Source organism: Paracidovorax valerianellae (assembly GCF_900102625.1).
GTDB classification, from domain to species: Bacteria; Pseudomonadota; Gammaproteobacteria; order Burkholderiales; family Burkholderiaceae_C; genus Paracidovorax; species Paracidovorax valerianellae.
This window is the reverse complement of sequence record NZ_FMZC01000013.1, coordinates 112,460-153,864: the sequence shown is the minus strand read 5'-3', so window position 1 is coordinate 153,864 and position 41,405 is coordinate 112,460. Positions and strand designations below refer to the sequence as shown.

Here is a 41,405-nt window from a genome sequence, read left to right as displayed (position 1 = left end):
AAGCAGCATCGCGCCATGGGCCGAAGGCTCATGGCGCTGGACTTCGTTTCTTTCAACGTTCACTTCACAAAGGAAATCAACATGTCTACGACCAGACCCGATGGCGATACGCGAGCACTGATGAATCGCATGCAGCAACAGCAAAACAACCAGAACGCAATGACGGCACTGCAAGCCGATCTGAGCGAGCAGCAAGGTAAGAACGCCGTCGTCTCCAACATGGCCGATGCGTTCCAAAAGAACTCCAAGGCCCTGTCGGACAAGCAAGCGCAAGGCGCGGGCTGATGCTGCATCGCGCCATGGGCCGAACCGCTCATGGCGCAGCACCGCCTTTTACTTCTTCCACTTTCAACGGAGAGCCCAAATGGTCAACAAAGCAGATGGCGACACCAGGGCCCTGATGGCCCGCATGCAGCAGCAGCAGGACAACCAGAACGCCATGACGGAACTGCAAGCGAAGCTGAGCGAGAAACAAGGCCGCAATGCCGTCATCTCCAACATGGCCGACGCGTTCCAGAAAAGTTCCAAAAGCATGACGGACAAGCTCGCACAGGCTGCGGGATGAACAGATGGGGGCCTTATCGGACCCATGGCTCCCCAGACGCGCATGAATTGCAGGGCGTACCGGGTTCGCCGCAAGCCATGCCACCTTTCATCACCACGATCGTGACCCTTCTGGCTTGCGCTTCGTATGTCGTACTGGTGAGCGCCGAGGCGGACCGTCGACCGAGGCCGGCACAGGGCTGCACGCGGTCCCAGGCCATCTATGCAGAAGAAACAGGAGTGTTTTATGAAACCGAAATTTGAGCGCAAGGAATTCGTCACCGCGCTGATCAAGCTGGTCTACCGCACCATTGCGCAGGGCATGAACGACGAGGCATCGGACATCCTCGCTGGCATCCGCACGCTGCGCCCCAAAGTGGCGGAACTGGACATGATCGACGGCTGGATTTCTTTCCGGCGCGGCGCCTATGGCAATTGCATCCAGCTCGTGCGCGGCCTGGAAAACCACCCGGAACAGTGGGACTCCGCAAAGGCCATGATCGCCAACTGCCAGTACATGCTGGGCGATCGCGGATGGGAAATGACGCTGAATGAACTGGAGCAAGGCAACGCAGGCCCCGACGCGTTAGAGCTGGTCAGCGGGTTGGTGGCCAACCGGGCCAAGGCTGCAGGTACGTTCGAGGAACGCGCAGAAGCGGTGAAACCTGCCGAACCCGCGAGCATCTCCGCCTACCAGATGCCCTACATGTTCATGCGCGCCTGACGCCTCTACCCCTATTTCCGGAGAATCCACCATGGACCCCATCGGCAGCATTGGCGCGGTATCCAGCTCACTCATCGTCGACCAGGCCTCAGGCCCCTCGATGAACATGAGTGCCGTCGCGGAAAAATTCGCACGCATGATGAAAGACTCGCCGCCACTGGCCTCCGTGGAATCGGAAGACCCATCCACGCTGGGCAAGATGCTGATCAAGCAGGACGAGTCGATGCGCAAGGAAGTACAGGACACGGCCGCACTCATGCAGGCGGCGATCCAGCAGCCACCCGGCGTTGACCTGACGTTGTATCAAGTCAACTTGATGTATCAATTTGCCGGAACCCACTTTCAAGTGCAGGCCATGAGCAGCCTGGCGCAAACGACCAAGACCGGTCTGCAGACGCTCATGCGCAACCAATAAACCCCTTCTAGCGAAACACACCACCATGGCGCCATCCCTCTGCTTTCGCGCAGCGACATACCGCCAGTTCGCTCGCCGCGCACTCGTCCCGCTGCTGTTGCTGCTGGCCCTGGCCGGCTGCAAGACGGACCTCTACACCAAGCAGACGGAAAGCGACGCCAACGACATGGTGGCGGCCCTGCTGGAAAGCGGCGTCCAGGTGAACAAGGCGACACCGGATGCCGGAAAGACCTGGAACATCCAGGTCGAGCAGGACGACGTGGTGCGTTCGCTGACGGTGCTCCGCTCGTATGGCCTGCCCCGCGAACGCCACGTGACGCTCGGAGAGATGTTCAAGAAAGAAGGCCTCATCTCCACACCCACCGAAGAGCGCGTGCGCTTCATCTATGGCGTGGCGCAGCAGCTGGAGGCCACGCTGTCGCAGATCGACGGCGTCGTCACGGCACGCGTTCACATCGTGCTGCCCAACAACGACCCCCTCGCTGCCACCGTGAAGCCGGCGAGCGCGTCGGTCTTCATCAAGTACCGCGAGAGCGCCAATCTGGCAGGTCTGGTGGCTGGCATCAAGAACATGGTGGCGCGCAGCGTCGAGGGCCTGTCGTACGAGAACGTGACCGTCACGCTCGTACCGGGCATGCCTCTGAGCCCGGCCGTCGCGAAGGCGGAATCCGACAACGTGCTCTGGATCGCATTGGCTGCCGTGCTGGCATTGTTGGCCATCGCGGGCGGTTGGCTGGCCTGGAAGCGCCCTGCCTGGCTGCCGGCCCCGCTGCGCCGCAAAGCGCCTGCAACCGCTCAGTCCGCGGATGCTGCCGTGATCGCTCCTGCCACCAAGGTAGCCGGCGCGACGGCAGGGGCGCCAGCATGATCCAACATCACACACCGACACCGACTGCAGGGTGGCAGCCATGAGCCGCGCCTTGCAGTTGGCCTCGCTGGCGCAAGCGCTCCAGGTGCGACTGGAGGCCTTGCACGACGGTGTGGACCCGAGTTGGCGGGCGCCGCTCGGCTTGGCGCAATCTCCGCTCGACTGGGACCAGGGCGCCGTGGGCCAGCGCATGTCGATTGCGCTGTATGAACGCAATTGCGGTCCTTTGCCCCCCCTGTCCTCGCTGGACCATCCCGCCAGCCGCTTGGCAATGCTCGACAGAACCGAGATGCTGTCGCGCCTGTGCGCCCTTGCCCTGCTGGGTCGGCCGGGAGTCCTTCGCTGCTGCGTCGAACGGAGCTCACGGGCGGCCCTGCAGCAATGCCTCGGGCCTGCCTACACCGCACTGCGTGGGCTTCAGGAAGGCACGCCGGTTGCCAGCGATGTGGCCGCCTGGTCCCCGCTGGCCTGGGCCTGGGTGGGCTACCGCGAACTGGTGCGGGAAGGCGCATGGCCGCACCGGGGGCTTCGCAGGCTTGCGCGCCTGTCTCTTCCCCTGTCGCGCGAGGATGAGCCCCGGGCGAGGCATGTCCCCGCCGCGCTGACCGCGGTGCATGCCCGCCTGGAGCGGCTGGAATCCCTGTTCGAGGCGAAGCCATGCTGATCTGGTCCCACCCCAACGGCGCGCACCTGCGCACCAATGACGGCATCGTCCGCGCGCATGAAATTCCGACCGTGACTGGCGTGCTCGGGCTGCTGGAAAACGTGCGCACCGAATGCGCCGCGATCCGGCAAGAGGCCCTGGATGAAGCGCGAAATACGGCCGAAGCGGCCGAACGATCGGCCGAATCCCTTTTGCAGGCAGCGCGCGACGCGGCCCAGGCCATGGTCGAGCAGGCGCGCGAAGAAGCTGCAGCAGAACGCGAGCAGGGCCACGACCACGGCGAGCGGGAAGCCGCCGCCCGCTGGCACGGGCGCTTTGCCCAGCTCAAAGCCACGCACGAGGATGCATGGCACGCGATGGACACCAAGCTGGCCGGAGTGGTGGCGCTGGCGGTGGAACGCATCGTGCATTCGGCATCGCGCGAAGCCTTGTTTCAACGCGCGTTGCTAACAGTGAAAGACGCCCTCCGGCAAGCCGGAACGGCTGTTCTTCGCGTTCACCCCGACGAGGCCCCGGCCGCACACACGGCCATCGCTGCCGCGGCTGCGGGGCCGAACGAGCCACAGGTGCGCATCGAGACCGATGCATCGCTGGAACCCGGCACCTGCATCTTCGAATCCGACATGGGCCGGCTCGACACCAGCCTGCACGTTCAGCTCGCTGGTGTGCGATCGGCACTGGAGCGTGCCACCCGTCTGGCCATGGCCAATGCATCACCAGAGGCGAGTGCCGCGCCAGATCCGGAAGAACTCGAGTTCGACTTCGCCGAACAAGACGAACCACCGATGGCTGAGGAGTACGACGAACTCCCGGAACTGGACGTCCCGCAGGAAGCCGATTCCACGCAGGAGGACGAAGGGCCATGGCCGGATGAGCCACAGGGACCCATGAGCCGAACCGAACCGGAAACGGACCTGGACCCGGACCCGGACCTAGACCTAGAGGCCGAAGCAACGCCAGCCACGTGGTTTTCGTCGGTTGTCCCCATGGATGGCGACACCACGGATTGGTTCGAATCTCTGGACCCGATGAACACACCCGTCCACGACGACGAGGAAATGCACCATGCTTGAAGTGTCCGGGCTCCCTCAGTGGATGGAACGGGAGATCGCCTCCGCGACGATCGTTCGCCGCAGCGGCAAGGTCGTCGAAGTGATCGGAACGCTCATGCGCGTCACCGGGCTGGATGCCAAGCTCGGAGAGCTGTGCCATGTGCTCGATGAGAGCGGTGGCTTGCTGCAGGCTGCCGAGGTGATCGGATTCGCGAACGGCCAAAGCATCTTGTCCCCCTTCGGATCGATTCTTGGCGTGCGCGGAGGCTCGGCCGTGGTCGGACTGGGCGAGGTGCTTTCGGTGCCAGTGGGGCCCAAGCTGCTGGGCCGCGTGATCGACAGCCTGGGCCAGCCCATCGACGGCAAGGGCCCGCTCGATTGCCTGGAGCGGCGCCCGGTCTTCGCATTGCCTCCGACCCCCATGGAACGGGAAATGATCGAACACCCGTTGCCCACAGGCGTGAAGGCGATCGATTCGCTGCTCACCCTGGGCGAAGGCCAGCGGATGGGGATCTTCGCCCCGGCGGGCGTGGGCAAAAGTACGCTGATGGGCATGCTCGCCCGGGGCACGGAGTGCGACATCAGCGTGATCGCACTCATCGGCGAACGCGGCCGAGAAGTGCGGGAATTCGTCGAATTCATTCTGGGCGAGGAAGGCATGGCGCGCTCCGTAGTCGTGTGCGCCACCTCCGACCGGTCATCGAGCGAACGCGCCAAGGCCGCTCATGTCGCCACGGCCGTGGCGGAGTACTACCGAGACCAGGGCCTGAAGGTGTTGTTGATGATGGACTCGCTCACCCGCTTCGCCCGCGCTCAACGTGAAATCGGCCTGGCAGCCGGAGAGCCGCCGGCCCGGCGCGGCTTTCCGCCCTCTGTATTCGCGGAGATTCCGCGCCTGCTCGAGCGGGCCGGCATGGGTGCCGTGGGCTCGATCACCGCGCTCTACACCATCCTCTACGAAGACGAGAGCGGGGGCGACCCAATCTCCGAAGAGGTACGAGGCATCCTGGACGGCCACATGATCCTTTCCCGCAAGATCGCCGCACGCAACCAATACCCGGCCATCGATGTGCTGGGCAGCCTGAGCCGCGTGATGTCGCAGATCGTGCCCAAGGACCACCAGCAGGCCGGGGGTCACTTTCGCCGCCTCATGGCCAAATACGACGAGATCGAGCCCTTGGTGCAAATGGGCGAGTACAAGCCCGGGAACGATGCGCTGGCCGACGAGGCCATGCAGAAAATGCCGCAGATTCTCGAGTTTTTGAATCAGGCCACGTCGGACCTTTGGGAGTTCGACCGATCGGTCGACCACTTGGCGCAGATCGCAGGCGGCTGATCCCGTATTGCGCGCGAGCCCTCAGGCGCTGCGGCGCGGCCACAGGCTGGCCACCGAGCCCATTGCGATGCGGCCGAATCCTGGCGCCGTGCGCAGAGCGAACCGTGCGCATTGGCCGAGCAGGCCAAGCCCCCGCACACGGCCGCTCTTGACGTCTCGCCACAGGAGGGACGCCATCAGGCGCGAAAGATCGATGCCCAGGTACAGCGCCGCGAGCAGCAGGCATGCCATGCGCCGTCCGTGTCCCACGCCCAGCGTGCGCCCCACATCGAACGCGACATGGCGGTGCCCGATCTCTTCCTGGCAATGCCAGCGCCACAGCCGCGCCTCGTGGCCATCGCCCTGCAGCCACGCCGTTCCCGTCAGTACCTGCGTCGAAAGCAGGGCCGTCAGGTGCTCGAACGCCTCGGCCAGCGCCAGCCGCGTGGGCAGCGGCAGGCTGGCCAACTCCTGCACGGCCGATGCCACCCGGCCCTCCAGCGCCTCCACCGGCACTCCCGATTGCGCCAGGCGTTCGTTGTAGCGCCGGTGCGCGCGCTGATGCGCGGTTTCTTCCCGAACGAAGCGCAACGCCTCTTCACGCAGCACCGTTTCCGGAGCGGCAGACCAATCGCCGACCTGCAGCGCATCGGAAATGGCGTCGATCACGAAGGCCTCTCCGGACGGCAGCAGAAGCGACAGCGCATCGAAAAAGCGCGTGCGGAACAGGTCTCCGTTCCACGGCGCCGGGAAGGTGGGCGGCGTTGTCACAGCAGCGCTCCGGCCCAATGCGCGGCCCGGCGCAGCAATGCGAACGGCACCCGTCGCCACAGAGGCCAGGCACCTGCCAGCGGAACGGCACCCCGCAGCAGCACACCATGGTCCAGCGAATCGGAATGGGGAAAGTAATCCGGCCGCACGCCCACGATTTCGCGGAAGCCCTTGCGGTGGTAGTAGCGCAGTTGTGCATCCACCGGCAAGCCGCTGCGGCGTGCGTGCACATAGGCATGCGCATCGGTCGCGCGGCCATTCTGCAAGGCGCGGCGCAGTCCAGGGACAGGCGAGCCCAGGTAGATGTCGCGCCAGCCCTGGCGCAGCGCATGTGGCCAGAAGAATCGGATCAACTGGCAGGCAGCCTGCGGATCGACGCTGGTCAGGCTGATGCCGAAGAGGCTGCGGGTAGGCTCCGCGCGCAAGGGCTGCGCGGCACAGTCGCGCCAGGACCGCGCAGCCACCACGGCGTCGCGGGAGATGGGTTTCATGAAGAGCGATGCGAGCGCTTGTCCGGTCTGCGGGCAGAACGCGCCGGCGCACAGATCGGGATGGGCGAGGATTCGGTCGCGCAAGACGCGCTCGTCAGCGGCTTGCTCAGTGGTCCACTGCCGCGCTTCCAGCTGCATCAATTGTGGAATGTCCTCTACCCCGAGAAATCGCGCACGCGGCCGTGAAGCATCGCGCGCCGCGCCACGGACCGCAGCCCCTGCGGTGCTGCGCCGAGCCATCCAGGAACCCACCAGCGCATTGCGCCGAATCTGCACATCGAAAGACATGAGGGCGGATGATCTGCAGGCTGTGTGAAACGCTGATGACAGACAGCCCGCGCAATGCTCCAGCGCAGCCCCCTCCCCCTCGCTTGACAGGCGATCGCTTCGCATGCCGGCGGTACGAGCGCAAGGCGGTTGCCTACCCTGGGGCATCTCCTCAAACGCGAGCACGCCATGAACAGCCTCACCTTGAAAAGCCCCTCGACAGCACTGCGCCCGGTAGGGGGTGGCCTCCTCGCCTGGCTCGGCGCCATGGCCTCTGGCACACACCGCGTGCGGCGGGCGCCGGCCCTGCGCTCAGGAACCACGCCGACAGCTCCCCTGGCACGGCAGGCAGCAGTCCGCCCTGCCGAGCAGCCGGTGCGCGATCTGTCCGAGGGCATGGGTGGAGTTCCTGTCGTGCGGGACACGCAGGGCTTGCTGAACATCTGCGAAGACGGTCTTTTCCCCGGATTGCGCAAGATCGTGCTGCGGGGCGAATTCAGCGATGCCGACTTGCAGCACCTGCCCGGCTCCCTGCAGGAACTGGAACTCCTGCACTGCAAAGGCATCACGTCCACCGGACTGTCACAGCTGTGCCGGCTGGACCTGGTTTCGCTCACGGCCCGCCATCTGCACATCGATGCGATGGGGGCCGCGATCCTGGCGGGACACCCGACCCTGAAGCGCCTGGACCTCAGCCACAACCCGATCGGTGACGACGGCGCCCGGGCGCTGGCGTGGCACCCCAGCCTGCAAACACTCTGCCTGAACGACTGCAGCATCGGGGATGCAGGTGCGGCGGCTCTCGCAGCCAGCCAGCATCTGCAAGCGCTGGAGCTGCGCAGCAATGCTGCGCTGGGATTGAAAGGCATCCGTGCATTGGCCCACAACAGTTCGCTGCGGGCCTTGGACTTGAGCGACAACCGCCTGCGGGACGAGGCAGTGGAGCCCCTCGGCAGCAACCGCAGCCTGACGCATCTCGCCCTGGGCGGCAACCTGATCGGCGAGGCAGGAGCCCGCGGCCTTGCTGCGCACACGCGGCTTGAGTTGCTGAACCTGCAACGCAACCGGCTCGGAGACAAGGGTGCCGGGGCTTTGGCGCGCATGCCCCAGTTGCGCACCCTGATTGCCTCTGGCAACGGCATCGGCACGGCAGGCGCCCAGGCGTTGGCGCAACATGCCACGCTGGCCTCGCTGGACCTTCGCCACAACCCCATCGGCGATGCTGGCGCCCAGGCCCTGGCCGATGCGCCGGCGCTGGTCTGCCTGGACCTGGGCAGTTGCCAGGTCGGCAACGCCGGTGCCGCAGCGCTGGCCCGCTCGCGCACGCTGAGCCGCCTGGTACTGAGCAACGACATGGCCAGCAGCGTGCAGATCACGGAAGCCGGAGCGCGGGCGCTTGCGGCCAGCACCGCCCTCATCGAACTCGACCTGGAAGGCCACCAGATCGGATCAGGCGGCGCACGGGCGCTGGCAGCCAACCCCCGACTGCAGAAGCTCAACCTGGCGCGCAACCGGATCGGCGAGTCCGGGGCGCATGCGTTGGCAGGCAATCGCACGCTTGCGTCGCTGGACTTGTGGAGCAATCCGTTCTCCGAGCGGGGAAACCGCGCTTACGCCCAAACCCACCGGGCATTGCAGGCAGCGCTGGGCTGAAGGCCTCCCGCCTCCGTCACGGCCGTAGTGCCGTGACGGAGGGCGAGATCGCAGGGTTCCTCAGGCATTGACTGGGGCGCGCTGCCTGCGGACGCGACCTCGACTCCACTTATTCGGTCTTCAGTTTCGTCCAGCTCTCCAGATGAGCATCCTGGCCCAGGACGCGCACAGCTTTATCGACCAGCGCCTGAACTTGCGCGATGCTGGCCTGCTCGCTGCCAGCGCCAGCCACCCCCGCGTGGAGCAGCTTCTGTGCAATCTCCAGATCACCGACTGCAGGCTTCTCTCGGGACTGAAGCCCAGCCAGCACGTCAAAAGCCGTGCTCAGATAAAGCGCCTCATCGCTGCTTACAGAGAGCGCCTCATCTCTCAGACGAGCAGCGCCGGCCGCAGCGGCCGCCTGCAAATGGAGGGCTTCGTTTTGCAACCGCACATGCTTGTTTGCGCGACTTGCGTCCAGCGAGTCGCTCAGGTCGTGCGAGGTGCCACCGAGATATTCCTTGGTGGCCTGCCACACGAAGTCATTGGAAGAGCTTTGACCCGCCTGCTGAAGCATGTAGCCCAGCGATCGCAAGGATTCGCCTGCCAGCGCGGAATTGGAGCCGCCACGACCCAGTTGCCCCACCAAGGCGCCAATGCCCGTCGAGCCGACGCTCGCCATCACGTTGGAGGCGATCGTGCGGCCCAAGTCACTCAGGCGGGCACTTACGTCGTCGAAGTTGGGCAACAGCGATCCGCTGGTACGCCAAGGCCCGGTCCAGAAGTGCTGGGTCAAATCCAGTGCTTCCTTCACGACCTCCAAACCGTAGCTCCCCAAGCCGGAAATGTCCGAGAGGCTGGCGGCCGGCATCTCCGGATGCGGAAGGCTCCTGGCGAACACGTTGGTCTTGTGCTTTTGCGTTCCGCCCGCAAGATCGTCCACTTGGGTGTACGCCACGGATTTTCCAAGTCCCAGCGTCAGTTTGGTCACCCCTCCTCCGAGCCCTGAAGCCCAGAGGGAATGGCCAAAAACCTGTGCGGGATTGGTGAACGCATGGATCGGCATCACATGGCGGCGCAGCACGTTGAAGCCCGCCGTCACAAGGGGCTGGGCCAGCACACCCCACTGTTTGCCATCCAGCGCCGCCTGCAGCGATGCCACGGATTTTCGGCGCAATGCCACCTGGGCCTTGAGCTCGTTCATCGTGGGCTGACCAAGGTTCCCATCGAGTGCGCCGGCCGTTACCGGCTTCCAGAAGACTTTCTTGCCGTCGACCACGCGCAATTGCACAGGGCAGGGATCGGGTACCAATATCTTGGGATCGATGGCCTTGAACCGTGGGAAGTTGGCTTCGGCCGCACGCCGGTCCATGGCCGACAGCAGCGTCGTATCGACCATGTGTGCGGTCAGGCCGCCAATGGTGCCGCCGGCCAGAGCCGGGTCGTATTGATTGCTCAGTTCCCCGACATTGACCGACTGCCCTGCGGCGTTGAGGCCAGAGCGTGGACCGATGGCCGTGGCCATGGCATTGGTCGCAGGCGAGCGGGACATGGAGCTCAGCGTTTGTCGAACGAAGTCATACGCAGCCGGCAGCGCCGCATCGCCGATCCTGATCGAGTAGCTGCCGACACCGGCGGCCTCCTGGGCGTCGGCCTTCTCGGCGGCCCACTGCCGGTAGGTCGTAGCCAACTCGCGTTGCTCCGGGGTGTCGCTCTGCAGCAGCATGTCATCCAGTGCGGCCATGACCCGTCCTCCCGCTGTCTGGGGAAGGGGTGGATGTGACCCGATGGCATCGTTCGCCACCGCGGCGTCGAGATGTGCCAATTCAATGGCAACGTCCTGCACGGGCTCTGTGGTCTCCAATGCTTCCGTCGTTTCAGTCGCCGGTGCCTGCCGCGACCACACGACCTGGCCGGCGACGGTCTGGGCGGTGCTCAGTGCCGCCCCGACACTGTGCGCAACAAAACGCCCCCCCGATTGCACGGTCTGGCCGATGGCACTCAACCAACCCTGCGGCGGCGCGGCGTCATGGCCTGTCCCGTCATCGGACGAAGGCATGTTGATCACAACGTCGCCTGCAGAGCGGCTGGTCGAGCCCGCCGCCTGAGAGGTCGACTCACGCTCAGGGAGCGGCACGCGGCGCAGTGGTCCGGACTCCGTCGAGACAGGCAGGCCACGCGCATTCAGGCGGTCGTGCGCCAACCGCTGTGATCGAGCAGTGTCTGCCGACGGGGTGGGGGAAACCTCGTTGGCGCCGGTCCGAGGAGGGACTGCCTGGGCGTTGCGGGCGCGGGTGGTATTCAGTGGCTCCATGGAGAACATCCTTGGGTTCCAGAAATTCGTGAAAGAGGGGACTCAATAGAACGGCCCGGCCTAGGCAGAAGCCGGCGCCGAAGCAGGAACGGCTTCATCCACGAGTGCTTGCAACACACGCACTCCGAGGCTGTTGAGCATGTCCATCGCGGTTGCAGCGTCTTGCGGCGATTCGATCCAGGACAGCGAGCTGAGCTGCAGCAGTCCTTCGGCGGAAGCGCCCAGATAGCCGCCGAACTCTTTCAAGATGGCGGCCTGCAATGTGAGTAGTTTCAGTACTTCGGCACCGGCCAACTCCTGCGCGGCCATCGGCAGCAACACTTCGGGGAGTACCGCGGCGCGCTCGGCATGCAGATGAAAACGGCAGGCCAGGCCCGCAGGTCCTTTGACCACGTGGGGGGCTATCAGCGAGAAGCCGCTGTCCACCGGCACCCCGATGTGAAGTGCCAACTGCGAAAGAAAGTCGGTTTGAGCGCGCGTAGCCGCTTCCGGCGACGGACTCGAGGGTATGGCGTTCATGGGAAAGCTCTAGAAAGGGATTTGGGAATAAGGCAACGGGAGACGACGAGTGCGCTGTAACGGCGCTGTGGGCCATCGTCCAGGTCATCGCGGCGCAGGGTGCAGGCGTAGGCGCAAAAATGGCTGCGGCAGCCAACCCGTGAGCGACCGGCGGAGCAGGCATGCACCTGCCCGCGGCGATCTCTGCACGGCCTTGGCGGCACCGCAGCCATGACAGCGAAGGCAAGCCCGCATGTGCAATGCACCGGGCTTACCAGCCGCTATGCATCAGCCCGTGAATTCCTTCGTTCCACGGCTCTTGGCGCCTTCCACTTGCACGGAGGCGGGGGCGAGCACGTCGTTCGGAGCATCAGGAATGCTGTTGTTGGACAGCTTGATGTTGACCTGCGTCGCGTCGGTGCGCACCACGGCTTCCTTGACGTTGTTGATCGTCGAGTTGGAGATAGAAATGTCGATCGGGAAGTCCTTGCCTCCGTTGGTACGGACCAGCTTGCTGGTGCCGTCGAAGAACGAGTTGTCGATGGAGAAAGAGCCCCCATGGTTGAGCTGGAACGTCTTGTCGGTGGCGTTCGCCGCGCCGCCGTTCTTGAACACGACGTTGCCTTCGCCCTTCATGGTCATGAAGTCTTCGCCCACATCGCGGCCGAACACGCCGTCGAGCGTGGCGTCGCCCTTGGTGTGAATGCCGTCGCCGCCAGAGATCTGGACGTTCTTGAGCGTTGCACCCGGCTCCAGAATGAACACGGGCTTTTGATTTTCGCTCTGTCCGCCATCTCCCAACGCTGGGCCGGCCTTGTAGTGCACGTTCTTGCCGTCGAACACTTCGCCCGCCTTGACGACGATGGGTTCATTGACAGTTTTCTCGCCGCTGACAGGCGGAATGCCCGTGACCTTGCCGCCAGAGCCTGAGCCACTCGTCGGTGCGGTTTCCGGTGGCTTGGAACCCGTGGACGGTCCCGTCGAGGAAGGCTTGTCGGTAGAAGGCTTCTCGGCTCCACCGCCATCACCCACCGGAGGCTTCGTGGTGCCACCGTCGCCGGACGGCTTCGTTCCGCCGCCGCTGCCGGTCAAAGGAGGTGTGCCACCACCCGTTGAAGGCTGAGTTCCGCCGCCGCCACCACCACCCGTCGAGGGTGGCGTGCCACCGCCGCCACCTGTCGAAGGCTGAGTGCCACCGCCACCGCCAGCAGCAGGTGGTGTACCGCCACCTCCGCCACCACCCGTCGACGAAGGCTTGTCACCACCGCCGCCACCGCCAGAACCGCCTTCGGACTCATCGGGCTTCTTGCCGGTCAGGAGTTCGATCAGCTTTTGCAGCAGTTCCATCAACTGCTGGGTCACGTCTTGCTGGCCCTCGTTTTTCTGGCCGCCCTTGTTGAGCTTGTCCAGCGCGCTGCTGTCGCCATTCATGAGGGACTCCACCAGTTGCTTGAGGAGGTCGCCTATCGAGCCCTGGCCCTGCGCCGCACCGTCCGTGCCACCCGTGCCATCCGTTTCGCCCGTTTGGCCTGTTTCACCGGTCTCGCCACTGCCTTCGGCACCGCCGCCGCCTGTTGCACCCTCGGTGCCTCCACCACCGCCAGAGCCACTGGTATTGCCGGAACCATCCGTCTTGCCGCCCTGCAGCATTTCCAGGATTTGCGTCAGCACTTGAAGCAGTTGCTGGATAGGAGACTGGGCATCACCGCCCTGCGCGCCGCCCGTGCCTTCCGCACCGCCCGTACCGCCCGTACCTTCCGCGCCGCCAGTGCCGCCAGTGCCGCCAGTGCCGCCAGTGCCGCCAGTGCCATTTTGTTTGCCCAGATCCTGGACCGCGCCCGATCCGCCTTGCAGCAAGGCTTCGATGAATTGCTTGGCCAGATCGCCGATGTCAGTGGCGCCGGAGCCACCGCTGCCACCGCCGCCGCTGCCCGTCTTGCCTGCACCGCCCGAGGCGTCGGGAGACATCTTGTCCAGCAGTTGGCGCAGGTAGGCTTCGCCCAATTGCTCCATCAGATTGCCGCCGCCACCGCCTTCCTTGCCCATCTGATCGAGCGTGCTGTTGCCACCACCGCCGAGTTTGTCTGCAATGCCGCTGGCCAGGTCGTTGGCGGAGTTCTTGTTCGAGCTCTGCTCCATGGCCTTGGCCATTTGCTGAAGCAGTTCGCCAAATTGCTGGATCAGGCCAGCGATGCCCTGGCCGTTGCCCGTACCGGAGCCTTTGTTGGCACCTTCCGCGCCGCCCTTGCCCGAGGCACCCTCCGTGCCGCCGGCCTTGTTGTCGCCCTCCTTGTCCGTGGCCTTCATGACCTGTTGCAGCATCATCAGGACCACCAACTGAAGCAGGCTTTCCTGCAGTTGATTGGATGAATTTTGAGACTGCCCGGACTGCGAGTCCATGGGCTGGGTCCGGGTAGCGTAGGTTTGCAAATTGACTGACATGCTGACTCCTTAAGGCACAGGGTTAAAAAATGGCTGCCCACCACAAGGCGGCTCAGACACGGGAAATGCGACGGAAGGCTCCGCCGGGTTGCAGGGAATGGATGGAAACGAAATCAGGAAGAGACCGCCCGGATGCGGTGGCGATCGAATGGACACGTGGTGGGACACCCCGGCGCCCCGGCGGATGCAGACCAGGCGCTGCGAGCAGGGTGCCGCCGGCACCCTTGCGCCCACCACCGGCACGGCATGCCGCCGCTGGACCAGCGCTTGTGCCAAGCTGGCAGCCAGGCACAGGCGAAGCTGTAGCGTGATCGGGGCGAGCGCCTGGCAATCACCCATGGCGTATCGCCAGCGATGGCGCCGCAGAAGGGGGAGCCAGTGAAGGCGACAGCAGGCGCTTGATGCGCTCGGCGACCGGCCGCAGCGTGAGTTGGGGCCTGACCTGCTGGAAAAACACGCCCACCAGCAGCACCAGCAGCAACATCGTCGTTGCGCCCTTGATGGGCTGTGCCAGGCTGTTGGGCTCCAGCTTTTCCGCAGCCTTTCCCAGCAGGCCGATGCCCAGGTCGATCAGCATCAGGATCACGATCACCGGGCCGGCGATCTTGAGCACGGTTTCGGCGTAGTTGGTGACTTCCGTCGGCAGGAAGCGCTCCATCAGAACCGGCCAGCTGGGCATGAGGCCGGTCAACGGCCACCACTCGTAGGAATCGAAGAGCAGCCCGACGAAGACCAGCATGCCTCCCAGCATGTAGAAGCCGACGATGGCCAGCTGTGACAGCAGATTGCCCACCGGCGTGCTTTGCTGGCCACTGAGCGGATTGGTCTGCTGGATGTTGTTGTAGCCGGTCTGGTTGTCGATGAGCATGCCGACGCTCTCGGCCACCCAGAACACGGTGCCGACCGCAAAGCCGATCAGCATTCCGATCAGCCCCTCCTTCACCACCAGAACCGCCATCTCCAAGATCGTGAGGGACTTCAGCATTTCAGCGGGTTGGCCCCAGGCCACGAACGCGCCCAGCACGATCACCAGGCCGCTGCGGGTGCGCCCATACAGCAGCATGTCGTTGGTGGCAGGCATCACGAGCATGGCGACATAGATGCGCGCCGTGGACATGGCCAGCACCGCGATGAGGCCCTTGACATCCAGGGCGAACTGAAAAAGGTTCAGTCCCTGCTGAAACGAGGAATCCATGTCAGGCCTTCGCGCCGCCAGCGACTTGCAAACGGTTGCGCGCGGCGGCGCGGGTGCTGGCCAGCATGCGGGCAACGGCCGTTTCTTCGGCCTCTTCGTCTTGCGCGTCTTCCTGCGCGCGCTCGGCTTCCTGGATGGCTTTTTCCAGGCGGAGTTCTGTGGCTTCGAGTTGCTGGGTCGCCCGCCGCAGCGCGGACTCGCGCTCTGCCACGCGCTGAATGGCCGCTTCCACCTGCGCTGCAGCGCGCTGGGTCTGCTTAGAGGCGTCGACGCTTGTCCCTTCGGCCTCCTTCACCAGCATCTGCAGCGTCACCACTTCCTGCGCATGAAAACCCTGAGGCCGCGTGGTGGTCGCGCCCAGCCGGTCCCGCACGGCCTGCTCGGCCTGCTGCACCTGCTCTTCCTCGGCCATGGCGGCTTCATGCGCGGCCCGATCGCGGTCGCGCTGCCGGGCACTCTCCTGCAATGCTGCCTCGCTCTGCTCGACACGCCGCTTCTTCAGGCGCACGAGGATGCGCAACCCCTTGATCGTGCTCATGGATCCTCTCAGGTGGCCGGTCGACATCGATCGGCTTTCTGGAGGCAAGACTAGGAGCGCACAGCCCTTCGGCAGGGGCCATGACCGAAGGCAATCACGGCCAAGCGAACGTCGGTGCGCAACAGACGCTTCGCCCTCCGCCGCGTTCGTCTGCGAGGGCAAGGACTTCGCATCGCCCGCACGCCAGCGCATGCGCAGAACTAGATTGCGTGGACCCATCGCATCTCGCGACCACCGAGCCCACCATGTCAGAAAAAACGGAAGAAGCCACAGACAAGAAGCTCATGGACGCTCGCAAGAAGGGCGAGGTTCCCAAGAGCCAAGACCTCGTGGCCGCAGCCATCCTGGTCGCGTCGCTGCTCGTGCTGATGGGCTCCGGCCCGATGCTCTACGACCACATCGCGAAGGTGGTGAAGACGGCCATGTACCAGGGCATTCAGGCCAAAGACACCCAGCAGGTGCTGGCCCTGATTTCCTCCATGGTGCTGGATGGGGCGATCGCGGCTTTTTCTCTGGTCGTCGTCTCGGTGCTGGTGGCTGTGATCGCGATGATGGCGCAGGTCGGGGTGATCGTTTCTTTCGAGGCCATCCAGCCGAAGTTCGAGAAGCTGAACCCTGCCGAAGGGCTCAAGAAGCTGATCAACGTGCGCTCGCTCGTCGAACTGGCCAAATCGATCATCAAGGCGGTGGCGCTGGGGGCCGTGATCTGGCAGATTGTCCTGAGCCTCGTGCCGCTGATCGTGGGCTCGGCCTATCTGTCCGTCGATGGCGCGGGGCAGGTGGCCTGGAGTTCCATGCTGCGGCTGATCGGCTTTTCCTGCCTGGTGTTCCTGATCATCGGCCCGGTGGACTTCGGCTTGCAGCGCTGGCTGTTCATGCGCGATCAGCGCATGAGCAAGGACGATATCAAGCGCGAGCGCAAGGACAGCGATGGCGACCCCCACGTGAAGGGCCAGCAGAAATCGCTGCGCGATGAACTGGCCAACAGCCCGCCGCAGGAGCGCGTTCCAGGCGCCACGGTGGTGGTCACCAACCCCACGCACTATGCGGTGGCACTGCTCTATGAAGAGGGGGTGACGCCGCTGCCCATCATCGTGGCCAAGGGCATGGACGAGCAGGCAGCGGTGATTCGCGGCCTGGCGACCGCCAACCGTGTGCCGATCATCGCCAACCCGCCGCTGGCACGGGCGCTGCACCGTCTGCCGCTCAACCAACCCGTCTCCGAGGAACTGCTCGAAGCCGTCGCTGTGGTGCTGCGCTGGGTGGCAGACCTCGACCAGCTCAGCGCCAGCGCTTCCGAGCAAACCCCGCCCGCCTGACCCGCCCCTTCATCTCCAGGAACATTCCATGGCCAAACGCTTCGACTCCACCCTGGTCAACGACGTGACGATGGCGGGCTTTCTCGTCGGCGTGATCGCGCTGATGATCTTGCCGCTGCCCACGATGCTGATCGACGCATTGCTGGCCATCAATCTCACGGTGAGCATCCTGCTGCTCATGACGGTGCTGTTCATTCCGGATGCACTGTCTCTTTCGACCTTCCCTTCCTTGCTGCTGTTCACTACGCTGTTCCGGCTGGCGTTGAACATCGCGTCCACCAAGGCGATCTTGCTGCACGCGGACGCGGGCCACCTGATCGAGAGCTTCGGGCAATTGGTGGTCGGGGGCAACCTGGTGGTGGGGATCGTGGTGTTCCTGGTGATCACCATCGTGCAATTCATCGTGATCGCCAAGGGCTCCGAGCGGGTCGCGGAAGTCGGGGCGCGCTTCACGCTGGACGCGCTGCCCGGCAAGCAGATGAGCATCGACGCCGACCTGCGTGCCGGCCTGCTGACCCCCGACGAGGCCAAGCGAAAACGCGCGCATCTGGGCATGGAGAGCATGCTGCACGGCGGCATGGACGGCGCCATGAAGTTCGTGAAGGGCGATGCCATCGCCGGGCTGATCATCACGATGGTGAACATCCTGGCCGGCGTCGTGGTGGGCATCATGTACCACAACATGACCGCTGGCGAAGCCGCCAATCGCTTCGCGGTGCTGTCCATCGGCGACGCGATGGTGTCGCAGATTCCTGCGCTCTTCATCTGTATGGCGGCCGGTGTCTTGACCACCCGCGTCACGGACGAGCACAAGACCAAGCCCACCTCCCTGGGAGAGGACATGACCGAGCAGTTGACCCGCAACCCACGCTCGATGTACCTGGCGGCCGCCCTGACCATCGGCTTCGGCTTCATTCCCGGCTTTCCCTTGATTCCTTTCGCCTTGCTGGCAGGGGGACTGGTGTTCGGAGGACACTTCTTGACCAAGAAGCGCCAGCGGCTGGCGGGCAATTCGCTCTCCAAACCCATCGCGGCATTGATGCGCGAAGGCGCAAAAGGCGATGCGCCCTCCATCCAGCAAAAGGCACCGGAGTTTGCCAAGCCGCTGTCCATCCGCATGTCGGAAGCGCTGGGGAAGCTGATCGATGCCGAGCGGCTCAACGCGGCGCTGAATAAGGAACGCGAAGGTCTGCAGTCGCGGCTGGGCCTGCCGTTTCCAGGCGCGGCGATGTGGGTGACCACCGAACTGTCCGGCCTGCGCTATGAGGTGCTGATCAACGACGTGCCTGTGGCGCAGCCGGAGTTGCCGGGCCGCATGCTGCTGATCCTGGACCCGCAATCGCCGCTGGCCGCATCAGCCCAGAGCCACGGCCCCGCGCTGGGAAATGCCGTCTCGCTCTGGATCGCGCCCGAGTCGGTGCCCGCCAGCCAGCGAGAAGGCGTATGCATCGATGTCGAGCAGGTCATTGCCCGTGAGGTCATGGGCATGCTGCAGCGGCACGCCCACCTTTTCATGGGCGTGCAGGAAGTGCAGTGGGTCATGGAGCGCAGCACGCCGGAATACCCGGGGCTCGTGGCGGAAGTGCAGAAGATCATGCCCTTGCAGCGCATGGCCGAGGTGCTGCGCAGGCTGCTGGAAGAGCAGGTTCCGATCCGCAACATCCGCAGCATCTTCGAGAGCCTGATCGTTTGGGGCCCCAAGGAAAAAGACCTGCTGCTGCTCACCGAATACGTGCGCTCCGACCTGGGCCGGTACCTCGCCCACGAGGCCACGAGCGGACAGCGGCACCTGTCGGCCATCCTGCTCGATCCGGACATCGAGCAGGCCATCCGCGGCTGCATCAAGCCCACGCCTGCAGGCAACTACCTTGCCATGTCACCCGATGACGCACGCGATCTGACCGAGCGCATCGCCGCGGTCGCAGATACCGCCAGGCAGCCTGGCGTGGCGCTGGTGACATCCATGGACATTCGCCGCTACGTGAAGAAGATGATCGAAAGCCGCCTGGACTGGCTGCGCGTCTACTCCTTCCAGGAACTGGGCACCCAGGTGGAATTGCGGCCCATCGGCCGCGTTTCCTGAGGTGTGCGGCGATGGCATCTCTTCAGCGCCCCGACCACACCCTGCGCAAGGTCGCCCACCCCGCCGCTGCTGCTGCCGCCGCTGCGGTGCTGCCGCGCCCCAACGCGCAAGAGCGATTTCGACGAGAACTGTTTCCGCAGGTGCAGCCACAGCCAGACCCCGGCGACGCGGGGCTGGCCGAGTTCGCCACCGACTTTGCACTCTTCACAGACGGACCTCCGGCCGACCCAGCCGACTCTGGCGACGAGGAACCCGGCGAACAGTCGGGTTCGCAAGAAGAGCCGGCTCAGGACGATGAACGGGACGGCGCGCCGGCGCAATCCATCACGCCCGCCCCCGCGCCCGAGGTGCAACCCCAGCCGCCACGCTACTTCTTCATCCAGGGCGACACCTTGCCGCCCCCGCTGGCCCATGCCCCGCCCGCAGCGGAGCCGGGGCAGGATCTGCCGGACGACCGGGCGCCGGTCCAGGGCACGGGTGTCATGGGCACCGCTACCGACGCGCAGCCGCCGAAGTGGCTGGTCGATACGGCGCAGACCATCACCGACCTGTGCCGGCGTGCGGACCCGGCTTTCCAGTCACTTTCCGTCACGGTGCCCATGGATCCGCGGGTGCTCCCCGATTGCGAGTTGGCGCTGGGGCTTTCGTCGTATGCCATGACGCTTCGCTTTCACACGTTCTCGCCAGAGTCACGCCGCCTAATCTCATTGCATCGCGATCAACTGCAGGGTTTGCTGGCCCGAATGAGCACGGCGCCCCAACGCAGCATCGACATTGACCTGGAATGACCCTTGAACGCAGTCAAGCCGCCGGCTTTCCCACCCAACGACCTCGCAAGGCATCTGCCGTCCGTGGACCAGAGCGAAGCGCGTCTTGCGCGCGTGGTCTTCGATCGGCGGTTCGTGCGCTGGGTCCGGGCATTGACGGGAAAGCCCGGGGCCATGGTCAGCCGGGCACCGGATGTATCCGCACGGCGCATTGACCTGGCATTTCAGTGCGCGCAGGGCTCGTTGCACCTGTGCGTACCCACGGCAGACTGGCCTGCGCTGGAGATGGCGGCCCGCCTGCCAGACGCAGCGCTGGCGAGAGACGTCGCCCAATCGTTGATGGCCCAGACGCTGGCCACGTTCCAGGCCAGGTTGCCAGGGCTCGTGCTTCACGGCATGGACCTCGGCAAGGGGCCGGCTCCTTATGAAGTCGCCGCGCAGAACCGGCGCGTCGGCCTGCAAGCCATGGACGACGCGATGGCCGGACAGATCCATGCCTTGCTCGCCGCCTCGGTGGCGACGGACGCCAGCCACCTTTTCGGCCTGCGTGTCGCGTGCCGCATCCGCCTCGTTCGCAAAACGTTTCGCGCCGCCGACCTGGGTTCGGTCGGGGCCGGTGACGTGCTGCTCACGGGCTTGTCCGCCGCTGCGTCGGCTCCCTTGCATTGCCACTTGTCTTTTGGAATGGGCGCCTCCATGGAAACCACCGCACAACTCGACATCGACTCCCACCAGGCCACGCTGGACGCAGCGCCGCAGGCCGGCAGCGCCCCCGTACCGGAGAACGATCTGCCCGAAGGCAGCGAGATCGGCACCGTCGGCCAGTTGTCGATCCCCGTAGCCTTCGAAATCGACAGCGCCCGCGTGCGCCTGGACGACCTCGCCGCGTTCGGCCCCGGCTCGGTCATCACGCTGGACACGCCCGTGCGAGACGCAGCGGTGCGCCTCGTGTGCCATGACCAGGTGGTCGGCATCGGCCGGCTGATCGTCATCGGCGAACAACTCGGGGTGCGCATCGAACGCATGGGCATCGGCCAGACGCCGGACACCACGCCAGCACTGCCATGAGCCCGCTGTCACCCGTCCAGGGGTTGGACCCCACCTCGCTGTTCATCGCCCTCATGGCGCTGGCGGTACTTCCGTTCGCGGCCATGGTGGTGACTTCGTACACCAAGGTCGTGGTGGTGCTGGGGTTGCTGCGCAACGCACTGGGCATCCAGCAGGTTCCACCGAACATGGTGCTCAACGGCATCGCCATCATCATTTCGATCTATGTCATGGCGCCCGTCGCCATGGAGGCGGCGGACAAGATCCAGGCCGCGCCGCCCAGCTCCCAAAGCTCGAACACGCAGCAGATGCTGATGGCGGCATCCGCTGCCAAAGAGCCTTTCCGGCAGTTCCTGGTCAAGCACGCCCACCCTGCCGAGAAAGCGTTTTTCCTGAAGTCCGCCCAGGCGATATGGCCCCAGGAGCGCGCGAAAGCTTTGCTGGCCGACGACCTGATCGTCGTGGCACCGGCTTTCCTGCTCACCGAACTGACGGCCGCCTTCCGCATCGGCTTTCTTCTGTACCTCGCGTTCGTGATCGTGGAACTGGTCATCGCCAACGTGCTGCTGGCCATGGGCCTGTCCCAGGTTTCGCCCACCAACATCGCCATTCCGTTCAAGCTTTTGCTGTTCGTGGTGCTCGATGGATGGTCCCAGGTCATGCACGGCCTGGTGCTGACCTACCGATGACGAAGGACACCCGGCCATGACCCATGACAACATTGTCCAGTTGACCTCGGAGGCACTCATGCTGTGCCTCATTCTTTCGCTGCCCGCCGTGGCGGTGGCGGCTGTCGTCGGCTTGCTGGTGGCGTTGGTGCAGGCCGTGACCTCGCTGCAGGACGCGGCCATTTCACAAGGCATCAAATTGATCTGCGTCACGGTCACCGTGGCGGTCACCGCGCCCTGGGTGGGCACGACCGTATTGCAGTTTTCCCAGAGGCTGCTCGCAGCCACGTTCTCGCCATGAACCCCAGCAGTTCCCAATTTCGTGGCTTGCAACAAACGCTGCGGCTCAAACAGCTGCGGCTGCGGGAACACAACCATTTGCAGGCGCAGACGCAAGCGGCGTTGGCGCAGCGCGAGCAGGCGGCACGCAATACCTCGGTGGCCCAAGGTCGCTTCGGCGATTACGTGTTCAGAACGGTGCCCCGCCCGCCGCTTCCACTGCCGCCGAAACAGAGCAGCCTTCCGGGCCAGCCCGATGCGCCGCTGCCGATGCAGGAAGCTATGTATGAGATCTTGCAAACCGACTCCGAAGAAGCCGACGATCGGCTGGGCAACGCCGATCGGCTGAAAGCGCTGAGCGATGACGACCGCGGAGAGCGCAACCCCAGATCTCGGGAATCTTTGAAGGAAACGGTCACCGAGCCAGCGTCCCACGACAGCTTTCTGCGCGGGGAGAGCAGAACCCGGGACAACGAGGGCGGCTCCCAGGACGGCTCGGGAGGAAACCAATCCGGTTCCGGTTCCGGTTCCGGTTCCGGTTCCGGTTCCGGTTCCGGGTCGGGTTCCGGGTCGGGGTCGGGGTCTGGATCAGGATCAGGGAAAGGCGATCAGGGAAACTCCCGCGACAACCCATCGGGGCGATTCGCCAGACCTTCGTTGTCAGGCGCAGGCGCGGCAACGCTGGAGGTCATGCGCCAGCGGTACGCAGGTACGGAACAGGACCGGGCTTCGGTGTTGACCCAGCAACTTTGGCAGTACAGCCGAGCGCCCCATTTCGAGGCGAGCGCTGCTCGCGGCATGGCAGAAGTCGCCGCTTATCTGCAAGACCACCGCGTTCGGGGCGCATTGAGCACTCTGCAGCGGGTAAAGATCAAGGTGCTGGAGTGCGGCGCCCCTGCAGCCGATTCAGCCAGTGACACCACTCGGATGAAAGATCAAAAAGTCCTGTTGCCGCTGAAGTTGCTGAGCACGGACACGCCAAGAACGGACTCCCAGGCAAAAACGTCCGCCGACCGAAGTTTGCAGATGAGCCAGAACCTATCGAGACGCGTACGCCCATGAGCCTTGATCAATACAACCAGCTGGTCACCGAACTGTGCGAGGCCATCGACCTGCCAGATGCCGAAGCCGTGCTCGCGCAAGGATGGATCGAAGTGGAGGGATTTGAAATCCTGATGTCCCACTACGAGAACGATCCGGCGGCCATGTACCTCAACTTCCATTTCGGCATCGTCACGGCGGGTCGCACATTGACCATCTTCCGGCTGCTGCTGGAGGCCAACCTCACCGTCTATGCGCAGGACCAGGCGCAGGCAGGCATCAACCCCGACACCGGCGGGATCATCCTGATCGTGCGCGTGCCGATGACGCCTGAAATCAATGGCACCTGGTTGGCCGAAACGCTCACGCACTACACCGAGCACGGGCGCTACTGGAAGGACAACGTGCTGAGCTCGACCGACGAAGCCTTCAACGGCATCTGCGCGGGCGACTACATCTGGCTGAAGGTCTGAGGGTCCAGCGCGTGCCAGCGCAGCGCTGCGACACCATGGGGCACTACCAGTAAAGCGCCGTGTATTCGTTGCCCACTGCCTCGGTGCCCTCATGCGACAACAGCCGATAGCCCCGACCATAGGCGGCCTGAACACGCAGTTGGCAGCCGGCCTCGCGCAGCTTCGTACGCAATTTGTAGATGTGCTGCTCCAGCGTGCGCTTGTTGGATTCGACCGAGCGTCCCCAGACCTTGGCGATGATGGTCGGCAACGACACCACCTGGTTCGGCTTGGAGAAAAGCAGGCAGGCCAGTTCGCATTCGCGGTGGGTCAGGCCCACGGTCTTGTCACCGTGCACGATGCAAAGCCTTGCCGGATCGAGCCGGCAGCCATCGACGTCGATCGGGTGCGCCGCCTGGAAGGCCTGCGCCTCCATGTGCCCGCGCAGGCGGGTCTTGAGTTCGTCGTGCCCTACCCGGGAAAGGCTGATGTAGTCCACCGCCCCGCAGGCCAGCGCAACGCCGAAACCCGCGTGCAGTTCCGCACCCACGACCACGACCGGGATCTGGTCGGAGACACAGGTTTTGATGAGGCCGAGGTCTTCCGCCAGCGTTCCTCCGCAGTCTTCAAGGATCACGGCATCGAATGCCTGTTGCCTTACCTGCATGCGAAACGCAGTGATGCTGACGTGCAGCATGGCCTGAATTCCGCCCCGGGAGAGCAGTTCCACCAGGAACTGATTCACCGTCGATCGACGCGAAAGAAGAGCAACGTTCATGGAATCCCTCAACGCAAATTTATATCGACAAATGGCGGCGCCTTGGACGCGGCCCCCTGGCTTGATGAGCTGGTCGTAGGTGCCGAATGCAGTTCATTCGGTTGCTACATGTAGTCACATACTTTGCAATTTTTCTCTTATCTTCCGCTGAACAGAATCGAGGAAATATTCTCCGCAGTATGCCCTTTTGCCAGGGCAATTACTTATAGGCAATAACTATTCAACGCCATAGCTACTACTTATCAGTTCTGGAATGTGGTTTTCTTCTCTCAATTCATTTCGAAACGGATTCGCACCGCTTCCCCCCGATTCAGCAAAAACTTTTCTTTTTTGAATCCACTGCTGGGAAGGCGCCGTATCCACGTATCCAGGGCCCAGGAGTCACTTCACTGTAGTCACCCAGGGTGAACACAAAGGCAATCTCCGGATGAAAAACGGATGAGCGCCAGATGAACACGGGATGAACATCGTTCCAGCGCTTGAGCAGACAGGCGTCCAACGGTATCCGAAGCCAATCACCGCCAAACGTGCCAAATGGCAAAAGTTGAGGATTCGGCGTAAGCAAATTGAGCATTGCTTTGGGCCCCGTTCCTAGCATCGAGTGGTCATCAACCAAAGGCGCGGCGCCCTCCGCGAACCACCATGCTGCTCTCACTGCTGTCGTTGTCTTGCCAGCGCGCCCAGGCCCAGGCGCCAGAACTTTCGAACCTCATTCAAGCCACGCGCATCAAAGACGCAGCAGGCATCGGCCGCCGTCGTCTGGAGCGCAGCGGACGCGATACCGGCTCGGCGCACGAAGGGGCGCTTCTGGGCCGCAGCCTTCTGCTGGTCGGCATGGAAGAAGCTGCCAGCGAAGTCTTCCATCAGCAATTGAAGGCGTATGACCAAGTTTCGCGCAGCAATGTGCGCTGGCAGTCGGCGCTGGACCAGGCCTGGCTCTTTCACCACCTGAACAAGCCGGCACGCGCCGTCGCGTGCTGGGCGATCGTCGCCGGCGACCACGAGGCTCCGGTCGAACTGCGCGTGGAAGGCCACTGCGGAAAGGCGCTGTCGCTGCAGGCCCTGGGCCAGCACGCGGAAGCCCTGGCCACAGCGCGCCAGGCCGAGGTGCTCTGCCAGTCCGAAGCCGCCGCGATGCTGGCGCCCCATGCACGGGCCGTCCGCCTGGAGGTGTTGGCCCGGGTGCACCTGCTGCGCCATGAAGAGTTGACGGACCACGCGCTGTCGGAGTCCGCCGTGGCACTGGCCCGCGACCTTCCTACCCAATCCGAGATGGTGGCCGAACTGGCCGCGCTCGAATCATCGACCAGCGTGCCCCAACTGCTGCGGGCCCGCCTGGCCTACCTGCGCAGCGGCCTGCTGGGATTGCAGCCCGCCGGACGGCAGGAAGCCATTGCGGGCTTCGTCCGCTGGCTGCGCGAACACGAGCTGGCAGGGCTCGAATCGCAGGTGCGGGTGGAAGCCTGCCTGGCGCTGCTGACCGACAAGGCGGCCACGCCAGCCCGCGATGTCATCCAGACGCTGGCCAGCATCGAGCGCGAGGTCGATCGGCACCCCTATGCCTCCGATATTCAATACTGCCTGTCCAAGATCCACATGGAAGAAGGACGGCTGGGCGAATCACTGCGCCAGTACAAACGGCATGTGGCCCAGGCGATGCGGGTCGTGCACAACACGGTGCTGGCACGCATGAACAGCGCCGCGTCCAGCCTGCCCTCGCAGGCGCAGGACACGACCGGCCTTCGCCTTCCACCCCGCTATCGCGCGGCCTACCGCTACATCGTCGAGCACCTGCACGACGCCAACCTGTCGGTGCGCGAAATCGCCGGCCGCTTGGGCGTGACCGAACGCGCGCTGCAACTGGCCTTCCGCAACCACCTGGGTATGACACCTGCGGAGCTGATCCGGACCGAACGCGTGAAGCGCATCGAAGACGAGCTGCGCGAGATGAGCGACACCGGTGGGCGGGCGCACATGCTGGACGTGGCGTCGCGCTGGGGCATCTGTAACCGGTCCACGCTGGCCAATGCCTTCAAACTGTCGGCTGCCCGGCCCGTCGATGCGCACTGAGACGACGCCCTGCGGGGCGCCGACGCGGTCCGCCGCCAGGCGCTTATTCGGACGCTGCCTTCTTGGCGCCCTGTTCGAGAAGCCGTGCAAACTCCCGGTGCTCGTAGGCGATGTAGGTTTCCATCATGCTGCGGTAGATGGCCTCGATCACCTCGGGCACCCCGCCTTCCGCCTCGGCACGCTCCCGCACCCTTTTCACGATGAACTCGATGCGGCCTTCGTCCCGCACCTGGGATTCACGCTGCTTGTTCAAGGCAGCCTGCGTCATGTAGCCGCCGCGTTCCACCAGCAGCGGCACGAGGATGTCGTCGAGCGCGTCGATGCGCGCCCGCACTTGCTCCATGCTGCTGCAAGGCTCCACTTTGTCGATCGCCCGGGTCATTCCAGTCCTTCCTCTACCAATTCGGCGGCGCGCAGCAGGGCGCGGGCCTTGTGTTCCGTTTCTTTCCACTCCAACTCAGGCACCGAGTCGGCCACCACCCCGGCCGCCGCCTGCACATAGAGCATGCCGTCCTTCACGATGCCGGTGCGGATGGCGATGGCCACGTCCATGTCGCCGGCATAGCTCAAATAGCCGCAGGCACCGCCATACAGGCCGCGCTTGACAGGCTCCAGCCGGTCGATCAGTTCCATCGCATGTACCTTGGGCGCCCCGGTGAGCGTGCCGGCCGGAAAGGTCGCCTTCAGCACATCCATGTTGGTCATGCCGTCGTTGAGCAGCCCTTCGACGTTGCTCACGATGTGCATCACATGGCTGTAACGCTCTACGGCAAACGCTTCCGTCACCTTCACAGAGCCCGTCTTGGCGATGCGCCCGATGTCGTTGCGGGCCAAGTCGATCAGCATCACGTGCTCGGCCCGCTCCTTGGGGTCGTTGACCAGTTCGATCTCGGTGGCCTTGTCGCGCTCGGGCGTGGCACCGCGCGGGCGGGTGCCGGCCAGCGGACGGATGGTGACCTTCTGGCCCTCTGGCGTGCTCTCCTGGCGCACCAGGATTTCGGGCGACGCCGACACGATGTGAAAGTCGCCCATGTGGTAATAAAACATGTAGGGCGAAGGGTTCAGCGATCGCAGCGCGCGGTACAGCGACAGCGGCGATTCGGTGTAGCGCTTGTGGATGCGCTGGCCCACCTGCACCTGCATGAAGTCGCCCGCGGCGATCAACTCCTTGGCCGCGTCCACCGCGGCCAGATAGTCGGCCTTGGCGAAGTCGCGCTGCGGTGGATGGCTTTCGGTGGGCTTCACGACCGGTGCCGCCACCGAATACTTGAGCTGGTCCTTCAAGCCCCGCAGGCGCTGCTTGCCCTTGGAATACGCCTCCGGCTGCGAAGGGTCGGCATACACGATGAGGTACAGCTTGCCCGACAGGTTGTCGATGACGGCGAGTTCCTCGCACTGCAGCAGCAAGATGTCGGGCGTGCCCATCGTGTCGGGCGGGCACGTGGCCTCCAGCTTCTTTTCGACGTAGCGCACCGCGTCGTAGCCGAAATACCCGGCCAGCCCGCCGCAGAACCGCGGCAGGCCCGGCCGCAGCGCCACCTTGAAACGCTTCTGGTAGGCCTCGATGAAGTCGAGGGGATTCCCGGCCGCCGTTTCGACCACCTGCCCATCGGTGACCACTTCGGTCTTGGCCTCCGCCCCGAAACCGCTGGCGCGCAGCAAGGTCCGCGCCGGCAGGCCGATGAAGCTGTAGCGGCCGAAGCGTTCGCCGCCGACCACCGACTCCAGCAGGAAGCTGTATTTGCCGCCATCCTTGCTGTAGGCCAGCTTCAGGTACAGCGACAGCGGGGTCTCCAGGTCGGCGAAGGCCTCCGCGATGAGGGGAATGCGGTTGTAGCCTTCACCGGCGAGGCTCTTGAATTCAAGTTCTGTGATCACGGGGATTTCCCATTCGGGCGGCGCCAGGGAAGACGATAGGCGCCGCGGTTCATTGCGATCGGCCCTGCGGGGGCCACGGGTGCAGCCGGGATTGCCCCGGGTGCCTCAAGCGTTCGATGCGGCAGGCCTGCGCCAGGGCCAGGCTCCCCGGTCGCTGCAACCTGTGATGAACACGTGATGAATGAACATGGGGCGAAAGTGTAGCAAAGCAGTTTGGCGGACTGGCTTGGCGACGGCACCGGCGCGGCCTGCTTGCTCGAAAACCCTGTTGTGCATGCCTTGGCCGGCGGCAACAATGGAAAAAGAACGACCGTTCTTTTTTGGAGTTGCCATGATCTTTCCGCAGCGGTGGCTGGCGGCCGCCCTCGTCCTTTTCGCCGCGCTCTGCGGTGCGGCCTCGGCCCAGGTCGTCACGGTGGCGGATGTGAAGTACGACACCGCCATGCCGCTGCAAGGCACGCAGTTGGTGCTGAACGGTGCGGGCGTTCGCTACAAGGCCGTGTTCAAGGTGTATGCCGCCGGCCTGTATCTGGAGAAAAAAGCGGGCACGCCACAGGAAGTGGCCGCCCTGCGGGGCCCGAAGCGGCTGTCCATCACCATGCTGCGCGACATCGACTCCGCCGAACTCGGCAAGCTGTTTTCGCGCGGGATGGAAGACAACATCGACAAGGCGTCGTTCTCGCGCCTCGTTCCGGGCGTGCTGCGCATGAGCCAGATCTTTTCCGAGCACAAGAAGCTCTCCGCTGGCGACACCTTCACCGTGGACTGGCTGCCGGGCACCGGCACGGTGATCAGCGTCAAGGGCGTGGTGCAGGGCGAGCCCTTTCGCGAGCCTGAATTCTTCAATGCGCTTTTAGGCATCTGGCTGGGCGACCGCCCCGCGGACTGGAAGCTCAAGGACGCCCTGCTGGGCAAGGCCGGCGAGTGAAGCCGTCACACCGGCCTTCCAAGGCCAAAACACTTTTGCTACCAATTTAATAGCAACACTCCCTAGAGGTTATTGCGCCAGACCGCGATTTGGCCCAATTCCTGGGAACCTCCATCCAGGGCCGCAACCTGGATCCGGAAAAATTCTTTTCAGCCGCGTGTAACCCGCGGCGCACTCCGCCCGAACTACTGACGAGGCCCGATCACCGGGCCCTCTTTCAGGAGCATCCATGGCGGCATCCGCGAGACCACAGCCCATCCATCCTTTGGAGGATGCGCGTCAGCCACTGGGCGGCAAGCCCCCGAAACACATCGTGGCGAAGTTCGTCACCAGCACCTATCCGGACGGCCACCGGGAAGACCAGGGCCACCACGGGTTCGGCGGCAGCTGAGCCATCGGGCTCGGCGCCGCAGACGGCGCGCCCGGAACCGATCCCGGGTTCGGCGCAATTTTCACCACCACCCCTAAAAGGACTTTCGACATGAACAAACTCAATACCGCCCTGCTCGCAGCCTGCCTGGCCGCGGCGTCCGTCTCCGCCATGGCTGCGGACGACACGATGAAGAAAGACCCGATGGCGAAGGATTCAATGGCCAAGGATTCGATGGCGAAGGACGTCATGTCGAAAGACGCCATGAAAAACGACGGCATGAAGAAGGACCCGATGAAGAAAGACGGCATGAAGCAAGACTCCATGGCCAAGGACTCCATGGGGAAGGACGCGATGAAAAAGGACGAGATGAAGAAGTAAGCCGCACCGTCTTATGCGCCGGAGCGGCTCCGCTGCCGTGTACCCTGCGGCTGCCATGGCACCACGCCCGCCGCAAAGCGCTCCACACCTCCAGACCGAACAGCGCCTGCGAAGCCTGCTGCTTGCCGGACTGGAGGGGGATGCGGCGGCGTACCGGCAGTTCCTGCAGCAAGTGGCCACCCGCCTGCGGTCGTTCTACCGCCGGCGGCTGTCCGGTTGGCCCGACGACGTGGAGGACCTCGTGCAAGACACCCTGCTGGCCCTTCACAACCAACGCCACACCTATGAGCGCACCCAGCCGCTGACGGCATGGGTCCACGCCATCGCGCGCTACAAGACCATCGATCTGCTGCGCGCGCGCCGATCGCGCGAGGCGCTGCACGACCCGCTGGACGACGATGACCCCAGCCTCTTCGACGACGCCGAAGACACCGCCGCCGAGGCCCGGCGCGATCTCGCACGCCTGCTGGCCACGCTGCCCGACCGCCAGCGCCTGCCGATCGAACACGTCAAGCTGCACGGCCGCTCGGTATCCGACGTGGCGCTGGAAACCGGCATGACCGAATCCGCCGTGAAAATCGGCATCCACCGGGGCCTGAAAGCGCTGGCGCGCCGCATTGCATCTGCATCCCCCACCACGGCGAAGCCGAAGGCCTCCCCATGAAAACCGACGACCTCATCCATCTCTTGGCCACCGACACGGTGCCGGTCCCGCGCCATGCCGCTGCCACGCGCCTCGCGCTCGCCCTGCTCGTTTCCGTGCCGGCTTCGGGCTTGCTGATGCTGTCTGCACTCGGGCTCAATCCAGCACTCGGCCAGTACGCCAGCCTTCCCATGTTCTGGGTGAAATTCGGCATGCCGCTGCTGATGGCATTGGCCGCGTTGCGGCTGGTCGCCCGGCTCGGAAAACCGGGCGCGGGCACCCGCCCCGCCTGGTTGGCATGGGCCGCCCCGATCGGCGCGGTGTGGGCCCTGGGGCTGGCGGCGGTGTGGCAGGCCCCTGCGGCGCAATGGCCGGAACTGGTGCTCAGCCGCACCTGGCGCGTGTGCGCCGAGAACATTGCGATGCTATCGGTGCCCGTGTTTCTCGCCGCGATCTGGGTGTTGCGCGGCATGGCGCCCGTGCGCCCTGCATGGGCAGGCGCAGGGGCCGGCGCCCTGGCCGGCGCGGTCGGCGCCACGGTCTACGCGCTGCACTGCCCAGAACTCGCCGCGCCGTTCATCGCCATCTGGTATGTCCTCGGCATGTCGCTGCCGGTGGCGGCGGGTGCCGCGCTGGGGCCCCGGCTGCTGCGCTGGTAGCGGTGGGTTTCCCGTTGCGGTCACCTGTCAAAGGGCTGGCGCCAGGGCCTCCAGCGAATCGACGTAGCCATCGGCATCCACCGAATGCACGGGCTGCCCGTGGTTGTAGCCGTAGGTCACCAGCACCACGGGGCAACCGGCTGCGCGGGCCGCCTGGGCGTCGTTGCTGGAGTCGCCGATCATCAGCGTGCGCGCGGGCACCGTGCCCAGCGCCTCGCAGGTCTTGAGCAGCGGCAGCGGGTCCGGCTTCATGCGCTCGAAGGCATCGCCGCCGAACACGGTCTCGAAGAAGCCGTCCAGCCCCTTGGCCTGCAGCAGCGCCACCGCGAAGGCAGTGGGCTTGTTGGTCAGGCAGGCCAGGCGCAAGCCCTGGCGGCGCAGCGCCTGCAACCCGGCCACCACACCGGGGTACAGCGTGGCGAACTGCCCATTCACGGCCAGATAGTGGCGCTGGTAGCTCTCCCAGGCCGAGGGATAGATTGCTTCTGTTTTGATAGCACCCCTCCCTAGTGGATATTGCGCCAGCACGTGATTCAGCACGGAATGGATCAGGTGCTGCGAGCCCTTTCCCACCATGCGCTCGATGGATTCGGCCGCAATGCCGGGTAGCTCCAGCTCACGCAGCATGCGATTGATCGCCTCGGAAAAATCGCCGAGCGTGTCCACCATGGTGCCGTCCAGGTCCACGATCGCCGCATCGGCTTGGTTTTGTGACAACGGAATGAAGTGAGAAGCCATTGGATGAGTTGAAAACGCCGAGCCCCAATTTTTTGCAGGCCCGAAGAATGAAGATTCAAGAATTGACTAAGGACCGCCGCCGGTGACCCGAGGGTCTTTCCTGAGAGTGTCGCGGCAGCGGAAACGATAGGCTTTGCGCGGTTTCTGCGCTCACAAACCCGGTGCTTCGTTTCCGCCCCGCCGGTCGACTGAAGGGCCCCCCCGCTGTTGGCGGATGGAATGCGAAGCATGCCTCAACGAGCGCGCCGCCGATCAATCCAACAGGAGTGATGCATGTCCTACATCGATGGTTTCGTTATCGCAGTCCCTACCGCCAACAAGCAAAAATTCATCGAGCATGCCCGTGCGCTCGACCCCATATTCCTCGAGTTGGGGGCGCTCCGTGTGATCGAGTGCTGGGGCGACGATGTCCCCGACGGCAAGGTCACCGATTTCCGCCGTGCGGTGCAGGCCACGGCAGAGGAAACGGTGGCGTTCTCTTGGGTCGAATGGCCAGACAAGGCCACGCGGGACGCCGGGATGAAGAAGATGATGGAAGACCCGCGCATGGATCCCTCGACTCCCGGCAACCCGCCCATGCCCTTCGACGGCAAACGCATGATTTTCGGGGGCTTTGAACCGGTGGTTGAGGTGAAGGCTTAAGCAGCATCCTGCCGGGAGCCGGCCCAGCCAACGATGGTGGTTTAGAACCAGCCGCATGCTCCCGCCTCGGCTTCGTCAAGCTGCCTGAGCAACACGCATCAAGCGACCGGTTAACGCGTGTAGTCGCCACTGCTCTCGGGTTGGTAGTGGATGGCCACGATTTCCGCGGCGCAATGCTCGCCGCTGGGCGTGAGCCATCGGGCCACGTCGCCGACCTTGAGTCCCAGCAGGCTGCTGCCCACCGGGGAGAGCACTGAGATACAGCCCGCAGCCGGCTGGGCATCGCCCGGATAGCAGACCGTGAGCACCTGCCGCCGGGACGTGTGCACATCGGCGCATTCAATGCGGGAATACATCGTCACGACATCCGCAGGAATGTCGCGTGGACTGGTCACGTCCACGCCATCCAGCATTTCCGAGAAAGGGGAAGGTCCCCGCTCGTTGACAAGCTTCATGAGACGGGCGAAATCAAGGTCGGTGAGCATGCGCTCGCCGTGAACCACTGTGTGCATGACAGCACTCCATCAATGCGGCGCCGGTGAAAGGAGGCGTCCGCAGCCGCGCGAGGCTGGTGCCCGGCGGTGAATGGTTGCGCTGAAGGGTGAAGTGCGACCGCCGGGCTCAGGAATGTGCAGGCGTCAACTGCCGCCGAGCCTTCTTTGCCGCCGCACGCGCGAGCGTCGCTGCAAGAAGCAGCGCCGCGGTGGCGAGGGAGCAAATCATGGCGGTCGTCATGCGGCCCATCTTATCGGCCCATAGCCAGCTTCGACAGCCTTTGCGGCCAGTGCCCTCACAGTCCTTGCCAGATTGCCTCGGCTGGCACCGCCTGGACGCCGTGTTCAGCTTTCAGCCAGATGGCATACCGCTTCGACGTTGTGGCCATCGGGCGCGATGACGAACGCGGCGTAGTAATGGGGGTGATAGTGAGGGCGCAACCCCGGGGGTCCGTTGTCCCGGCCTCCCGCCTCAAGCGCCGCGCGGTGGAAGGCGTCCACCTGGCTGCGGCGCTCTGCGGTGAACGCCAGATGCAACGGACTGGGTGGGTCTGCGGCGCCGTAGATCCAGAGTGAAGGTTTGCCTTTTTTCCCAACCCCGTCCCATCCGGCCCCTGCATTGCCACGGCGATTCCCAATGGCGCCAGTGCGTGCAAGAAGAAAGACTCGGTGGCCTGGCGATTGCTGGCGCGGATGCCAATGTGGTCGAACATGAGAATTCCCATCGCGAATAAAGGGTGGGGGCTGAGCTTCGCTGATGCCCCCACGGCTGCTCATGTCCGTTTTAACGGCTTCTTCGGCCATCCACGCTGCGATGCATCAAGGTCTGAATGGGTCAACGAATCCGGCTCCCCTCGACGGATGGATTTGTTGCTCGGCGCAGCGACGAAGAGGTGCTCAAGCTTCCGGAAAACTCACCGCCTGCGTCCCGTGCCGCTTCGGCCGCACGACCACCGTGCCTGCCAGCTTGTCGTGCCAGCCCTGCTTGCGGCCGTCGAACGCCACCCAGAGCAGGCCCAGGCCGAGCGGAATCGCGGCGGCGAAATACGCCACGTAGCGGCCCACCGACTGCGCGGTGGTCATCGGCTTGCCGGTGGCGGCATCCACCACACGGGCGCCGATGGCCATCTTTCCCGGCGTGGCCTGGCGGCTGAGCCAGAACAGCACCACCGCCAGGGCCGGCAGCACCCATGAAATGACGAAGTCCGCCGGTCCCAAGACCAGGTGGTCGGATTCGAAATATTCCCATCCATAGAACCACACCAGCAGCGGCACAGTGACGACGATCAGCAGTACGGTGTCGATCAGCGTCGCGCCGACGCGGGCCCAGAAGCCGACGTATTCGAGATCGGGAAAGCTGTGGTGATCGTCCATGGAATCTCTTCTTTCTGAAGGGTGAAGGCCTGCGGATTCTGGCAGCGATCGCCGACTACCTTGCCTCCCAGCGCAACCGCTGCGCATCCTTGGCCGGCGGCATCCCGAAGGCACGGCCATAGTCGCGGCTGAACTGGGAAGGACTTTCATAGCCCACTTCGAAGCCCGCACTGGCTGCATCCAGCGATTCGGCCACCATCCTGCGCCGCGCTTCCTGCAGCCGCAACTGGGTGCGAAATTCCAGCGGGCTCATGGAGGTGACGGCTTTGAAATGCGCGTGAAAGCTCGACCGGCTCATGCCCGCCACCGCGGCCACGTCGTCGATGTTCCAGGCCTCGGTGTAGCGCGCCCGTATCCAGGCGATGGCGCGAGCGATCTGGTTCAAATGGCTGCTGGCCTGCGCCAGATGGCGGATCAGCCGGTTGCCAGGCTCGGTAAGCAACCGATAGAAGATTTCGCGCTGCACCATGGGTGCGAGCTCCGCAATGTCTTCGGGCGTATCCAGCAGCGCCGCAAGGCGCACTGCAGCATCCAGCAGTTGCGGAGTGGTCTGGCTGAGCGCAAGGCCGAGCGGTGGCGCGGCCCCATCGGCCGCAGGCACCGGGTGGCGCAAGGCCAGTTCGCTCAGGCATGCCATGTCCAGGTCGAGAACCAGGCACAAATAGGGGCGTTCTACGCTGGCTTCGATCACCGAGCCCATCACCGGCAACTCCACCGACGCCACCAGGTACTGGGCGGGGTCATAGACATAGCTGGTCGAACCCAACACGGCGCGCTTGCGCCCCTGGGCGACCAGGCAAAGGGTCGGCTGGTACACCGCCGGCATGGGCAGGGTCGGGGCGGACGTTCGGATCAGGCCCACGCCGGGAATGGCGGTGGCGTGGATGCCATCGGTGGTGGCATGCCGGCGCAGAAGCTCTGCAAGGCGCAACAGCGAAGTCAATGGCGATCCTTGGGATAGTGGTGGCGTCCGCGTGGAAATTTTCTGGACGATCGTGCAAGGACTGAGGAGGAAATTGCTATGCCCTGAAGCCCAGGCATTGCCACACTTGCCTGCACGAGGAACCGCATTCTGCACGAAAGGAATTTCTTTATGGCTTCCATCAATTTACTGGATCACTACCGCCTTCTTGGACGATCGGGCATGCGCGTATCGCCCATCGCGCTGGGCACCATGACGTTCGGCACCGACTGGGGCTGGGGGGCCGACAGCGCAGAGGCCGGCCGCATCTTCGGCCTCTACGTGGACCGTGGCGGCAACTTCATCGACACCTCGGTCAATTACACGGGCGGTGCGTCCGAGCGCATTCTGGGCGGCTTGATCAAAGGCCGGCGAGACCGCCTGGTGCTGTCCACCAAATTCACCATGGCCCGCGATCCCGCAGACCCCAACTCTGGCGGCAACCACCGGTTGAATATGGTGCGATCGGTGGAAGCCAGCCTGCGGCAACTGGACACGGACCGCATCGAACTGCTCTACCTTCATGCCTGGGACTTCACCACCGGACCCGACGAGGTCATGCGCGGCCTTGATGATCTGGTTCGAAGCGGCAAGGTGCTGTACCTCGGCATCTGCAACACGCCCGCATGGCAAATCGCGCGCATGCAGACCCTGGCAGACCTGCGCGGTTGGTCGCCCATGGTGGCACTGCAGATCGAATACAGCCTGCTGGAGCGAACGGTGGAGCACGAACTGATTCCGATGGCGGCCGAACTCGGCCTGGGCGTGCTGCCCTGGTCGCCTCTGGGCGGCGGCGTGCTGGCCGGCAAATACCAGCGCAGCGATCTCGCATTGCAAGCCGAGGCTGGGGTTTCAGCCTCGCGCAAAGGCGTGATCGCCTCTTCGGGCCACATGACGGAGCGGGCACTGGACATCGCCGAGGCCGTGCAGGCGATCGCTCGGGACGTGGACGCCACAGCCTCTCAGGTCGCCATCGCGTGGACGTTGGCCAACCCGGCCGTCGTCGCGCCCATCATGGGAGCCCGCACCCTCGAGCAGGCCCAGGACAACCTGGGTGCGCTGGACCTGGTGCTGTGCGAGGCGCACCTGGCCCGGCTGAACGATGCCAGCGCTCCAGCGCCCATCTTTCCGCAGCGATTCATCGGCATGCCCATGCCGCAGCGGCTCATCTTCGGCGACTCCCAAATCGCCCGACGCGGATGACCCGAGAGCCTACGAGACGAAGCAGCCAAGCAGCGCGGCGGGTCGAGTGGAGCTTATTTGGCCCTGGCCGTTCTGCGCCGCGCTGGCGCCTGTTTCAGCAACGCGATCTCTGCCCAGGCCGGGGCATGGTCGCTGGCGTTGTCTTTGCCCCGCTCTTCGCGATCCACACCTGCGTCCACGACACGGAGCGAACGGCTCACCAGAATGTGATCGATGCGAAGGCCCGCATCGCGCTCCCATCGCCGGCGCCGATAGTCCCAAAAGGTGAAGGGCACTCCATCGGGATGCACCTGGGCGATGGCATCGGTCCACCCCTGTGCCAGGATGGCCGCATACGCCTGGCGGGCCTGCGGCTGAAGCAGCGCGTTGTCACGCCACGTGTCCGGCTTATAGATGTCGGCATCCGTGGGCACGACGTTCCAGTCGCCCAGCAAGACCACCGGGTGACCGGAAGCCCACAAGGCTTCGGCACGAAGCCTCAACCGTTCGAACCACTGCAACTTGTAGTCGAACTTGGGGCCGGGCTGGGGATTGCCGTTCGGCAGATACAGGCATGCGAACAGCACCCCGTGGATGGCCGCTTCCAGATAGCGGGCCTCCTTGTCCGACGGATCGCCGGGCAGTGACGTGCTGGCAGGTAGTGGGTCCTGCCCACGGCAGAGCAAGGCCACGCCGTTCCAGGTGCGCTGCCCCACCGCCACACCGCGGTACCCCGCGGCCTGCAAAGCCGCTTCAGGAAATTGCGCGGTCGGGCATTTCAGCTCTTGCAGGGCCACGACATCGGGCCGGGCCCGCTGCAGCCATTCGACAAGCCGGTCGATCCGATGGTTGACGTTGTTGATGTTCCAGGTGGCAACGCGCACGGCTTTGGCTCACGCCGCTTTCTTCTCGGCAGCACCCTTCTTCGCTGCCGTGGTTTTGGCGCCTGCCTTCTTGGCTGGGGCTTTGGCAGGGCTTTTTCGCGCAGCCTTGGAGCCGCCTTTCAGGCTTCGCATGAGCAAAGCGGTCAGGTCGATGACCTCGCCGGTTTTCGGTGCATCTTCTTCCGGGTCCAGCACGGTCTGGCCTTCCCCGGCCTTGGCTTTTTTCTCCACCAGTTTCATGACCTGGATGCGGAACTCATCCTTGAAGTCGGAAGGGTCCCATTTGCCGGACATTTCCTCGACCAACTGCTTGGCCATCTTGAGCTCCGCCGCGCTGACGTTCTTCTTGCCGGCTGCCGGCAACTCAAGGGTGTCCAGGGTTTTCACCTCATCGCCCCACCGCAGAAGATTCAGCACCAGTGCAGGGCCCGAAGGCACCAGCGCGGCCAGGTGCTGCTTGGTGGCAATGACGACTTTCGCCAGCCCGATCTTGCCCGTCGCAATGAGGGTTTCACGCAGCAGCGCATAGACCTTGTCGCTTTTGTTGACCGGCGCCACGTAGTACGGCCGCTCCAGAAAGATGAAGGGCATTTCGTTCGCATCGACGAAGCGCTCGATTTCGATGGTCTGCGTCGTTTTGGGAAAAACCGCCTCGATTTCTTCGGGACTGATGACGACGTATTTGCCGTCTTCGTATTCCACGCCCTTGACGATGTTGTCCTTGTCGATTTCCTTGCCGGTTCTCTTGTTGATGCGCTTGTAGCCCACCGGGTCCATCGAGCGCTTGTCCAGCCAGTCGAAATCCACGCCTTGCTCGGTGGCAGCGGTGTGGAGCCCGACAGGGATGTGGACAAGGCCAAAGGTGATGGCGCCTTTCCAGAGCGTGCGACTTGCAGTTGCCATGTTGTTTCTCTTCGACCGGGAAACCCGTTTGGGCAAAGTGTCATGCGCTTGCTTCATGCGTTTTGTAGGCAACTGCTTACCTGAGCGGTAGGCGTTGCCTCCAAATCGCAGCGCAGGAATGGCCCTTATGGCCGGGGGCATAGGCCGGGGAATTCCTCTTTCGCCTACACCCGCCAAGCGGTTTCTCTGCGGCAATGCGGGATTGGCGATCCGTCTCGCCGGCAGTATCTTCGCCACCAACACCATCCGCCAGCCCAATGACCAACATCCTGCGCCCCATCGCCATCCATGTCGAAGAGCCCGCCCCCGGTGCTTTCAGTTGGGTACTGATTGAGCGCGACGATGGCCACGTCGACACATGGACGCCCATCCGAAAGGCTGAGACCGCTGCCGACACGTACCAACAGGCAATGGCCGACGGGCTGTTGGCCTTGCAATCCATGGTCGAAGACCTGGACATCGGCCCTCGGCTTACTGCGCGGGAAGGGTGGCCTAGGAAAGATCACAGATCGGACAGCGCTCCACAGGCGGACGACTCGGAGGATGCGCAGCAACGCCCCGCCAAGCCCTCTCTGTTCGGCTTCGGGCCCGCCCGTTGAGCCGCCGGGTGGCGGCATCCGACCCAGTCATTGATCGAGTTCGGCCAGCCGCATCGCGATCTTCTTCTGCACGAACGGCATATGCCCCAGCCATCCCAGGGCCGCGTTGCGCGCCACGCGTGCAAGGGGCGAGGAAGCGGTCGCCACCCTCGTCATGGCATCGGTGGTGCTCACGATGTCTTTCGCGATCGCATGGCGGCGAGCCGCCCATGCCTGCAATCCCTGCCGATCGCCATGCCGCAGGGCCTGCAGCAGAGGCTCCGCCAGTGCCGCCGCGTCCTGAATGCCGGTGTTCATCCCCTGGCCGCCTGCGGGGCTGTGAACATGCGCCGCGTCTCCGCAAAGCAGCGTTCGCCCCTTCATCACCTGCGCTGCGACGCGGTGCTGCAAGTGAAAACTCGAACTCCAGGACATCTGCGCAACGCGCGCCGGACGCCGATGAGCGCTGCGCTCGTCCAGCAGCGCTTGCACATCGGCCAGTGAAGGGGCGGCCGCGGAATGCGCCACCGTGGCAACGATGCGGTATCGGTCTTCGGCTTCGCCTGGACCTCCGGGCAGCGGGGCCACCACCATCAAGCCCTGCGCCGCAAAAAACAGGGTGACCTCTTCGCGCGGCAACGGCCAGTCCATGCGCACGTCCGCCAGCACGAACGCCTCTTCATAATCGCCGCCTTCGAAGGCGATGCCTGCGCTTTGCCGAACCGTGCTGCGGGCACCATCGCAACCCACGATCCACTGCGCACGAATCCTCTGCGTGCCGCCGGTGGGCCATTGCAGTTCCGCATGGACTTCATCCTGGGCCGAGACGGCCGATAGCAAGCGGGCCGGGCGCACCACCTCGGCACCCACGGCCTGAAGCCGGGATTCCAAAATGCCCTCGGTCTCGTTCTGCGGGCACATCAGGGCGAAGGGGTACGCCGAGGGCAGTTCCGAAAATCCGATGTCCAGAAGAATGCGCTCCTGGTCCCGAACGCGGAACTGGATCGTTTTGCACCCTTTTTGCAGGAGCGCCGGCACGACGCCGCAGGGCTCCAGCACCTCCAGCGTTCGCGCGTGAATAACCGCCGCGCGAGAGGTGTTCAGGCCCGCAGCATGTTGGTCCACCAGGATGGACCGGATTTCGAGGCGCTGCAGCGCAAGGCACAGCGTCAGGCCCACAGGCCCCGCGCCGACGATCAACACCTCCGTGGTTCGATCCGGCAAATTTTGAAGGTTTGACATTTTCAACCCAGAAGTAAACGTGCGTTTGCATTCTGACCAAAATCGGACCATCGGTAAACTGCCGTTTACATCACTTCGAGATTTTTCTGTGCCCCCCCGATCCGTCACCTCCCGGTCCCAGCCCACCCGCGACCGCATCCTGGACGCCGCGCGAGCGCTCTTTGCCACCCATGGCTACGAAGGCACGACGCTGCGGGATGTGGCCCTTCGGGCAGGCGCCAACGTGGCGCTGGTCATTCGCTATTACGAGAGCAAAGAGGCTCTGTTCGCGCAGGCCGCCAGATTCGAGCTGAAACTGCCGGATTTGGCAGCACTCGACCCGCAGGCGATGGGCGAACAACTGGTTTCCCACTTTCTGTCCATCTGGGAGGACGAAGCCACTGGCCGGCAGTTGGTCGCCCTGCTCAAAGCGGCGGTCAGCCATGCCGCCGCGAAGGCCCGCATGCAGGAAATTTTCCAGTCCCAGTTGCTGGCAGCGGTGCAAACCCTGGGGTGTAAGCCTCCAGAGGCGAAGACACGTGCCGCGCTCATTGCATCGCAAATGCTGGGCCTGGCGTTGGTGCGGTACGTGCTCGAACTGCCGTCCGCATCGCTGGACCGGCCGACCACCATTCGCGTTCTGGGACGAACGGTTCAGCGCTACCTCACCGAGCCCCTGTGACAGCCATCCAGCGTGGCGGATTCGGCAAATCCCGGTGATGCAGAATGCCCAGCATCTCGACCCGAAGGCCTATCGATGTCCACGCTTTCACAAATTCTCGGCACAGACTTTCCCCTCATCCAGGCGCCGATGGTCGCCATCTCCGGAAGCGCCATGGTGATCGCCGTGAGTGAGGCGGGCGGCCTGGGCTCCCTGCCAGGCGCGGGGCTGACGCCCGACGCCATGTGCCGGGAAATCGAAGCGATCCGTGCGGGAACTCGCCGCCCCTACAACGTCAATTTCTTTTGCCACACGCCTCCGCAGCCGGACACGCAGCGGGAAGCCGCATGGCGTGCAGCATTGGCGCCTTATTACGCAGAGTTCGGCCTCCGTTCGGAAGACATTCCTGCCGGGGCGGGGCGCCATCCGTTCAATGCCGAAGTCGCCGGATTGCTGGAGGCATTTCGCCCGCCCGTGATCAGCTTTCATTTCGGGCTGCCGCCGGATGACCTGCTGAAGCAGGTGCGCGGCTGGGGTTCGAAAATCCTTGCCTCCGCCACCACGGTGGACGAAGCGGTCTGGCTCGAAGAGCGCGGGGTGGACGCGGTCATCGCCCAAGGCCTGGAGGCGGGCGGGCACCGCGGGCATTTTCTGTCGCACGACCTGACGAAGCAG

At 64.4% G+C, this 41,405-nt stretch carries 46 protein-coding genes and 1 pseudogene (1 of these 47 cut by a window edge); 28 read left to right on the top strand and 19 right to left on the bottom strand.

The window, feature by feature from the left end:
- The 8 genes from BLT03_RS18535 to sctN form a co-directional block, all read left to right on the top strand.
- The coding region (locus BLT03_RS18535; protein ID WP_217640178.1) for a hypothetical protein at positions 1–285 on the top strand (285 nt) is incomplete at its 5' end.
- A gap of 79 nt (positions 286–364) precedes the next feature.
- Positions 365–565, top strand: a complete 201-nt coding sequence (locus tag BLT03_RS18530; RefSeq protein ID WP_092745241.1) for a hypothetical protein — start codon at positions 365–367, stop codon at positions 563–565.
- 201 nt (positions 566–766) lie between these two features.
- Positions 767–1,267: an HrpB1 family type III secretion system apparatus protein gene (locus tag BLT03_RS18525; protein WP_092745240.1), complete on the top strand. Its 501-nt coding sequence runs from the start codon at positions 767–769 to the stop codon at positions 1,265–1,267.
- A 31-nt stretch (positions 1,268–1,298) separates the two neighbouring features.
- Positions 1,299–1,682, top strand: a complete 384-nt coding sequence (locus BLT03_RS18520) for a hypothetical protein (RefSeq protein ID WP_092745239.1) — start codon at positions 1,299–1,301, stop codon at positions 1,680–1,682.
- A gap of 25 nt (positions 1,683–1,707) precedes the next feature.
- Entirely contained in the window at positions 1,708–2,550 is an 843-nt protein-coding gene (sctJ, locus tag BLT03_RS18515; protein WP_092745238.1) for a type III secretion system inner membrane ring lipoprotein SctJ, read from the top strand.
- 40 nt (positions 2,551–2,590) lie between these two features.
- Positions 2,591–3,214, top strand: coding sequence for a type III secretion protein HrpB4 (locus BLT03_RS18510; RefSeq protein ID WP_092745237.1), 624 nt, complete (start codon positions 2,591–2,593; stop codon positions 3,212–3,214).
- Positions 3,208–4,287 (top strand): type III secretion system stator protein SctL, encoded by a 1,080-nt coding sequence (gene sctL, locus BLT03_RS18505; protein ID WP_092745236.1) that lies wholly within the window; start codon positions 3,208–3,210, stop codon positions 4,285–4,287. The genes BLT03_RS18510 and sctL overlap by 7 nt, the downstream gene beginning before the upstream one ends.
- Positions 4,280–5,602, top strand: coding sequence for a type III secretion system ATPase SctN (gene sctN, locus BLT03_RS18500; protein WP_092745235.1), 1,323 nt, complete (start codon positions 4,280–4,282; stop codon positions 5,600–5,602). Before sctL ends, sctN begins: the two co-directional genes overlap by 8 nt.
- 21 nt (positions 5,603–5,623) lie before the next feature.
- Here sctN and BLT03_RS18495 read toward each other — a convergent pair whose 3' ends face one another.
- Positions 5,624–6,352, bottom strand: coding sequence for a metal-dependent hydrolase (locus BLT03_RS18495; protein ID WP_175537800.1), 729 nt, complete (start codon positions 6,350–6,352; stop codon positions 5,624–5,626).
- Entirely contained in the window at positions 6,349–7,131 is a 783-nt protein-coding gene (locus tag BLT03_RS18490) for a hypothetical protein (protein WP_217640177.1), read from the bottom strand. The genes BLT03_RS18495 and BLT03_RS18490 overlap by 4 nt, the downstream gene beginning before the upstream one ends.
- Before the next feature lie 168 nt (positions 7,132–7,299).
- Between BLT03_RS18490 and BLT03_RS18485 the strand changes: the two genes are divergently transcribed.
- Positions 7,300–8,763, top strand: a complete 1,464-nt coding sequence (locus BLT03_RS18485) for a leucine-rich repeat domain-containing protein (protein ID WP_092745234.1) — start codon at positions 7,300–7,302, stop codon at positions 8,761–8,763.
- A gap of 109 nt (positions 8,764–8,872) precedes the next feature.
- Here BLT03_RS18485 and xopF2 read toward each other — a convergent pair whose 3' ends face one another.
- The 5 genes from xopF2 to BLT03_RS18460 form a co-directional block, all read right to left on the bottom strand.
- Positions 8,873–11,056, bottom strand: coding sequence for a type III secretion system effector XopF2 (gene xopF2 / locus BLT03_RS18480; protein WP_139160445.1), 2,184 nt, complete (start codon positions 11,054–11,056; stop codon positions 8,873–8,875).
- Between the two features lie 60 nt (positions 11,057–11,116).
- Positions 11,117–11,575, bottom strand: coding sequence for a hypothetical protein (locus BLT03_RS18475; protein ID WP_139160444.1), 459 nt, complete (start codon positions 11,573–11,575; stop codon positions 11,117–11,119).
- Positions 11,576–11,842: 267 nt separating this feature from the next.
- Positions 11,843–13,954 carry a pectate lyase gene (locus BLT03_RS25035; RefSeq protein ID WP_092745231.1) on the bottom strand — a complete coding sequence of 704 codons (2,112 nt, stop codon included), beginning with the start codon at positions 13,952–13,954 and terminating at the stop codon, positions 11,843–11,845.
- Positions 13,955–14,327: 373 nt separating this feature from the next.
- Complete coding sequence (gene sctT / locus BLT03_RS18465; protein ID WP_092745230.1) at positions 14,328–15,191, bottom strand: type III secretion system export apparatus subunit SctT; 864 nt, start codon at positions 15,189–15,191, stop codon at positions 14,328–14,330.
- Position 15,192: 1 nt separating this feature from the next.
- Positions 15,193–15,729, bottom strand: coding sequence for a hypothetical protein (locus tag BLT03_RS18460; protein ID WP_092745229.1), 537 nt, complete (start codon positions 15,727–15,729; stop codon positions 15,193–15,195).
- Positions 15,730–15,974: 245 nt separating this feature from the next.
- Here BLT03_RS18460 and sctU point away from each other — a divergent pair, with 245 nt between their 5' ends.
- Genes sctU through BLT03_RS18420 form a run of 8 tightly spaced genes read left to right on the top strand, consistent with a single transcriptional unit; the run spans position 15,975 to position 23,406 of the window.
- A complete protein-coding gene (gene sctU, locus BLT03_RS18455) occupies positions 15,975–17,048 on the top strand; it encodes a type III secretion system export apparatus subunit SctU (RefSeq protein ID WP_092745228.1) in 1,074 nt (357 codons plus the stop codon).
- Between the two features lie 28 nt (positions 17,049–17,076).
- Positions 17,077–19,131 (top strand): type III secretion system export apparatus subunit SctV, encoded by a 2,055-nt coding sequence (gene sctV / locus BLT03_RS18450; RefSeq protein ID WP_092745227.1) that lies wholly within the window; start codon positions 17,077–17,079, stop codon positions 19,129–19,131.
- A gap of 11 nt (positions 19,132–19,142) precedes the next feature.
- Positions 19,143–19,919: a type III secretion HpaP family protein gene (locus BLT03_RS18445; protein WP_092745226.1), complete on the top strand. Its 777-nt coding sequence runs from the start codon at positions 19,143–19,145 to the stop codon at positions 19,917–19,919.
- Positions 19,920–19,922: 3 nt separating this feature from the next.
- On the top strand, positions 19,923–20,966 hold the full coding sequence (sctQ, locus tag BLT03_RS18440) for a type III secretion system cytoplasmic ring protein SctQ (RefSeq protein ID WP_139160442.1): 1,044 nt from the start codon (positions 19,923–19,925) through the stop codon (positions 20,964–20,966).
- Positions 20,963–21,634 carry a type III secretion system export apparatus subunit SctR gene (gene sctR / locus BLT03_RS18435; RefSeq protein WP_175537799.1) on the top strand — a complete coding sequence of 224 codons (672 nt, stop codon included), beginning with the start codon at positions 20,963–20,965 and terminating at the stop codon, positions 21,632–21,634. Before sctQ ends, sctR begins: the two co-directional genes overlap by 4 nt.
- Positions 21,635–21,650: 16 nt before the next feature.
- The gene (gene sctS, locus BLT03_RS18430) at positions 21,651–21,914 is read left to right on the top strand and encodes a type III secretion system export apparatus subunit SctS (protein WP_092745224.1); all 264 of its coding nucleotides are present in this window, start codon (positions 21,651–21,653) and stop codon (positions 21,912–21,914) included.
- The gene (locus BLT03_RS24560; RefSeq protein ID WP_175537798.1) at positions 21,911–22,954 is read left to right on the top strand and encodes a hypothetical protein; all 1,044 of its coding nucleotides are present in this window, start codon (positions 21,911–21,913) and stop codon (positions 22,952–22,954) included. The genes sctS and BLT03_RS24560 overlap by 4 nt, the downstream gene beginning before the upstream one ends.
- Positions 22,951–23,406: a type III secretion system chaperone family protein gene (locus tag BLT03_RS18420; RefSeq protein WP_092745223.1), complete on the top strand. Its 456-nt coding sequence runs from the start codon at positions 22,951–22,953 to the stop codon at positions 23,404–23,406. Before BLT03_RS24560 ends, BLT03_RS18420 begins: the two co-directional genes overlap by 4 nt.
- Before the next feature lie 43 nt (positions 23,407–23,449).
- Here BLT03_RS18420 and BLT03_RS18415 read toward each other — a convergent pair whose 3' ends face one another.
- Together BLT03_RS18415 and BLT03_RS24065 are read right to left on the bottom strand one after the other, a co-directional pair.
- Positions 23,450–24,163, bottom strand: coding sequence for a winged helix-turn-helix transcriptional regulator (locus BLT03_RS18415; protein WP_092745222.1), 714 nt, complete (start codon positions 24,161–24,163; stop codon positions 23,450–23,452).
- A 310-nt stretch (positions 24,164–24,473) separates the two neighbouring features.
- On the bottom strand, positions 24,474–24,737 hold the full coding sequence (locus tag BLT03_RS24065; protein ID WP_139160441.1) for a hypothetical protein: 264 nt from the start codon (positions 24,735–24,737) through the stop codon (positions 24,474–24,476).
- Positions 24,738–24,805: 68 nt separating this feature from the next.
- Between BLT03_RS24065 and BLT03_RS18410 the strand changes: the two genes are divergently transcribed.
- Positions 24,806–26,233, top strand: coding sequence for a helix-turn-helix domain-containing protein (locus BLT03_RS18410; RefSeq protein ID WP_092745221.1), 1,428 nt, complete (start codon positions 24,806–24,808; stop codon positions 26,231–26,233).
- A gap of 43 nt (positions 26,234–26,276) precedes the next feature.
- Here the strand turns inward: BLT03_RS18410 and BLT03_RS18405 are convergent, their stop codons facing one another.
- Together BLT03_RS18405 and trpE are read right to left on the bottom strand one after the other, a co-directional pair.
- Positions 26,277–26,615 (bottom strand): chorismate mutase, encoded by a 339-nt coding sequence (locus BLT03_RS18405; RefSeq protein ID WP_092745220.1) that lies wholly within the window; start codon positions 26,613–26,615, stop codon positions 26,277–26,279.
- Positions 26,612–28,111 carry an anthranilate synthase component I gene (gene trpE / locus BLT03_RS18400; RefSeq protein WP_092745219.1) on the bottom strand — a complete coding sequence of 500 codons (1,500 nt, stop codon included), beginning with the start codon at positions 28,109–28,111 and terminating at the stop codon, positions 26,612–26,614. Before trpE ends, BLT03_RS18405 begins: the two co-directional genes overlap by 4 nt.
- Before the next feature lie 331 nt (positions 28,112–28,442).
- Here trpE and BLT03_RS18395 point away from each other — a divergent pair, with 331 nt between their 5' ends.
- The 5 genes from BLT03_RS18395 (at position 28,443) to BLT03_RS18380 (ending at position 31,092) form a co-directional block, all read left to right on the top strand.
- Complete coding sequence (locus BLT03_RS18395; protein ID WP_092745218.1) at positions 28,443–29,039, top strand: chalcone isomerase family protein; 597 nt, start codon at positions 28,443–28,445, stop codon at positions 29,037–29,039.
- A gap of 229 nt (positions 29,040–29,268) precedes the next feature.
- A complete protein-coding gene (locus BLT03_RS25160; protein ID WP_175537797.1) occupies positions 29,269–29,430 on the top strand; it encodes a hypothetical protein in 162 nt (53 codons plus the stop codon).
- A gap of 90 nt (positions 29,431–29,520) precedes the next feature.
- Entirely contained in the window at positions 29,521–29,790 is a 270-nt protein-coding gene (locus BLT03_RS18390) for a pentapeptide MXKDX repeat protein (protein WP_092745217.1), read from the top strand.
- Positions 29,791–29,845: 55 nt separating this feature from the next.
- Positions 29,846–30,454: a sigma-70 family RNA polymerase sigma factor gene (locus BLT03_RS18385; RefSeq protein WP_092745216.1), complete on the top strand. Its 609-nt coding sequence runs from the start codon at positions 29,846–29,848 to the stop codon at positions 30,452–30,454.
- Positions 30,451–31,092 (top strand): NrsF family protein, encoded by a 642-nt coding sequence (locus BLT03_RS18380; protein ID WP_092745215.1) that lies wholly within the window; start codon positions 30,451–30,453, stop codon positions 31,090–31,092. The genes BLT03_RS18385 and BLT03_RS18380 overlap by 4 nt, the downstream gene beginning before the upstream one ends.
- Positions 31,093–31,119: 27 nt before the next feature.
- Here BLT03_RS18380 and gph read toward each other — a convergent pair whose 3' ends face one another.
- The gene (gene gph, locus BLT03_RS18375; RefSeq protein WP_092745214.1) at positions 31,120–31,830 is read right to left on the bottom strand and encodes a phosphoglycolate phosphatase; all 711 of its coding nucleotides are present in this window, start codon (positions 31,828–31,830) and stop codon (positions 31,120–31,122) included.
- Positions 31,831–32,103: 273 nt separating this feature from the next.
- Here gph and BLT03_RS18370 point away from each other — a divergent pair, with 273 nt between their 5' ends.
- On the top strand, positions 32,104–32,472 hold the full coding sequence (locus tag BLT03_RS18370; RefSeq protein ID WP_092745213.1) for a DUF1428 domain-containing protein: 369 nt from the start codon (positions 32,104–32,106) through the stop codon (positions 32,470–32,472).
- Positions 32,473–32,582: 110 nt separating this feature from the next.
- Here BLT03_RS18370 and BLT03_RS18365 read toward each other — a convergent pair whose 3' ends face one another.
- The 4 genes and pseudogenes from BLT03_RS18365 to BLT03_RS18350 all read right to left on the bottom strand — a co-directional run bounded on the left by BLT03_RS18365 (position 32,583) and on the right by BLT03_RS18350 (position 35,283).
- Positions 32,583–32,984 carry a GreA/GreB family elongation factor gene (locus BLT03_RS18365; protein ID WP_092745212.1) on the bottom strand — a complete coding sequence of 134 codons (402 nt, stop codon included), beginning with the start codon at positions 32,982–32,984 and terminating at the stop codon, positions 32,583–32,585.
- 327 nt (positions 32,985–33,311) lie between these two features.
- A pseudogene (locus BLT03_RS18360) lies at positions 33,312–33,679 on the bottom strand (VOC family protein).
- A gap of 184 nt (positions 33,680–33,863) precedes the next feature.
- A complete protein-coding gene (locus tag BLT03_RS18355) occupies positions 33,864–34,340 on the bottom strand; it encodes an RDD family protein (protein ID WP_092745211.1) in 477 nt (158 codons plus the stop codon).
- Between the two features lie 55 nt (positions 34,341–34,395).
- A complete protein-coding gene (locus BLT03_RS18350; protein WP_092745210.1) occupies positions 34,396–35,283 on the bottom strand; it encodes an AraC family transcriptional regulator in 888 nt (295 codons plus the stop codon).
- Positions 35,284–35,433: 150 nt separating this feature from the next.
- Between BLT03_RS18350 and BLT03_RS18345 the strand changes: the two genes are divergently transcribed.
- Positions 35,434–36,504: an aldo/keto reductase gene (locus BLT03_RS18345; RefSeq protein ID WP_092745209.1), complete on the top strand. Its 1,071-nt coding sequence runs from the start codon at positions 35,434–35,436 to the stop codon at positions 36,502–36,504.
- 53 nt (positions 36,505–36,557) lie between these two features.
- Here the strand turns inward: BLT03_RS18345 and BLT03_RS18340 are convergent, their stop codons facing one another.
- Both BLT03_RS18340 and ku read right to left on the bottom strand, forming a co-directional pair.
- Positions 36,558–37,367 carry an exodeoxyribonuclease III gene (locus BLT03_RS18340; RefSeq protein ID WP_092745208.1) on the bottom strand — a complete coding sequence of 270 codons (810 nt, stop codon included), beginning with the start codon at positions 37,365–37,367 and terminating at the stop codon, positions 36,558–36,560.
- A gap of 9 nt (positions 37,368–37,376) precedes the next feature.
- Entirely contained in the window at positions 37,377–38,270 is an 894-nt protein-coding gene (ku, locus tag BLT03_RS18335) for a non-homologous end joining protein Ku (RefSeq protein ID WP_092745207.1), read from the bottom strand.
- Positions 38,271–38,527: 257 nt separating this feature from the next.
- On the opposite strand from ku, the gene BLT03_RS18330 reads away from it, so the two are divergent.
- Entirely contained in the window at positions 38,528–38,869 is a 342-nt protein-coding gene (locus tag BLT03_RS18330) for a hypothetical protein (protein ID WP_092745206.1), read from the top strand.
- Positions 38,870–38,896: 27 nt separating this feature from the next.
- Here BLT03_RS18330 and BLT03_RS18325 read toward each other — a convergent pair whose 3' ends face one another.
- Complete coding sequence (locus BLT03_RS18325) at positions 38,897–40,216, bottom strand: FAD-dependent monooxygenase (protein WP_245711448.1); 1,320 nt, start codon at positions 40,214–40,216, stop codon at positions 38,897–38,899.
- Between BLT03_RS18325 and BLT03_RS18320 the strand changes: the two genes are divergently transcribed.
- Entirely contained in the window at positions 40,179–40,751 is a 573-nt protein-coding gene (locus BLT03_RS18320) for a TetR/AcrR family transcriptional regulator (RefSeq protein WP_092745205.1), read from the top strand. The two genes, BLT03_RS18325 and BLT03_RS18320, sit on opposite strands and share 38 nt — an antisense overlap.
- Before the next feature lie 75 nt (positions 40,752–40,826).
- Positions 40,827–41,405, top strand: the 5' portion of a protein-coding gene (locus BLT03_RS18315) for an NAD(P)H-dependent flavin oxidoreductase (RefSeq protein ID WP_092745204.1). The gene runs 465 nt beyond the window's last position; 579 of the gene's 1,044 nt are visible here — the first part of the coding sequence; it begins with the start codon at positions 40,827–40,829; its stop codon lies off the right edge, out of view.

Bases quoted from the DNA above. Each gene is read 5' to 3' on its own strand.
- BLT03_RS18530 (WP_092745241.1), top strand. From the start codon at position 365: ATGGTCAACAAAGCAGATGGCGACACCAGGGCCCTGATGGCCCGCATG.
- BLT03_RS18525 (WP_092745240.1), top strand. From the start codon at position 767: ATGCAGAAGAAACAGGAGTGTTTTATGAAACCGAAATTTGAGCGCAAG.
- BLT03_RS18520 (WP_092745239.1), top strand. From the start codon at position 1,299: ATGGACCCCATCGGCAGCATTGGCGCGGTATCCAGCTCACTCATCGTC.
- sctJ (WP_092745238.1), top strand. From the start codon at position 1,708: ATGGCGCCATCCCTCTGCTTTCGCGCAGCGACATACCGCCAGTTCGCT.
- BLT03_RS18510 (WP_092745237.1), top strand. From the start codon at position 2,591: ATGAGCCGCGCCTTGCAGTTGGCCTCGCTGGCGCAAGCGCTCCAGGTG.
- sctL (WP_092745236.1), top strand. From the start codon at position 3,208: ATGCTGATCTGGTCCCACCCCAACGGCGCGCACCTGCGCACCAATGAC.
- sctN (WP_092745235.1), top strand. From the start codon at position 4,280: ATGCTTGAAGTGTCCGGGCTCCCTCAGTGGATGGAACGGGAGATCGCC.
- BLT03_RS18490 (WP_217640177.1), bottom strand. From the start codon at position 7,131: ATGTCTTTCGATGTGCAGATTCGGCGCAATGCGCTGGTGGGTTCCTGG.
- BLT03_RS18485 (WP_092745234.1), top strand. From the start codon at position 7,300: ATGAACAGCCTCACCTTGAAAAGCCCCTCGACAGCACTGCGCCCGGTA.
- xopF2 (WP_139160445.1), bottom strand. From the start codon at position 11,056: ATGGAGCCACTGAATACCACCCGCGCCCGCAACGCCCAGGCAGTCCCT.
- BLT03_RS18475 (WP_139160444.1), bottom strand. From the start codon at position 11,575: ATGAACGCCATACCCTCGAGTCCGTCGCCGGAAGCGGCTACGCGCGCT.
- BLT03_RS25035 (WP_092745231.1), bottom strand. From the start codon at position 13,954: ATGGACTCGCAGTCCGGGCAGTCTCAAAATTCATCCAATCAACTGCAG.
- sctT (WP_092745230.1), bottom strand. From the start codon at position 15,191: ATGGATTCCTCGTTTCAGCAGGGACTGAACCTTTTTCAGTTCGCCCTG.
- BLT03_RS18460 (WP_092745229.1), bottom strand. From the start codon at position 15,729: ATGAGCACGATCAAGGGGTTGCGCATCCTCGTGCGCCTGAAGAAGCGG.
- sctU (WP_092745228.1), top strand. From the start codon at position 15,975: ATGTCAGAAAAAACGGAAGAAGCCACAGACAAGAAGCTCATGGACGCT.
- sctV (WP_092745227.1), top strand. From the start codon at position 17,077: ATGGCCAAACGCTTCGACTCCACCCTGGTCAACGACGTGACGATGGCG.
- BLT03_RS18445 (WP_092745226.1), top strand. From the start codon at position 19,143: ATGGCATCTCTTCAGCGCCCCGACCACACCCTGCGCAAGGTCGCCCAC.
- sctR (WP_175537799.1), top strand. From the start codon at position 20,963: ATGAGCCCGCTGTCACCCGTCCAGGGGTTGGACCCCACCTCGCTGTTC.
- sctS (WP_092745224.1), top strand. From the start codon at position 21,651: ATGACCCATGACAACATTGTCCAGTTGACCTCGGAGGCACTCATGCTG.
- BLT03_RS24560 (WP_175537798.1), top strand. From the start codon at position 21,911: ATGAACCCCAGCAGTTCCCAATTTCGTGGCTTGCAACAAACGCTGCGG.
- BLT03_RS18420 (WP_092745223.1), top strand. From the start codon at position 22,951: ATGAGCCTTGATCAATACAACCAGCTGGTCACCGAACTGTGCGAGGCC.
- BLT03_RS18415 (WP_092745222.1), bottom strand. From the start codon at position 24,163: ATGAACGTTGCTCTTCTTTCGCGTCGATCGACGGTGAATCAGTTCCTG.
- BLT03_RS24065 (WP_139160441.1), bottom strand. From the start codon at position 24,737: ATGCTCAATTTGCTTACGCCGAATCCTCAACTTTTGCCATTTGGCACG.
- BLT03_RS18410 (WP_092745221.1), top strand. From the start codon at position 24,806: ATGCTGCTCTCACTGCTGTCGTTGTCTTGCCAGCGCGCCCAGGCCCAG.
- BLT03_RS18405 (WP_092745220.1), bottom strand. From the start codon at position 26,615: ATGACCCGGGCGATCGACAAAGTGGAGCCTTGCAGCAGCATGGAGCAA.
- BLT03_RS18395 (WP_092745218.1), top strand. From the start codon at position 28,443: ATGATCTTTCCGCAGCGGTGGCTGGCGGCCGCCCTCGTCCTTTTCGCC.
- BLT03_RS25160 (WP_175537797.1), top strand. From the start codon at position 29,269: ATGGCGGCATCCGCGAGACCACAGCCCATCCATCCTTTGGAGGATGCG.
- BLT03_RS18390 (WP_092745217.1), top strand. From the start codon at position 29,521: ATGAACAAACTCAATACCGCCCTGCTCGCAGCCTGCCTGGCCGCGGCG.
- BLT03_RS18385 (WP_092745216.1), top strand. From the start codon at position 29,846: ATGGCACCACGCCCGCCGCAAAGCGCTCCACACCTCCAGACCGAACAG.
- BLT03_RS18380 (WP_092745215.1), top strand. From the start codon at position 30,451: ATGAAAACCGACGACCTCATCCATCTCTTGGCCACCGACACGGTGCCG.
- gph (WP_092745214.1), bottom strand. From the start codon at position 31,830: ATGGCTTCTCACTTCATTCCGTTGTCACAAAACCAAGCCGATGCGGCG.
- BLT03_RS18370 (WP_092745213.1), top strand. From the start codon at position 32,104: ATGTCCTACATCGATGGTTTCGTTATCGCAGTCCCTACCGCCAACAAG.
- BLT03_RS18365 (WP_092745212.1), bottom strand. From the start codon at position 32,984: ATGCACACAGTGGTTCACGGCGAGCGCATGCTCACCGACCTTGATTTC.
- BLT03_RS18355 (WP_092745211.1), bottom strand. From the start codon at position 34,340: ATGGACGATCACCACAGCTTTCCCGATCTCGAATACGTCGGCTTCTGG.
- BLT03_RS18345 (WP_092745209.1), top strand. From the start codon at position 35,434: ATGGCTTCCATCAATTTACTGGATCACTACCGCCTTCTTGGACGATCG.
- ku (WP_092745207.1), bottom strand. From the start codon at position 38,270: ATGGCAACTGCAAGTCGCACGCTCTGGAAAGGCGCCATCACCTTTGGC.
- BLT03_RS18330 (WP_092745206.1), top strand. From the start codon at position 38,528: ATGACCAACATCCTGCGCCCCATCGCCATCCATGTCGAAGAGCCCGCC.